At 53.6% G+C, this 57,671-nt stretch carries 40 protein-coding genes (2 of these 40 running past the window's edge); 22 read left to right on the forward strand and 18 right to left on the reverse strand.

What is annotated here, in order from left to right; all coding sequences use genetic code 11:
- The 4 genes from ACFSX3_RS13585 to ACFSX3_RS13600 form a co-directional block, all read right to left on the reverse strand.
- Positions 1-883, reverse strand: partial view of a LacI family DNA-binding transcriptional regulator gene (locus ACFSX3_RS13585; RefSeq protein ID WP_209985173.1) — the 5' portion only. The gene continues 113 nt to the left of window position 1, outside the view; 883 of the gene's 996 nt are visible here — the first part of the coding sequence; its start codon is at positions 881-883; the stop codon falls past the left edge of the window.
- 522 nt (positions 884-1,405) lie between these two features.
- Positions 1,406-1,933 (reverse strand): phosphotransferase-like protein, encoded by a 528-nt coding sequence (locus ACFSX3_RS13590; protein WP_209984827.1) that lies wholly within the window; start codon positions 1,931-1,933, stop codon positions 1,406-1,408.
- Positions 1,934-1,960: 27 nt separating this feature from the next.
- Positions 1,961-3,583, reverse strand: coding sequence for a helix-turn-helix domain-containing protein (locus ACFSX3_RS13595; protein ID WP_209984823.1), 1,623 nt, complete (start codon positions 3,581-3,583; stop codon positions 1,961-1,963).
- Between the two features lie 100 nt (positions 3,584-3,683).
- A complete protein-coding gene (locus tag ACFSX3_RS13600; RefSeq protein ID WP_379255899.1) occupies positions 3,684-5,462 on the reverse strand; it encodes a sensor histidine kinase in 1,779 nt (592 codons plus the stop codon).
- A gap of 281 nt (positions 5,463-5,743) precedes the next feature.
- Between ACFSX3_RS13600 and ACFSX3_RS13605 the strand changes: the two genes are divergently transcribed.
- From ACFSX3_RS13605 to ACFSX3_RS13620, 4 genes are all read left to right on the forward strand, one after another.
- The gene (locus tag ACFSX3_RS13605) at positions 5,744-7,087 is read left to right on the forward strand and encodes an ABC transporter substrate-binding protein (RefSeq protein ID WP_209984820.1); all 1,344 of its coding nucleotides are present in this window, start codon (positions 5,744-5,746) and stop codon (positions 7,085-7,087) included.
- Between the two features lie 148 nt (positions 7,088-7,235).
- On the forward strand, positions 7,236-8,174 hold the full coding sequence (locus ACFSX3_RS13610) for a carbohydrate ABC transporter permease (protein WP_209984814.1): 939 nt from the start codon (positions 7,236-7,238) through the stop codon (positions 8,172-8,174).
- Positions 8,175-8,189: 15 nt separating this feature from the next.
- Entirely contained in the window at positions 8,190-9,029 is an 840-nt protein-coding gene (locus ACFSX3_RS13615; protein ID WP_173129975.1) for a carbohydrate ABC transporter permease, read from the forward strand.
- A gap of 662 nt (positions 9,030-9,691) precedes the next feature.
- Positions 9,692-16,354, forward strand: a complete 6,663-nt coding sequence (locus ACFSX3_RS13620; RefSeq protein ID WP_209984811.1) for an S-layer homology domain-containing protein — start codon at positions 9,692-9,694, stop codon at positions 16,352-16,354.
- A gap of 199 nt (positions 16,355-16,553) precedes the next feature.
- Here ACFSX3_RS13620 and ACFSX3_RS13625 read toward each other — a convergent pair whose 3' ends face one another.
- From ACFSX3_RS13625 to ACFSX3_RS13655, 7 genes are all read right to left on the reverse strand, one after another.
- Positions 16,554-17,489, reverse strand: coding sequence for a YncE family protein (locus ACFSX3_RS13625; protein ID WP_379255902.1), 936 nt, complete (start codon positions 17,487-17,489; stop codon positions 16,554-16,556).
- A 135-nt stretch (positions 17,490-17,624) separates the two neighbouring features.
- Positions 17,625-18,764, reverse strand: coding sequence for a YncE family protein (locus ACFSX3_RS13630; protein ID WP_379312975.1), 1,140 nt, complete (start codon positions 18,762-18,764; stop codon positions 17,625-17,627).
- A 308-nt stretch (positions 18,765-19,072) separates the two neighbouring features.
- On the reverse strand, positions 19,073-20,215 hold the full coding sequence (locus ACFSX3_RS13635; RefSeq protein ID WP_209984802.1) for a YncE family protein: 1,143 nt from the start codon (positions 20,213-20,215) through the stop codon (positions 19,073-19,075).
- A gap of 238 nt (positions 20,216-20,453) precedes the next feature.
- A complete protein-coding gene (locus ACFSX3_RS13640) occupies positions 20,454-21,623 on the reverse strand; it encodes a YncE family protein (protein WP_209984799.1) in 1,170 nt (389 codons plus the stop codon).
- A gap of 183 nt (positions 21,624-21,806) precedes the next feature.
- Positions 21,807-22,637 carry a carbohydrate ABC transporter permease gene (locus ACFSX3_RS13645; protein WP_209984797.1) on the reverse strand — a complete coding sequence of 277 codons (831 nt, stop codon included), beginning with the start codon at positions 22,635-22,637 and terminating at the stop codon, positions 21,807-21,809.
- Positions 22,637-23,509 carry a carbohydrate ABC transporter permease gene (locus ACFSX3_RS13650; RefSeq protein WP_209984795.1) on the reverse strand — a complete coding sequence of 291 codons (873 nt, stop codon included), beginning with the start codon at positions 23,507-23,509 and terminating at the stop codon, positions 22,637-22,639. The genes ACFSX3_RS13645 and ACFSX3_RS13650 overlap by 1 nt, the downstream gene beginning before the upstream one ends.
- An 84-nt stretch (positions 23,510-23,593) precedes the next feature.
- Positions 23,594-24,937 carry an ABC transporter substrate-binding protein gene (locus ACFSX3_RS13655; protein WP_209984793.1) on the reverse strand — a complete coding sequence of 448 codons (1,344 nt, stop codon included), beginning with the start codon at positions 24,935-24,937 and terminating at the stop codon, positions 23,594-23,596.
- Between the two features lie 192 nt (positions 24,938-25,129).
- On the opposite strand from ACFSX3_RS13655, the gene ACFSX3_RS13660 reads away from it, so the two are divergent.
- The gene (locus ACFSX3_RS13660; protein WP_339219162.1) at positions 25,130-26,926 is read left to right on the forward strand and encodes a cache domain-containing sensor histidine kinase; all 1,797 of its coding nucleotides are present in this window, start codon (positions 25,130-25,132) and stop codon (positions 26,924-26,926) included.
- 18 nt (positions 26,927-26,944) lie between these two features.
- The gene (locus tag ACFSX3_RS13665; RefSeq protein ID WP_209984791.1) at positions 26,945-27,718 is read left to right on the forward strand and encodes a response regulator transcription factor; all 774 of its coding nucleotides are present in this window, start codon (positions 26,945-26,947) and stop codon (positions 27,716-27,718) included.
- A gap of 257 nt (positions 27,719-27,975) precedes the next feature.
- On the opposite strand, the gene ACFSX3_RS13670 is transcribed toward ACFSX3_RS13665, so the two are convergent.
- Positions 27,976-28,806 (reverse strand): helix-turn-helix domain-containing protein, encoded by an 831-nt coding sequence (locus ACFSX3_RS13670; protein WP_339219159.1) that lies wholly within the window; start codon positions 28,804-28,806, stop codon positions 27,976-27,978.
- A 121-nt stretch (positions 28,807-28,927) separates the two neighbouring features.
- Here ACFSX3_RS13670 and ACFSX3_RS13675 point away from each other — a divergent pair, with 121 nt between their 5' ends.
- The 4 genes from ACFSX3_RS13675 to ACFSX3_RS13690 are packed head-to-tail and all read left to right on the forward strand — an operon-like array spanning position 28,928 to position 35,040.
- On the forward strand, positions 28,928-30,070 hold the full coding sequence (locus tag ACFSX3_RS13675) for a DUF2264 domain-containing protein (RefSeq protein ID WP_209984786.1): 1,143 nt from the start codon (positions 28,928-28,930) through the stop codon (positions 30,068-30,070).
- 38 nt (positions 30,071-30,108) lie between these two features.
- Complete coding sequence (locus tag ACFSX3_RS13680; RefSeq protein WP_209984784.1) at positions 30,109-31,920, forward strand: heparinase II/III family protein; 1,812 nt, start codon at positions 30,109-30,111, stop codon at positions 31,918-31,920.
- Positions 31,921-31,964: 44 nt separating this feature from the next.
- Positions 31,965-33,101: a glycoside hydrolase family 88 protein gene (locus ACFSX3_RS13685; protein WP_209984781.1), complete on the forward strand. Its 1,137-nt coding sequence runs from the start codon at positions 31,965-31,967 to the stop codon at positions 33,099-33,101.
- Positions 33,102-33,114: 13 nt separating this feature from the next.
- Complete coding sequence (locus tag ACFSX3_RS13690) at positions 33,115-35,040, forward strand: DUF2264 domain-containing protein (RefSeq protein ID WP_209984778.1); 1,926 nt, start codon at positions 33,115-33,117, stop codon at positions 35,038-35,040.
- Positions 35,041-35,800: 760 nt separating this feature from the next.
- On the opposite strand, the gene ACFSX3_RS13695 is transcribed toward ACFSX3_RS13690, so the two are convergent.
- Entirely contained in the window at positions 35,801-37,390 is a 1,590-nt protein-coding gene (locus ACFSX3_RS13695; RefSeq protein ID WP_379258677.1) for a response regulator, read from the reverse strand.
- A 60-nt stretch (positions 37,391-37,450) separates the two neighbouring features.
- Positions 37,451-39,259 carry a sensor histidine kinase gene (locus tag ACFSX3_RS13700; protein ID WP_379255913.1) on the reverse strand — a complete coding sequence of 603 codons (1,809 nt, stop codon included), beginning with the start codon at positions 39,257-39,259 and terminating at the stop codon, positions 37,451-37,453.
- 191 nt (positions 39,260-39,450) lie between these two features.
- Here ACFSX3_RS13700 and ACFSX3_RS13705 point away from each other — a divergent pair, with 191 nt between their 5' ends.
- From ACFSX3_RS13705 to ACFSX3_RS13730, 6 genes are all read left to right on the forward strand, one after another.
- Entirely contained in the window at positions 39,451-40,803 is a 1,353-nt protein-coding gene (locus ACFSX3_RS13705; RefSeq protein WP_209984768.1) for an ABC transporter substrate-binding protein, read from the forward strand.
- 99 nt (positions 40,804-40,902) lie between these two features.
- Entirely contained in the window at positions 40,903-41,793 is an 891-nt protein-coding gene (locus ACFSX3_RS13710; protein ID WP_209984765.1) for a carbohydrate ABC transporter permease, read from the forward strand.
- A 12-nt stretch (positions 41,794-41,805) separates the two neighbouring features.
- On the forward strand, positions 41,806-42,630 hold the full coding sequence (locus ACFSX3_RS13715; RefSeq protein ID WP_209984762.1) for a carbohydrate ABC transporter permease: 825 nt from the start codon (positions 41,806-41,808) through the stop codon (positions 42,628-42,630).
- 119 nt (positions 42,631-42,749) lie between these two features.
- On the forward strand, positions 42,750-44,753 hold the full coding sequence (locus ACFSX3_RS13720; RefSeq protein WP_209984759.1) for a beta-galactosidase: 2,004 nt from the start codon (positions 42,750-42,752) through the stop codon (positions 44,751-44,753).
- A 304-nt stretch (positions 44,754-45,057) separates the two neighbouring features.
- Positions 45,058-46,329 carry a glycoside hydrolase family 30 protein gene (locus tag ACFSX3_RS13725; RefSeq protein ID WP_379258679.1) on the forward strand — a complete coding sequence of 424 codons (1,272 nt, stop codon included), beginning with the start codon at positions 45,058-45,060 and terminating at the stop codon, positions 46,327-46,329.
- 298 nt (positions 46,330-46,627) lie between these two features.
- Positions 46,628-47,275, forward strand: a complete 648-nt coding sequence (locus tag ACFSX3_RS13730) for a FusB/FusC family EF-G-binding protein (protein ID WP_209984751.1) — start codon at positions 46,628-46,630, stop codon at positions 47,273-47,275.
- Between the two features lie 89 nt (positions 47,276-47,364).
- On the opposite strand, the gene ACFSX3_RS13735 is transcribed toward ACFSX3_RS13730, so the two are convergent.
- Both ACFSX3_RS13735 and ACFSX3_RS13740 read right to left on the reverse strand, forming a co-directional pair.
- Positions 47,365-48,351 carry a hypothetical protein gene (locus tag ACFSX3_RS13735; RefSeq protein ID WP_209984748.1) on the reverse strand — a complete coding sequence of 329 codons (987 nt, stop codon included), beginning with the start codon at positions 48,349-48,351 and terminating at the stop codon, positions 47,365-47,367.
- A complete protein-coding gene (locus ACFSX3_RS13740; protein ID WP_209984745.1) occupies positions 48,329-49,249 on the reverse strand; it encodes an AraC family transcriptional regulator in 921 nt (306 codons plus the stop codon). Before ACFSX3_RS13740 ends, ACFSX3_RS13735 begins: the two co-directional genes overlap by 23 nt.
- Before the next feature lie 156 nt (positions 49,250-49,405).
- On the opposite strand from ACFSX3_RS13740, the gene ACFSX3_RS13745 reads away from it, so the two are divergent.
- From ACFSX3_RS13745 to ACFSX3_RS13765, 5 genes are read left to right on the forward strand one after another with little or no spacing between them, the layout of a single operon-like run.
- Positions 49,406-49,648, forward strand: a complete 243-nt coding sequence (locus ACFSX3_RS13745) for an acyl carrier protein (protein ID WP_209984742.1) — start codon at positions 49,406-49,408, stop codon at positions 49,646-49,648.
- A gap of 8 nt (positions 49,649-49,656) precedes the next feature.
- Positions 49,657-50,985, forward strand: a complete 1,329-nt coding sequence (locus tag ACFSX3_RS13750) for a hypothetical protein (RefSeq protein WP_379255927.1) — start codon at positions 49,657-49,659, stop codon at positions 50,983-50,985.
- A gap of 16 nt (positions 50,986-51,001) precedes the next feature.
- On the forward strand, positions 51,002-52,123 hold the full coding sequence (locus ACFSX3_RS13755) for a UDP-glucuronosyltransferase (RefSeq protein WP_209984736.1): 1,122 nt from the start codon (positions 51,002-51,004) through the stop codon (positions 52,121-52,123).
- A complete protein-coding gene (locus tag ACFSX3_RS13760) occupies positions 52,123-53,316 on the forward strand; it encodes a radical SAM protein (protein WP_209984733.1) in 1,194 nt (397 codons plus the stop codon). Before ACFSX3_RS13755 ends, ACFSX3_RS13760 begins: the two co-directional genes overlap by 1 nt.
- Entirely contained in the window at positions 53,313-54,338 is a 1,026-nt protein-coding gene (locus tag ACFSX3_RS13765; protein WP_209984730.1) for a Gfo/Idh/MocA family protein, read from the forward strand. The genes ACFSX3_RS13760 and ACFSX3_RS13765 overlap by 4 nt, the downstream gene beginning before the upstream one ends.
- Positions 54,339-54,440: 102 nt before the next feature.
- Here ACFSX3_RS13765 and ACFSX3_RS13770 read toward each other — a convergent pair whose 3' ends face one another.
- Complete coding sequence (locus ACFSX3_RS13770; RefSeq protein ID WP_209984727.1) at positions 54,441-55,229, reverse strand: nucleotidyltransferase domain-containing protein; 789 nt, start codon at positions 55,227-55,229, stop codon at positions 54,441-54,443.
- A gap of 83 nt (positions 55,230-55,312) precedes the next feature.
- Positions 55,313-56,659, reverse strand: a complete 1,347-nt coding sequence (locus ACFSX3_RS13775; RefSeq protein WP_209984724.1) for an MFS transporter — start codon at positions 56,657-56,659, stop codon at positions 55,313-55,315.
- A gap of 173 nt (positions 56,660-56,832) precedes the next feature.
- Between ACFSX3_RS13775 and ACFSX3_RS13780 the strand changes: the two genes are divergently transcribed.
- Positions 56,833-57,671, forward strand: partial view of a helix-turn-helix domain-containing protein gene (locus ACFSX3_RS13780; RefSeq protein WP_209984721.1) — the 5' portion only. Its footprint extends 367 nt past the window's final position; the window shows 839 of its 1,206 coding nt (coding positions 1-839); it begins with the start codon at positions 56,833-56,835; the stop codon falls past the right edge of the window.

The following is a 57,671-nucleotide window of genomic DNA, read 5'->3' on the forward strand; positions in this document are numbered from 1 at the left end:
TGCCCATCTGCTCGGGATAGGCGCGGACCGTTGTCAGCGGAGGCTGAACATAGGCCGCCATCTCGATATCATCGAAGCCGACGACAGCCATCCCGGCAGGCACCTGTATCCCGTGATCATGCAGGGCGCGCAGAGCGCCGACCGCCAGCGGATCACTGGCGGCGAAGCAGGCCGTAGGCCGCCTTACCCCTGCCAGCAGCTCACTCATCATCCGGTAGCCGTCAGCACTGGTCCAGCTTCCGGTGCGGATCAGCGCCGGATCATAGCAGCCCTGGCTCTGCATAATCCGGGTGTAATGATGCCTGCGGCGCTCCTCCTCGCTGCCGCCTCCGATGAAGGCGATCTCGCGGTGACCGAGCTCCAGCAGATGGCCCAGCGCCTGATCGACAGCCTGCCGGAAATGCGTCCGCACGGAGTCATATTCCGTGCGCTCCGAGTAATGGTCGACAAGCACCGTGGTGCCCCCGTCCGGGTGCAGCTTCGCAAGCTCTCCCGGCTGGAAGCTGCCGCCGACTACGATAAGCCCGTCACCCGCAGGCCGGAGCGGGGCTGGCGTGCTGTGTCCGCGCAGCGTCTGGCCCAGCCGGATGCCCAGCTCTTCACAGCGCAGCTCCACGCCGCGCCGGATGGAGCCGTAATAAGGGTCGTCCCGTTCCTCTTCGGGTGAACACCAGAGCAGGAGCGAGACGGTCTTGCAGCCCAACTCATTCTCCCGCTTCAGCTGCCGTACCCGTGAGGGCTTGTAGCCCAGCTGCCCGGCCACGGCGAATACGCGGCTGCGTGTCTCCTCACTGACAGCCAGCGACAGGTCGTTATTTAGCACTCTGGATACGGTTGCGGCTGATACGCCGGCTTCCCGGGCGATGTCTTTAATCGTTGCCAAGCTGATCACGCCTTTTTAGTTAATAAATTTACTAAATCTTCGCCTTTATCCTATCATCCCTTTAGCGTTCTTTCAAGCAAATTTTGATGAGCGCTTACATTGGGAGGGGATTGGACGCAGGATCACCGCCGTATCGCCTCGCCCCAACATTCTCGCGGACCTGAAAGCCCTTATCAGCGCCAAATTACACCATTAGGCAGGCTAGGCGGACTCAGAGGCCGTTAACTAACCCATTACTCCTCATTTATAGCTGCAAATGGCAACATAAGCGCTCCTGAGTCCGCAAGCATAAGAAAAGTTGGTTTTTTCGCATTATAGCGTCATCTGAGTCCGCCAGATGCCGATTAAGCTTAAGAAGAGTCTGGACCAAGGTTACAGCAAGTCTTGCTTTGTTGTTCGGCCCTTGCTCTTCGGAAATTGCTATGCCACAGCCCGCTATTCCGTTTGTACGCAAATAAAAAAAGGCTGCCTATACCGGCAGCCCTGTCCACTTTTCCACATTATTACGTTATCCCATCCCTATCATTCTACAGCAAGCTCACCGAATAAATGCCCCACAATCAGATCCGCGCACTCTTCAGAAGTATTCTCATGCGTGTTCACCTTGAAGCCATAACCGATGTCACGTGCCATCAGCTTGTGCTGCTCTTCCGACTGGTCTTCGCCTCTGTGTTCACGGGCCAAATTGCGCTGGCGGCAGATGTCCAGGGGACAGAATACTTCTACCATAGTTAGCGGGTATCCGGCGAAAATATCCTTCACCTTCTTATAATGAGGCGTGAGGCCCGGCCGCTCCACCAGGATGCCGTCAATCAGCACATGCTTGCCATGATCCGAGAATAATTTGGCGGTATGATACATCATGATAATAGCTTCACTAAGATACTTCCAGTAATCTTCACGCAGGTAACGTTCCCCGATTGTTTCTTCGAACAGGTCATTGGCTACCACATAAAAGAATTCCGGCGATCTCGACTGTATCGCATCAACTATTGAGGTTTTGCCGGAGCTGGTCACTCCGTTTAGAAATACGATTTGCCCTTTGTTCATTTGAATTTTCTTCCTTTCGTCCTTCGTTTAATTTCCTCCCGCATTCCCATCGATCTGCTGCATATAATCCCGGGGAGAGAGCCCGGTGACCTTCTTGAACACCTTGCTGAAATAGAAGGCGCTCTCATAGCCGAGCTTCTGGGAGATTTCGTAGATCCGGCCTTCGCCGCGGACCATCATTTCCTTGGCGGCGGTGATTTTGGTCTCTGTGATATACTCGACATAGTTCACCCCGGCGACCTTGGAGAACAGGTGGCTCAGATAGTTGGGGCTGAAGTTGAACACATCCGCCACCTGATGGAGCGAGAGCTTGGTGCCGAGATTTCTTTTGATATACTCCTGGACGTTCTTCACCACCTGCTCCTTATAGCTCTGTCTGCGGGTGGCGAGCATTCGGACGCAGCCGTCCCGGAACTGGACGAGCCAGCTGATAATCTCCTCAATCGTATGCATCTGATAGATCGCCCGGTAGCCTTCCGGCTCCTGCTCGAAGATCTGCTCCACCATGTTCTCCCCGTCCGCGAGCAGGGAGGTCGCCATATACAGAATATTGCAGGCGGCATCGGTGGCGGGAACGAGCAGATCGGCCCGTCCGTCGAAGATCTCGATCATCCGGGAGATGATGCTGTGCAGGGCGCGGGTATCCATTTCTTCAAAAGCTCTGCGGATCTCCAGCCGCGATTCCGAGAAATCAAACAGCAGATGCTCCTGCAGGGGAGCTTCGCCTTCCGTGAAGAAGACGAAGGAGCGCTCCTTCACAGCGGCGGGCAGTGCCTTCCGGGCAGCGAGATAGCTCCCCTGCAGCAGATAAGGATCTTCCGCCGCGAAGCCAATCGCCCCGATAATGGTCACATTGAAGTAATTATGCAGCACGGAAGCCATGTCCGCCAGCAGCTTCTGGATGTCAGGCATCCAGAGCTGCGGGTCCGGGCCCGGCACAGGCAAGGTCAGCGCGAAGTTGCGCAGATCCAGACTGGTTACATAACAGGCGCTGAGCGACGAGAGCGTATCCTTCGCCATCTGTACAGTGCTTGAGCATAAGGCCACCAGCTTATCCCCACGCGGCGGGACGGTGTCCGGCCCGAGAATGCGGCAGGTACAGACCAGATAGGCCGGCGCGGAGAGGTCCACCTCCAGATCCTCCTTTTGCAGGAGGTACTGGTTCTTGTTCTCGAACAGACCGCTTAACAGCCGGATGAAGAATTTATCGCGCTGGGCCTGGAGATTGCCGCGGTGGACCAGCTTCGGATAGCTCTCCATCGTCTGGTACTCCTCCAGAATACTAATGGCCCGGCGGATCGATTCGGCCAACGCCTCCGGGGTTAGCTCCAGCTTCACCAGGTAATCGGTGGCCTGGACCTCAATCGCTCCGCGCGCATACTGGAATTCCTCGTAGCTGGTCAGCATGATGAACAGCGGAAGCCGCCCGTACTTGCGGCGGACGGAGCCGGCGACCTCAAGGCCGCTTTTAATCGGCATTTTGATATCGCTGATCACAATGTCCGGGCGGAGGGTGTCGATCATCTCTTCCTCCTGTGCGCCGTTATGGGCGATGCCGACAATCTCAATGTTATAGTGCTCCCATTTCAGCATGGACTGGAGTCCGATGCAGACCAGGGCTTCATCATCTGCGATTAATAATTTGATCAAGCTCATCACATCCTTGCTCAGTATGCTATTGTTTTGGGGTCTCCGCAAAGTACCTGAGTACTCATCGAAGCTAAGGCCTCACTTTGTGGGGGATTCTTAGCTATTCTCTCTGCCGGAAGGGCAGCAGCAGCTTCATCGTGGTGTAGCGGCCGACCTCGCTCTCAATGGACAAGCCGTACTCCCCGCCAAAAGCGAGCTGCAGCCGTTCGTTCACACTGCGCAGCCCGATATTCTCCAGCATCCCCGTAGCTTCGTCCCCGGGAACGGTTAGAATGGTGGCAATCTGCTCCGCCGTCATTCCGACCCCATTGTCCTCGATCGTGATGAGCAGATCCGTGAATCCGCTCTTCGTGACCCGGACAACAATATCACCTCTGCCCTTGGGCTCGATGCCGTGGAAGATCGCATTCTCCACCAGGGGCTGGAGCGTGAAGCGCGGAATAAGCCCGCCAAGCAGCGCTTCCTCTTCAATCTCTGTGATCATGGTAACCGTGCTGCCGTACCGGTATTTCTGAATCAGGAAATAATCCTCCAGCAGGCTCAGCTCATCCTTCAGCGGCATCAGCCGCCGGTTGTCCTTGGCAATGCTGCGGAGCAGCCGGGACAGGGAGGTCGTCATCTCCGCAATGCCGGTGGCGTTCTGGATCGTAGCCATCCATTTGATCGAATTCAAAGTATTGTACAGAAAATGCGGATTAATCTGATTCTGGAGCATCCGGTATTCCAGCTCCTGCTTCTGCTTCTCGTCCGCAAGCCGGCTGTCCATGAGGGCCACGATATCCTGGGACAGGCGGTTAATGCCCCGGCCGACATCGCCCAGCTCGCTGTTCCATTCAATACCCGAGTCCAGCAGGAAATTGCCCTGGGCGATCTTATCCATGCGCTTCTTCAGCTTCTCCACCGGAAGGCTGATCGTGCGGGTCAAATACAGCGTAATGATCGCGCTTAAGACAAGCACGAGCAGACAGACGCCGAGCAGGACGAGAATCCATATATTGCTCCGGGGCGCGAACTGGTCGCTGGATAAGGTCTGCGAGAGCATGACACCGCTGCGTACCGGATACGATACCACGATATGGCTTTCCTCATCATCCTGCATTTTCACCATGGACAGCTCGGTATCGGGGCCGACAGGCTTGTCACTGGTATAGGCTACCGGCTCATAGGGTTCCTCAATGGCCTTGACCTGATCTCCGTTAAGCTGATAATGATGATCGCCGAGCGTAAGCAGCAGCCGGGAGTGCTCCGGCAGGGCATAGCCCTTCAGCTTGTCCGTAATGACGGAGGTATTCGCGAGCAGGTAGACGGTTCCCACCCGGGTGGCCCCCCGGCCATAGATCGGGAACACGAAGGGAATTCCGTAGGAATTGGAGAGCGGGTCCTTAATCACCCGGTCCCACTGCTCTTCGGCATCATTCGCCAGACCGGTCACTTGACCGATATTATGGATCGTAAGCGGAATGGAGGTGCCGAAATTCTCCACCTGCAGGAATTTTCCGCTGTTGTCTGTGGTAATAAGGCGGCGCACATAGCTATACGAACGGTTGATCCGCAGATCCTCCTGCATGGCATTGAACACATTAAGCGCCTGCTTGGGGCTGGCCTCCACTGAGCCGAAATATTCGGTAAGCAGGGTGTTCGTAGACGAGTTGGTGCTGCTGGTCATCGCCAGCGTAGTCAGGTTAATCAGATCCTGTTCGATAATATGGGAGACGAGCTGGAGGTTGAATTCCGTCGCCTGGATCGTCGTTTTGCGCTGGTAATACGTAATCAGTTCGTAGCTGAACCAGGACAGCAGCGTCGCAATCAGCAGCGCAAAAGCGGTCATCAGCAGAATAATGCGGCTTTTAATAGTAGATTTACGTACCGTGGTGAACACTCCTTCATGAATAAGGACCTATTTAAAGCGTTTTCAACTACCATAGCATATTCCTGCGTTTCATTATAGAGCCGGGGGGAGAAGCTGAGGATTTTACAGGTTTCGGATAAGAAATTACAGGTTTGGGGCAGGCCGTGCGGAGAAGAGCACAGAATAGTGAATGAACTGTGTTTGATTTTGCATCCCCATGGGATCTGAAAAGGCTTACAATTTGAACTAAGGCCAGGTAAACAAATGGGCCGGTTATGGATAGACCATCAGAAGATAAAGGGGATACTTACATGAACTTGAAAAGATTCTACGGCATGACCCTTGCCACCGCGCTCTCCGTGAGCATGCTGGCCGGATGCTCCGGCAATAACAATACGAAAGACGCTGCTGCCACTGCCGCACCTGCTTCGGGCAACGCTGCAACCGCTTCCTCCGAACCAGGCCAGGAGCCAGTGACGCTGAAATGGGCACTGTGGGACTGGGAAGCCACTGCGTACTACAAGCCGCTGATTGATGCCTATAAAGCTGCACATCCGAACGTAACCATCGAATATGTCGATCTTGGCTCCACGGACTATATGACCATGCTCAGCACACAGCTCTCCGGCGGAGCGGACCTGGACGTTCTTACTATTAAAGATATTCCCGGCTACTCGAACCTGGTGAAGCAGAATCATCTGGAGCCGCTGAAGACCTACATGGGTGACAAATCCATTGATCCTTCCCTATATGGCGGTACCGTTGAACAGATTGAAGTGGGCGGCGAGGTGTATGCGCTTCCGTTCCGCAGTGACTTCTGGCTGGTCTACTACAACAAGGCCCTGTTTGACAAAGCAGGCGTAGACTATCCAAGCAACGATATGACCTTCGACCAATATGATGAGCTGGCCCGCAAGATGACCTCCGGCAGCGGATCGGAAAAAGTATACGGCGCCCACTACCACACCTGGCGCAGCGCGGTTCAACTGTTCGGCATTCTGGACGGCAAGAACACGGTGGTCGGCGGCAACTATGATTTCCTGAAGCCTACCTATGAGCGGATTCTGAAGGAGCAGGAAGACGGTATCGTCATGGATTATGCGACCCTGAAGACCTCCAGCACGCATTACTCCGGCGTATTCTATAACAACTCCGTAGCCATGATGAACATGGGCAGCTGGTTCATTGCCACCCAGATTGAGAAGGTGAAGAGCGGCGAATCCCAGTCCAAGGAATGGGGCATCGTGAAATACCCTCATCCGGACGGCGTTGAAGCCGGAACGACTCTGGGCACGATCACTTCACTGGCCGTTAACCAGAAATCCAAACACAAAGAAGCAGCGCTTGACTTCATGAACTTCGTAACCGGGGCAGAAGGCGCCAAGGTGATTGCTTCTACCGGTACGATTCCTGCGATCAAGAATGATGAGGTTATCAATTCTATCACTTCCATCGAAGGCTTCCCGGCTGACGAGAACAGCAAGGCTGCTTTGAATACCGTTCAGACTTATCTGGAAATGCCGATTCATGAGAAGAGTGCGGACATTGAGGTTATTCTGAATGAAGCGCATGACAACATCATGACGAAGAACGCTACGATTGACGAAGGCTTGAAGGATATGAATGACCGTGTTGGCCAGCTTTTGAACAATTAATGTGAACGTGTAACGTTAGTGTCCTGAATGAAGGGCGGGCGAAGGCCCGCCTTCCATATAAATAGAGGACATCACAGCACTCACATTAACAGGCTTCGAAGTAATCCCTACTTTGCGGGGATGTTATATAAGGTTTGGAGGAGAACAAATGCAGAACGAAACCCTATTGCGTACAAATAAGAGCCCAAAAAGCCGGTTGTCGCGCGGATTCCGGGATAACCTGGTCGCGTATAGCTTTATTGCGCCGAACTTTATCGGATTTGCCCTGTTCACCCTGGTACCGATGATTTTTGCCTTTATTCTGGCCTTTGTGAAATGGGACGGGGCCAATCCGATGAAGTTCATCGGGCTGGACAACTTCACCCGGCTGATCTCGGATACCACCTTCCACAAAGCCTTGTGGAACACGATTGTCTACACCATCGGAGTCGTGCCGCTGACCATGATTGTAGCGCTGGCGCTGGCGATTCTGCTTAATCAGAAAATTATAGGCCGCAATTTCATGAGAACGGTCTTCTTCTTCCCTTACGTGGCTTCGCTGGTAGCGGTTGCGGCGGTATGGAACTTCATCTTCAGCCCGACCATGGGGCCGATTAACAACATTCTGCATACGATTACCGGTATTCCGCTGGAGGACCTGCCCCGCTGGGCGGCGGATAAGCAGTGGGCGATGTTTACGGTAGTGCTTTTCACAGTGTGGAAAAATATGGGTTACTACATGGTCATCTACCTGGCCGGTCTCCAGGGGATTAACCCGGAGCTGTATGAGGCTGCTGAGCTGGACGGCGCAGGCCCGTGGAGAAGATTCCGCAACGTGACTGTGCCGCAGCTGGCACCAACCACCTTCTTTGTCCTGATGATTCTCGTCATCAACTCGTTCAAGGTCTACGATATCTTCATCAACCTGTTCGCCGGCGCGGATAACCAGCTCAATAACTCTACCAGGGTTATGGTCTATCAGATCTACAACACGGCGTTCCGCTCGCTTGATTACGGATATGCCAGTGCCATGGCGATTGTACTCTTTCTGCTGGTACTTGGCATCACCATCGTCCAGTTCCGCGGCGAGAAGAAATACGGACAATAGGGGGATCTATAAGATATGGTTGGTAAAAGTAAAGGACTTAGAATCAGCTTAATGGTGCTTGTATATGCCCTGTTAATTCTGACCGTGCTGGCGATGCTGGTACCGTATATCTGGATGCTGTCGTCTTCGCTCAAGCTGAACAAGGATGTCTTCTCCTTCCCGATGCAGTGGATTCCGGCGAATCCGCGCTGGGAGAATTTCGCGGATATCTGGACACGGATTCCGCTCGGACGTTTCATTTATAACACCGCCAAGCTATCCATTATCGTAACGATTCTGCAGCTGCTGACCTCCAGCTTCGCGGCGTATGCGTTCTCCAAGCTGCATTTCCGGGGCAAGAATGTAATCTTCCTGGGATACATCGCAACCATCGCGATTCCTTGGCAGGCCTACATGGTGCCGCAGTTCATTCTAATGCGCTACATGGGGCTGAATAATACTCACCTGGCAATCATTCTGCTGCAAGCCTTCTCGGCCTTCGGTGTGTTCATGATGCGTCAATTCTATCAGGGGGTGCCAGATGAATTATGTGAAGCGGCCCGGATTGACGGACTGAGCGAATACGGAATTTGGGCAAGAATCATGCTTCCGCTGTCCAAGCCCGCGCTGTCCACGCTGACCATATTCACCTTCGTCGCCACCTGGAATGACTTCCTGGGGCCAATGATCTACCTGACAGACACGAAGCTCAAGACCATCCAGATCGGTCTGCGGATGTTCATCTCCCAGTATTCTGCGGAGTATGGCCTGATTATGGCGGCGAGTGTGGTGTCGATCATTCCGGTAGTGATTGTGTTCCTGGCGCTTCAGAAGTACTTCGTGCAGGGCGTTGCTGCTTCGGGGATTAAGGGATAGTGGAGCGTTAGATTGAACTATAGAGATTGAACTTGTTCTCTTAGAACTGAACACATCAATTACTGTATTGTTGAATGAATTTGCTTTAGCTGTAATTCTGTGAATAGGGTCAGACCCCGGAGGTTCCGTATAACGAAACTACACCAGCCGGTCGACCGGCCAGACGAGTCTGCTTCTAACGGACCTGAGAGACTCTATTCCCTGGAAAACGCCACTTTTGGCGGTTTAACGGACTGAGTAGCACTTATCGCTTCTTTACATGATGTTTAGAGTAGAAATTCCAAGAATAAGCTCCACGGGGTCCGTTAGGTTGCCCAAGAGGGGACTTTCATCGGAATAAGAGCCCACTCAGTCCGTTACGCCGGGCCATACGCCCCAAATGGACAGCTCTCGTCTTCATCTGGGAATGGAGGAGCTAGAATGGCACCTGAAGGGATTCCCTCTTCTCCTGTAGTCCTTCAGGCATCATAGCGCCCCATCCACCCGTTTAAATCTGACGTTGTACTGGTTAGAGTATCAGCCTGGCAGTTGCAGCTTTTCGCAGTCTGCCAGGTATTTGTATACCCGCATTGTGAATTTAGACGAAGGTCTGCCCAAATCAAACATTCTTCTACCGACATGTTGAATGCGCTTACTTAATTGAGAAAGAGGAGGATTAATGAATGAACAGAAAGAACCGCGTGAAGAAAAGGCTATTCTCTGTGCTGATGTCCGCTACACTCGTGGCCGGGATGTTCCCTGCCCTCGGTCTGCCGTCGGCGTCGGCGGCTGTCGTCGATACGGTCTATGCTGCGGCTTATATGGGCACCAAGACTACCGCAGGTACGACACTTCCGGCGAGCATCGAGATTGCAGGTCAGGCTGCGGCGGTGAACTGGAACATCGGCGAAGATACCTTCGATGTACCGTATGATACGGTGGCAGTTACCGGAACCGCGAACGGCGGACCGGTGGTTGCCAGTGTGGAGGTGGTTCCGCCAGCCGGCAGTCCGCTGGTCTACTTTGTGGACAGTGGCAGAGGGGGCGATTCTTTTGGCAATGGTCCTTCTGCTTCACCTCTATACGAAGCGGTCAGAACACTGACCGGCAGTGAGCTGCTTAACCTGTCACCGGACCAGAAGTATGTCGCCGGTACCACAGACTGGGGATTCGATGATTCTATCCATAAAGTGAAAAATTCCAAGAACGGTAATCTTACCGATCCTGCCACTGATCCAAGCCTATGGGTTGTCGGGCTGCGCGCAGACCCTGCCAGCAACGATATTATTTATAAACTGAAAGCGCTTCAATCCGGAACCTATACACTTAGCAGCGGTTTCTATGATTGGTACGGCAGCCGTGACCGGGTCATTCAGCCCCGGCTGGAATACCAGAATAGCAGCGGGGAGACCAGGACGATCCCGTTTGCTCAGTTCAACACGAATAAGACAAAATTTATTTCCGGTGAATTTACCATTCCCGCAGATATTGACACCAGCAGTCCGATGACGCTGACCTATGCTTATGTCTCCGGGGAGAAGCCGATTCTTAGCTGGTTCGCTGTTGCCAGAGGCGCGATCAAGCAAGAGATGGATAACGCCCGCCAGACCGCAGCTTCTACAACCAAGATTCTGCTCGATGGGAACGATATCCGGCCGGATAATGTCAACGGACTGACCTTCAAGGGGTTCGGCGTACTCAGCGGCAACAGCACCAGTGCCCTGCTGATGGACTATAAGTCCGAGCAGCCAGAGGCCTATGCCCAAATGCTGAAGATTCTGTTCGGCGGTGACCGCCCGCTGATCGACCATGTCAAGATTGAAATGGGCAATGACCGCAATAACTCTACCGGTCCTGACCCTTCAACGATGCGTACGGAGGATGAAGAGGCCAATGTGGCCCGGCATCCCGGCTTCCAGCTTGCGGCGGATGCCAAGGCCGTCAATCCGGCGGTCAAGGTGAGCTTCCTGCGCTGGAATGCTCCAGCCTGGGCTAACAATAACGACAAGATTTATACCTGGTACAAAAAGACCATTCTGGCCGCATACCGCGAATACGGCTATATGGTGGATTATGTGAATCCCCATATCAATGAGCACGCGCCGGATCTGGCCTGGACGAAGCAGTATGGCGAGAGGGTCAAGAATGATACTGAAGATTTCAAAAACGATCAGGAGAAAGAGCTGTACCACAGCATCCAGCTGGTGATTTCCGACGAGGTCGGCATCGGCTCCTTCGGGGATGCCATGGTGAACGATTTGTCGCTGCGTGAGGCGGTAGCTGCTGCCGGATTCCATTACAATACCGATGATGACAGCAAAGGAAATTTCAAACGGCTTGCCGATGAGTTCGACAAGGAAATCTGGAACAGTGAGGCACAGGCCACCTTCAGCAACTCGGCCTTCCGTCCTAATAATAATATGAAGGACCCGTCAGAGGCAGGGACAGGAATTGGCGGCACCGGCGGGCCGCTGGAGATGGGCAATACCATTATCAAGGGCTTCGTGAATTCCCGGCGGACGCATTTCATCTATCAGCCGGCGATTGGGTCCTTCTATGAAGGTGGACAATACTCCTTCAAAGAGCTGCTCAGTGCGCGTGACCCGTGGTCGGGCTTCATTCATTATGACGCGGGGCTGGTCATTCTGAAGCATTTTAACGGATTCGCCAAGACCGGCTGGGAGAATGAAGACAATACGGCTGGCATCTGGAGAGCCGTTCCTGCGGCCAGCTACACCGGGGCAACGGGCACGAATCCGGTCAGCGGACGCAACGGCACTCCGAGTTATATGACGCTTGCCGCTCCTGACAAGCAGGATTTCTCGACTGTAATCATCAATGACAGCCAGTATGAGAAGATCTACAAGCTCCAGGCCGTGAACATGGGCTATACCGGAAATCCTTCGCTGGAGGTGTGGGAGACCCGCGCGGCGGACAAAGGTCAGGCTTTTAACAGCAATTATATGAAGCCTCTTGGTGATGCCCATGCCGATGGCAGCGGCCTGTATACCATACGTGTGAAGCCGTTCTCGATTGTAACCGTAACCACACTGGATAACCGCACGGATGAAGAGTTCGTTACGCCGCTTCCGGTTGAAGGAGAACGTACGGTGCTTGACACCGATGCAACCGGGTTCGTACAGAATACGGAGGATCAGATCCTGTATGCGGATGACTTCAATTATGGAGACAGAACCGTGCCTGTTATCGGAGAGGGCGGTGCAATTACAGATGAAGAGAGTTATGTCAGCTCACGCGGCGGGCCGCAGAGTGTAATTCCGCGCTATACCCAGGACCTCAACGGCGCATTCGAGGGGTATCTGGTAGACGGCACGGATAACTATGTGCTGCGGCAGCAGCTGGACCAGGTAACTACCGGCGTGGGCGGGGCCTGGAACGGAGGAGATCCGGTCACGGTCATCGGCGATTACCGCTGGACTAACTATAAGGCCAGCGCTGATGTTTCTTTTGAACAGAACAGCACTTATGGCGGGAACAATTACGCAGCGGTCGGAGCCAGATATCAGGGCGGTCCGCAGACGATTAACGGCACGCCTTATGCGCTCAAATTCTGGTTCGATGGTGGATGGCAGCTGCTGTCCAGCGGCACCGTGGTCGCCAGCGGCAATGCGGCCACCGGCTCCGGTGGCGTGAAGATTGACGGATTTGATATCGCACATGACGCGTGGCATAACATTGCCATTCAGGTGGCCGGTGACACGGTGACTGCTTATTTGGATCAGGTTGAGCTTGCCTCCTATACCGATCCGAATCCGAAGCTCTCCGGACGCGTGCAGCTCGCGAGCGGCTTCTACCATGTCCGCTTCGACAATCTGAAGGTAGAGAAGGTGGAGGGTTATACGCCTTATTATTCAGAGCAGCTGGATAACCTGGAGATGTTTGATCTGGCGCAGTCACCTGGGGCGAAGCTGGCATACGAGGGTGCCTGGGCCCATGAGAATGGCAAAGGCATGTATGTGTATCAGCGGTCCCTCTCTACCAGCCAAGGGGCTGGTGCGGCGCTGAAGTATACTTTTACCGGCACGGGACTTGATATTCTGGGACCGAATGACGGCTCAGCCAAGCTGGAAGCTGTAGTGGACGGCGAACTTGAAGTGGTCTCGGGTGCTGCTTCCGCAGCGAGGGAGCTGTATCAGGCCTTCACGCTCCGTGGACTGAAATACGGTGAGCATACCGTTCAGATCAAAGTGCTGAGCGGAACCCTGGCCGTGGATTCCGTAGCGGTCATCGGCGGGGAAGGGGCTGGCAGCCCGGATACAGCGGGGCTTCAGCAGGCGGTGAATGCTGCGCTGGAGATCAGCAGAGAGGACGATTTCCCCGAGAAGGACTGGAATATCTTCGTTCATGCACTGGGCGCAGCCCAGGCAGCACTAAGTGATCCGGTTCTGTACAGATTGGATCAGGAAGGAGCTGAGCACCTTGAAGCCCGCCTGACCTTCGCCCGGAATTTGCTGACTACGGGAGATGTGAGAGAGCTTGCCGCTATCGCGGATATGGCAACCTATGCAGGACAGCTGCCGGAGCTTCCCGCCAAGGTGGAAGCCACACGTGCAGACGGCACGAAATTACAGGTGGCCGTGAAGTGGAATCTGGAAGCGGTCAGCTTCAACAATCCTTTTGAAAGGGTGGCTGTAACCGGCTCCTACGGAAGCTTGAAGACCATGGCTTATGTGGAGGTTGTGCCACAAGGGCTTGTGTACTTCCTGGACCCTGGAGTCTCGGCGGATGGCGACACCCCGCCATATACGACGATCAGGAATTTCGCAGGCGAGGGCTTGCTGAATAACAAAGCAGACCAGCTGTCGGCAGATGACACGGTATGGGGACATACCAACACGGGGGCGAACTATAACCCTAAGGGGCTGGGCGGTGCTGTAGTCACTACCGATAAGGCCCAGACAGGGGTATACAGCTCAAATACGAAGAATACGCCGCTCGTCTACAATCTGCCGCTCTCTGCGGGCAAATACACAATTACTTCCTACCATCTGGACTGGTGGAACAATGCCAGCCGGACCATGGATATTACACTCAGCTATGTGGATGCCGGGGGGAAGGCCGTGAATGAGACCGCCCAGACCAACCTGGTAGCAGGCCCGAATGGGGTCATGGCTCAGCATGATTTCACGCTGCCGGTCAGCGGTACAGTGAAATATTCGGTGAACAATACGTTCAGTCAGGCGGCTCTGATCAGCTATCTGGCTGTAGCAAGAGATAAGACCAGTGTGGACAATGAGCAAGCTGTTGCTGAAGCGAAGAGCATGATTGAAGGAGCGTCTTACAGCGTCAAGAAGGCGCAAGCGAATAGTGAAGAAGCTGTAAGGAGCTGGCTGGTGCAGACCATTAGCGGGATGCCGGGCTTCAAGGACACCGGGGTTACCCTGGGGGATATTACCTTGTCTGCATTCCGGGGAGCAACGGAGGACACAGAGGGCAGCTTCACTTTCTCGGTAACCTTAAGCAAGGGAGAAGCATCGGCAGAAGGTACTGCCAGCGGTACAATCACGCTGCCGGTACCGGATAGGGTTCCGCCGGTGATTACCCTGAATGGTGAGACGACAGTTAATCTACCGGTTGGTGCGGAATATACCGATGCGGGAGCAACAGCCTATGATGATCAGGACGGAGATATAACGGACCGTATTTCGACAACGGTCACCAGCGAAGTGTATGGCTTGACTGAACTTGATGAACTTGATACGTCCAAGGTCGGTATTTATACCTTCCATTACAATGTCAGTGATACGGCGGGCAACGCGGCTGCTGAAGTGACAAGACGGGTAGTGGTTGCGCTCGATCCGGATGTAACGAAGCCGGTAATTACCTTACTTGGTGAAGCATCGGTTCAATTGGTGAAGGGTTCAAACTATACGGATGCCGGAGCTACAGCGGCAGATGACCGTGACGGCGATATTACAGACCGTATCGATGCAACGATTACGCAGGATGGGAAGACCGTGCTGACGCTGGATACTTCAGCAGCAGGCAGCTATGTGTATCATTATAATGTGACTGATACAGCGGGCAATACGGCTGCTGAAGTGACAAGAACGGTCACTGTAAAAGAAGCGGAGCTGCCGCCGGAAGTAATTCCAACCCCGACGCCAACTCCCGCTCCGACAGCAACACCGGCTCCTACAGAGGCGCCGGTATGGACAGCGGCACCGGCCGTAACGCCTTCGCCAACTGCAGCACCGTCCCCTTCTCCGCAGACGGAGAAGGTTCTTACATCGGCTGATTTCCCGGCACCGGCTGGCGGAGCTATAACCGTTCACCTTACAGATGCTACAGAATCCGTGCTGCTTCCAGCGGGTTTAGCCGGAATGACTGGAGAGAATACCCTGCGTTTTGCCTGGAACACAGTTGCCGTTGAGCTGAGTCCGGAAGTGCTGAAGAGCATCCGGGAGAAGGCCGCCGGAGCTGGAGGACAGCCGGAGGGAACGGCAATCAGACTCTCTGCCGTGAAGACAGCGAGAGCAGCTGCGGAGCAGCTGATGAACAACCCGGCGGTTAACGGGTCCGTCCGGTTATCGGCGGCAAGCGATGTAATCCGCTTCAGCCTGGAGGCTGTGGCTGCGGACGGCACTGCCGTACCGGTCACAACGTTTAACCAGCCGCTGACGATTACCTTCACGGTTGATCCTAATGCTAACCGCAGCTTACTCGGCGTCTACTATATTGCTGCCAGCGGTGCCGTGGAATACATGGGCGGCACGCTGACAGACGGTAAACTTACCGCTGGTGTGCAGCATTTCAGCCAGTATGCGGTGCTGGAGTATGACAAGACATTCTCGGATGTCAGCAGCAATAGCTGGGCCAGCGGTGTTATTAAGTCTATGGCTGCAAAGCATATCATCGAAGGGATTTCCAGCAGCGAGTTCCAGCCGCAAGGAGAAGTCACAAGGGCGCAATTCGCCGCGATGATTACACGTGCGCTCGGCCTTAAGTCGGCAAGCCCATCCGCATTTGCCGATGTGGATGCCAAGTCCTGGTACGCTGAAGCCGTGGCGGCAGTGCATGAAGCGGGCATCGTGCTCGGACGCAGTAAGGATGCCTTCGCTCCTAATGAACGCATTACCCGCGAGGAGATGGCGGTCATGATCGTCCGGGCTTACGCCACCCTGCCGGGAAGACAAACAGGCGATTCAGCCGGAAGCTCGTTCAGTGACTATTCCCGGATTCAGGATTGGGCGAAGAACGCTGCCGTTACCGCTGAACAGGCCGGCCTGATCCAAGGACGCGGCAACCAGCAATTCGCGCCGCAGGAGACCATGACCCGTGCCGAGAGTGCGCAAGTCATCGCTAATCTGCTGGGGCATAGGTAAGCTGGGTGTATAAGCTGCATCTCTAAGTTACCGGCTTAACTCCATACTAACTATACAAGTCAAACAGAGCAGCGGTTCTCCAGTATTGGGGAACCGCTGCTCTGCGTATACATACTGAAATCTCAGGGATTAATCCCTCCGAATCCGCCGAAAGTGGGCAGCGGTTGCTTGAAAGTTGTACCTACTGTCGATTAATCCGCTATAAGGATTGATGGCTATAACCGGAAATAATATTCTTGACGGTGATACGAGTGTCGTTCGGGAACCCAATCGGGATAGCGGGCAGGGCCGTAGCGGTTGCCAGATCAATCGGACGGATCGCATTTGCTTCCCCCACATAAGCCTTGGTGTCTGAGAAGAACGCCAGGTCGCCGACATAATAGAGCGGAACAAGCCAGGAACTGGCACTGTTTACATTATAGATTTGTAGGCCACCCGTTGGGAGAGTAGTGGGCTGAATGGTTATGCCAACATAGCCTTGCTTACGAGACACACGAATTTTATCCTGGCCTTTGTAGCTGGGGATATCTCTGAAATTATCATAGGTAATGTGATTCTCCCAATCAATGTCCAGATTAGTAAATCGTTTCAGATAGGCTCTTTCTCCTTGCGTGGTGCAGAATAACAATTGGTTGTCCAGATAGACTCCAGATACCGTATTGTCCAGCAAGCTTAACGAGTTAGGCAAGCCAATCTCATCATCTCCAAAATAGGTAATCATGCCAATCGTTCCAAGGGTGATTTGCGTGTGTCCATCCGGGTGAACAGTTAAGGGGTTGCGGGTCTCGTCTAAGGTAAGTTCAAATCCCAAATTGTACCGGGTAAAGTTGTCATCGTCAATGGTAATGGCGATTACATAATCTTTTTTATCGGCAACCTTGCAGGCAAGATAGACAAAGTCGCTATTCTCATTGCCCGCGAAGGCGAAAGGTCTGCCTTGGCCGACGTCCACATTGGTTATAACTGTATCCGTGTTGGTATCAATAATCGTAACGTTATGATCTCCGGAATTGGCAACATAGACTTTGTTACCGTAAGGAGCAGCGAAGATAGCAACAGGATTGGTAACCCTGCTGCCAACAGTACCAACACGAACGGTTTTGATAATGTTAAAGGTATCCGTATCAATGATCAATAACAGCGACATATCCAAATGCATAGTCAATTTCATAAGTCACATAGACGTAAGGGTCACCTGAGGGTGAATTCCTGTTGTTTGCCTTGTTCGGATTCATGGATGAAATCCCCTTTCTTTGACCCGTATAATTGTTTACTGTAAGGATTGATTACTATAACCGGAAATAATATTATTGACTTTGAGGCGATCCGTGACGACCCCAAGCACGATAGCAGGCAGCGCCGTTGCGGTTGCCACATCAATTGGACGAATGGAGGTCCCTTCTCCCACATAGATCTTGGTATCATCGAAGAACGCCATATCGCCGACATAAGGAAGTTCAACCAAATGGTTATAGCCTTCATGTAAGTCAATGATTTGCACACCGCCTAATGGGGAATCCGTAGGTTGAACGGTAACGCCAAGATAAGCTTGCGTACGTGAAAGGCGGATTTTATCCTGCCCTTTGTAGCTGGGAAAATCCGCAAAACTCTTATGGGTGACGATTCCATTCTTATCAATGGCCAGATTACCGATTACTTTCAGATAGTTTTTGTCTTCGCGCATGGTGCAGAATAATCTTTTGTCGTCCGTGTAGACCCCGGATACCGTATTGTCCAGCAGACTTGACGTACTGGAGTACCCAATAGAATCATCGTCAAAATAGGTAAGCATACCGGCAGGTCCAAACGTGACTTGGGTGTGTCCATCGGGATGAACGGCCAAGGGATTGCGGCTCCCGTCAAAGGTAAGCTCCATTCCGTCTGTATAGGGATGAACGGTATCGTCGTCAATGGAAATGGCGATAACATCATTACTCCGGCAGGCAGCATAGACAAAGGAGCTGTTCTCATTTCCAGCAAAGGCGAAAGGCCAATTAATCCCTCCTGCCAGTTGCACATCTTTAATAACCTCATCTGTGAGGAAGTCAATAATGGTAATGCCCGGATCTGATTGGGCTACATATATTTTGTTACCCTTAGGAGCAGCGAAGATAGAATTAGGATAGAACTTGACGAACGGATTGCCAATGTGAACGGTATTGAGAACCTTGAAGGTATCAAGATCAATGATGCTGACTGAATCTTCACGGGTATTAATGACGTACAGTTTTTTCTCAGAGGGGTCCATGCACATGGGACCAGGCTCGCTGCCCACCCTAATCCGTTCGATGATCCTATCTTGTACAGGATCGATGACAGCGACATATCCGAAATCAAAGCCAACTTCATAACTCGCATACACATAAGGATGAACTGATGATAGATTCCTTCTGCGGTTTGCCATATCCATATTCACGAATGAAAAACCCCTTTCATATGCTTCTAGCTAGTGGACTCACCGGGCCTGGCAGACAGACAACCGGATGGGCAGGCGCGCCGTTTTTGTCCGGATGCCGCATCAGGTTGTCTGCTGTATGTTATGTCCGGATGCTCCGGCCCGAATAATCCATTTGTCCAATAAAGCCACAAAAAGGGCAGAGATTACCTCTTCACTCCTCCCGCCGTAAGTCCGCTAACAATGCATTTCTGGCAAAAAAAGAGCTGTCCTCTAGTCAGTTTCGACTTGAAGAGACAGCTCCACGTTAACGTACATGACCCTTAGGATTGATTGCTATAACCGGAAATAACATTCTTCACTTTGAAGTACGTTGTCCCAATGGTAATCGGATTTAGAGGTCTTGCACTGGTCAGATCAATGGGTTGAACCGAGGTAGATCCTCCCACATAAGCTTTGGTGTCTGAGAAGAATGCAAGATCGCCAATGGAAGTAAGCTCAACAAACCGGGAAGTGCCACGGTCTACATCGTAGATTTGCAGCCCGCCCGTCGGGTGATCCGTGGCTTGAATGGTGACGCCAATATACTTTTGCGTAAGCGAAGTGCGAATTTTATCCTGACCTTTGTAACTGGGGATTTCTTTGTAATCATCATAGGTGATTTTCGAATTCACATCGATATCCAGGTTCTTGAATAATTTCAAAAAGTTCCTTTCTTCTCGCATCGTGCAGAATAACAAGCCGTTGTCCAGATAAATCCCGGATACCGTATTGTCCAGCGAACTAGTCGGTGCTGCTGCAACTAAACCATTATCAGGACTAAGAAAATCAAGGGCTCCAATATTTCCAAGCTCGACCAGTGTGTGTCCATTGGGGTGAACGGTCAAGAAGTTTCGGGTCGAGTCATGTATAGTGCCCGGTCCTGCTGGGCCAAGCGCCACATTAGGTCCATTATTAATAATTCTAATGGCAAGAGTAGAATCTCTTGTTGGATGAATTTCGTTGCAGGCAACGTAGACGTAAGGGCTATTCTCATTGCACGAAATGGCGAAAGACATCGTGTCTACAGAATAAAGATTTCCAATGAAACTAAGAGTAATGGCATCAAAAATCGTCAGGCAGGGATTTCCATAGTTGGCTACATAGACTTTTTTGCCGCTAGGCTCTACGAGGATAGCAACAGGTTTGTTGTCAACTGGAACTGAACCTATAAGGTTAAAGGTATCTGTACTATAGACATAGACCATATTCGCAAGGCCATCCGCCACGTAAAGTTTATCTCCAGAGGGACTCAAGCACATAGCGGTAGGATTATAGCCTGCCGAGATCCGTTTGATGATCTGATCGGTAGTGGGATCAATAACAGCGACATATCCATTATTATTAATACTTACATAAGACACATAGACATAAGAAAGGCCGCTCCGTGTATTTCGGTTACGGTTTGCTGTTCGATTCATATTCATAGATAAAATCCCCTTTCATGCAGATCTGGCTAGTGGACTCGCCGGGCCCGGCGGACGGACAAGCGGATGGGCAGACGAACCGGTCCTGTGCCTTGATGCCGCATCAGGTTGTCTGCTGTAGGTTATGTCTGGATGCTCCGGCCCGAATAGTCCTAATGTCCAGTAAGGTAAAAAAAAGAGCTGCCCCCAAGTCCAGCTCGACTTGAAGCGACAGCTCAATTTTTATACTAAATGTGCATTACAAGGATTCATTGCTATAACCGGAAATAATGTTCTTCACGTTGACGCGGTCTGAGGGACTTGTGCCAATCGGAATAGCAGGAATGGGATTACTTGGATTTCCCAAATCAATCGGTTGAATCGAAGTCAGTTGTCCTACATAGGCAATGATGTAATCGTAAAGTGCTAAATCACCGACATAAGGGAGCGGAACAAACCGTGAGCTAGCAGCGTTTACATCGTAAATTTGCAGACCACCTGTCGGGAAAGTGGTGGGTTGAATGGTGATGCAAATCGTACTTTGATCACTTGTAACACGGATTTTATCCTGGCCTTTGTAACTGGGGATTTCTGTGAATTGATCATGGGTGATGTTTCCTTGCTGGTCCATGAACAGGTTGTTGAATTTTTTCAGATAGGCTCTATCTTCTCGCGAGGTGCAAAATAACATATCATTATCCAGATAGATCCCGGATACCGTATTGTCCAGCAGACTTGAAGTTTTGGAGGGACCAATTGTAAGTGGTTCAAAATGAGTCAACATGCCAGTCGGCCCAAGTGTGACTAGCTCCACTCCGCCTGGGTACACGGTCAAGGGATTGTGGATCCCGTCAAATTCAAGCGGAGTATCATCCCCAACTGGATGGGCGGTGTCATCGTCAACAGCAATGGCGACAACATTGCCTTTATCATTATCTTTAGACTTACATGCAACAAAGACAAAGAGACTGTTCACCTTACCGGCAAAGGCAAAAGGGTATCCGCTTCCGCTAGGCAAATCCACTTGCTTAATAACCGTATCTGTGACGGAGTCAATAATTGTAACGGCCTTGTCACCCGAATGGGCTACATAGACTTTGTTCACGTTAGGAGCAGCGAAGATAGCAACAGGAGCGCTATAGGTGGACGAAGAGCCAATGTGAACGGTTTTGATAATGTCAAAGGTATACGCATCAATGATAGTGACCGAATCCTGGCCCGTATTTACTACGTAAAGCTTATCCTCACTTGAATTCAGGCACATAGGACCAGGGTTAAGGCCTACTGGAATCCGTTTGATGACCTTATTGTATACAGGATCAATGACAGCGACATAGCCAAAATAGTAGGTAAGTTCATAACTCGCAAACACGTAAGGATTAATATTTGATGCTAGATTTCTTCTGCGGTTTGCCATATTCGTATTCACGAATGAAAACCCCTTTCATGTCTTTCTGGTTAGTGGACTCGCCGGGCCCGGCGTACGGACAACCGGATGGGCAGGCGCGCCGGTTTGTCCGGAGGCCGCATCAGGTTGTCTGCTGTATGTTATGTCTTGATGCTCCGGCCCGAATAATCCATTCGTCCAAGAAAGCCACAAAAAGGGCAGAGGTTACCCCTTCACCGCACCCGCAGTAAGTCCGCTAACAATGTACTTCTGGCAGAATATATACAGGATCAGCACGGGAAGGGAGGTTAATACCAGATCCGCGAAGATCAGGTTCCAGTCCCGGCTATACTTACCGTAGAAATTGTATACCGAGAGCGGCATCGTCCAGTCCGAGCTGTCGGTCAGGAAATAGAGCGGAATGGTGATATCGTTCCAGACGGACATGAAGACCATAATCGCTACGGTGGCGTTCACCGGGACGATCAGCGGGGTGACGATCTTGAAGAACACATCGAACGTATTTGCGCCCTCCAGAAAAGCAACCTCATCCAGCGCCTTCGGAATGGAGCGGATGAATCCGCTGTACAGGAACACGCTGAACGCCGTGTTGAGCGAGGCGTAGATCAGAATAACACTGGTGATGCTGCCGTAGAAGCCCATCCACTGTACGACACGGATCGTGGTAATCGTGGACATCGGCGCGATCAAGCCCATGAAGAAGAACATGTACAGGAAATTCGACCATTTGGTCTCCCGGCGCACCAGAATGAAGGAGGCCGCCGACGAGGTGAAGATATTCAGAATAGAAGAGACGCCGGTAATCAGCATCCCGTTCAGGAACGCGCGTCCCAGTCCCCCTTCACGGAAGACCGTTGTATAGTTGGAGAAGTTCCACTTCTCCGGGAGCCGCAAGGAGAACTTCAGCACCTCGGCGCTTGTCATGAAGCTTCCGAACATCATAATCAGCAGCGGCAGGATAATCAGCAGGGAGGCCAGGATCAGTAGGCCTTCAACCACATAGTTGCGCCAGGCCATTTTACGTGAAAAGCTCATTATTCCGATACCTCCTTACGCCGCATGAAGATCAGCAGGGGAATGGCGATGATGGTTACGGCAGCGAACAGCAGGGTGTTGACGGCTGTGCCCAGCCCCCAGCTTCCCTCTCCGAACGAGCGCAGGATGATCGTACCGACCACCTGGGAGGCGTTGCCGGGTCCCCCGCCTGTGAGGACGAATACCTCGGAGAACACCTTGAGGCCGCCGATCAAGGTAAGCATCAGATTGATGTTGATCGCAGGGAGCAGCAGCGGAATCGTGATACTGCGGAAGCTGCGCCAGGAACCGGCGCCGTCAATGGTGGCGGCTTCATAATATTCTTTGGAGATCGACTGGAGTCCGGCCAGGTAGATCGCCATTTGGAAGCCGGTATGCTGCCAGATGGACACGAAGGCTACGGTCCAGATGACGATAGCCGGATTGGTCAGCCAGGCCTGGCTCAGCGAAGGCAGCCCCACAGCTTCGAAGATACGGTTAATCGTTCCGTCGGAGCGCAGCATGGGCGTGAACACAATGCTAATAACCAAAACGCTTAGGATCGACGGAGAGTAAAAAATAGCCCGCAGCAGATTTTTGGATTTTAGCTTCATGTTCAAGCCGACCGCAAGCACGATGCCGAGCAGATTTTTGCCGAGCACGGTAACGATGGCGAAGATCGCTGTATTTTTCATAGCAAGTAGTAGTGTTCTATCTGTGAAAATCCGTTCAAAATTGTCCCAGCCGATGAACTTGACTGCTTCCCGGTCCAGCCGCCAGTCGGTGAAGGAATAGAAGAGTCCGGTTAGCGCAGGCAGCACGAAAAACACAGAATAGATCAACAGCGCAGGCCAGATCAGGTAATACGAGTATAGTCTCTTGGATACTTTCATCTCTTCACACTCCTCTATAGCCAGGAACAGAATAAAGCCCCGGACGGACTTTATTCTGCCTGTTGTAATGGTTATCCGCTCTAATTAAAAGCCCTCTACGCCTTTGTCCTTCATCAGCTGGCTGAATTTCTCATCCCAGGCCTTGAGTACGCCAGCAGCGTCCAGACCGCCGGCGAACTCATCCTGAAGCAGACGGTACAGCTCGCTGCGGTCCACGATCATGTAAGCATCGGTAGTCAGCGTAGTCTTCTTCGGTGTGATATATTGATCGACAATTTCCTGCTTGTAATCGGGAAGCTTCGGCGTAGTGACATCGCTGAAGTTGGAGACGGAACCTTGGCTGTCAACCATTTTCTGTGCAACTTCTTTGGTGGCGAGGAACTCCAGGAATTTCTTCGCTTCATCCATATGCTTGGCTTTCTTCGGAATGAACAACTGGCCGCCCAGCGGGCTTGCGCCCAGACTTGCATCTTCAGAGGAAGGGATGGCGAACAGGCCCAGATGCACATTCGGATCTTTCTCGGCCACATTCACGATCAGCCAGTCTCCCATGAACATCATGGCAGTTTCCTTTTTCAGGAATTTGCCCACGGCCATATCGTAGCTGTCGCTGAGGATGTCAGTGTTGGTGTAGCCTTTCTTGTAGACCTCATACTGCTGGTCCAGGAAGGTGGCGAACTCGGGAACATCGGACCACTTTTTGCGGCCGGCATTAATGTCCTCGAACAGGGAAGGTTCGTTCTTGGCCGCCCAGTCGGCAAAAGCGGCAGCCGGCCAGATATTCGCCGCCCAGTTATCCTTGAACGGCATGAAGACCGGCGTGATGCCGCTGGCCTTGATTTTCTCGCAGACAGCCAGGAATTCCTCATAATTCTTCGGTATGGCAAGACCCAGGTCTGCGAATATATCCTTGTTATAGACGACTCCCTGCATCCCTGTATCCTGGCTGTAATGGAAGCTGTAGACATGATCGTAAGCCGAGAGCACATCCTTATTCAGCAGCCGGCTCACCCAAGGCTCGTTATCCAGAATCTCGAAATTGCGCTCCAGGTTAAGGTCTGTTGTCGCACTCGCTAGATTGTATTGAATCAGGTCAGGCACCTCGTCAACGGCCAGCTTGGTCTGAAGTACGGTGGCGGTCTGCTCTGCCGGAAGCAGCTGCAGATTCACTTTGATATTGGTTTTCTGTTCGAACTCATCCAGCACATCCTGGGCCACGAACGCCGAATCCTGCGAGCTTTTGGAGATGGCCAGCTCGATGGTTACCTTTTTGCCGCTGCTGCTGCCACTGCCGCTGTTTCCGTTTCCGCCGCTGTTGGTAGCCGAAGCATTGCCGGAGCCTGAATTGTCAGACCCGCATGCCGCCAGCGATAAGGTCATGATTCCAGCAAGCAGGCCTGTTGCGATTTTCTTCATCTGCGTACTCATGTGATCGCCCCCGTAGTGAAATTTTCTGTGGATTGAATCCGTTTACATTTTTGATTATAGAATGAGTACCGCGCAAGGTACATGTTTGTACTTGACACTTTCTGTGTAATATTCTGAACTCGTAGGGGTGCTTGTCGATTTGCCGGTTTGGTTGTAAAGTAGAGCATCATAAGGTTCAAGGAGGGCTCGGGCTTGGCGACTATTGTTCAGAAATTGCGCGGAGGCAGGGTTCAGGCCAGTCTGCAAACGAAGTTCTTCTTCACCTTCATGGTGCTCCTGCTGATTGTGCTGGGCTGCTTCCTGGTCTATGTGAATTATATGGTGATCCAGCCGCTCAAGGACAAGACAGAGAACGAAATGAAGCTGGCGGCTGTCCAGGTCAGCGATCAGCTGAACCTCTATATCAATAACCAGAACCAGCTCTCTCAGCGGATTCTGTCGAACAAAGAGGTGTTCACGCTCCTGTCTGCCAGTGATTATTCACAGCTTACCCTTGAAGGGCTGACCCGAAGCCGCAGGCTTAAAGACATCATGTTCCAGGCACTGGGGCCGAGTCTGAACATTGAGGATATGATGATCTATGATCTGACAGGGGAGCGGGTTGCCTCTTATATCGGATACGCGGATAGCCCGGCGTCGCTAAGGCCGTTTCTGGAAGAGAGCAGCAAGCTGCCGACCTGGAATGCAAGCGGTTACGCGCTGTACCGGCAGGGGGCGGATACCCTATCTTTTGTGCGGGCGATCAGGAACCAGAATGGTCAGGTGTTCGGCTATCTGGCGGTGCAGCTGGACCAGCGGTACTTGAACAGATCTGCTGCGGGCCTGGCGGGCGGCAAGGTCTATATTATGGATCAGGAGCAGCGGCTGGTCTCCAGCTCTCCGGCACTACGTGAAGGGGAGAAGGTCCCGGAATTCGCAGCGTCTCCCTCTGAATCTGCAGCAGCTAACGGAATCTATCTGAGCAGCGGCCAGAACTATGTGGCTTACCACCGCTCTGCCGAGACGGGCTGGACTACCTTTGTGGTTAATCCCAGGAGTGTGGTGCTGGGCCCGGTCAATTCGGTGAAATACATCTCTATTCTGCTGATCACAGCGCTGATTCTGTTCTCGTTCATCTTCATCTACTTCTCGACCCGGAACCTGCTGCTTCCGATCCGCAAGCTGCGCAGCCAGATTCTGCGGATGAACTACAGCAACCTGAATATGAAGGCGGGCCCGCGTACCCACAACAATGAGCTGATTCAACTGAATAGCGCTTTTCAGGAGCTGCTGGAACGGTTACAGGAATCTATCGAACGGGAAAAGCTTGCGCTGCACGAAGAAGTGAAATCGCGGAATTCCGCCTTACAGGCCCAGATCGCGCCCCATTTTATCCACAATGTCCTGTATCTGATCAGCATTGCCGCCCAGGAAGGGAAGAATAGCGTGGTGACCGAAATGTGCAAGCATCTCTCGGACAGTCTGCGCTATATTGTGTCCTCTCCTTATCAGCATGTGGCGTTGACGGAGGAGCTGAAGCATACGCAGCATTATTTGTCCCTGATTCAGCATAATTTCGAGGATGACCTGGAGTGGGAGATTGACGGGTACGGGGGGCTTGAGCAGATTGAGCTGCCCCGGCTGGTGATTCAGCCATTCGTGGAGAATTGTATCGAGCATGCTTTTAAGAATACGGACCCTCCTTGGCGGATTGAGGTGCGGGTGAAGGTATATAACGGCCTGTGGGCCATCGAAATCAGGGATAACGGGGAAGGCTTCGCGCCGGGCAGGATCAGGGAGATTCTGGACAATATTGAGGACTCGGATTCCGGGGTCAATGAGCTTCGGCATGATACCTCAGGAATTGGCAATATGGGGATTGTGAATACGGTGAACCGGCTGAAGCTGATGTACAGGAACCGGCTGTTCTTCAACATCTACAACCACTTGGACGGGGAAAAGGGGGCTACGGTCCAGATTATCGCATCTATGAGTAAAGACTTCTACTAGAACCGGGGAGGGACCGCTATGTATACCGCTATCATTGCCGAGGACAGCAAGCCGATTCTGCGGAATATCGAAGCTCTTATGCAGTCCATGGAGCTGCCTGTCCGCATCGCCGCTACCGCCTCGAACGGGCTGGATGCCCTGGAATACATCAAGGCTAACCCGGTGGATATCCTGCTGACCGATATCCGCATGCCTAAGCTGGACGGGCTGGCGCTGATCGGGGAGTGCAGGCTAGTGAATCCGGCTCTTAAGGCGGTGCTGATCAGCGGCTACAGCGACTTTGAGTATACGCGCAAAGCGCTGAATCTGCAGGTATTCGATTATCTGCTGAAGCCGGTGGAGCGGCAGCAGCTTGCCGAAGTGATGCAGCGGCTGGTCGCTCATCTGGAGGAGCAGCAGGAGGAGCAGCAAAGCACTGCCAAGGAGCTGCCGGATGGCATTGCCGAGCTCCGGCAGCGGAAGAAGAGCGGCGAGGAGCTGTTCGGGCAGCTCGAGCAGTACTTACAGCAGCATAGGTACTCCCAGCTCTCCATCACCGATGTGGCGCTTAAGTTTCATGTAAGTCCCTCCTATGTGAGCAGGATCTTCAAGAAATATTCGCACCAGACCTTCGTGCATTACAGTATGCGGCTGAAGATAGCCGAAGCCTGCCGGCTGATCACGCTCAGGCCGGAGCTGAAGGTGAAGGAGCTGTCGGAGGTGCTGTCCTTCGGAGATCAGCACTATTTCTCAAAGGTATTCAAGGAGTATACGGGCGTAAGTCCTACAGAGTATAAGGGAGGGGAGCGGTAGCGGCAGCCGGTATAAAGATCGATTTTAAAAATTTGAGTTAAGGGAAAAGTGGCGGAGGGGAATTTTGGAACTGGAGGAGCGATAGCGACCGCCTTTGTATTAGGATTTCTACCGCGAAGAGCGGTTCAAATCAGGAAATCCTAATACAACAGCGGCCGGAAGTCCAAAACTTCTCTGGAGTCACGGCTAATCCCGCAACAACAAAATCAGTAATTCTTACGCATAGACGGCAGCGCTGCGGATAGGCGGTGCCGTCTTTATTTTCCGTATTTTCCCGGCGGGATGCCCGTGATGTTCTTGAAGGTGCGGATGAAATTGGCATAATCATTGAAGCCGGACAGGTAGCAGGTATCGGACACGGAGTTGCCGGCAGACAGAAGCTGTTTGGATAACGCGATCTTTTTAAGCAGGACATAACGGTAGACGGTTCCCCCGGTCTGCTGCTTGAACAGATGGCTGAGATAATATTTGTCCAGATTCAGCTCCCCGGCGATATGCGCCAGCGACAGATTCAGGTGCAGGTGGTTGTCGATGTAGCTCATCGCAGATTGAATATGGGAGGAGATCATACTGGGCACGGCGGCACGGGTGCGGCTGTACAACTCGTTGATCAGCACCAGAATCTGAATCAGATACGTCAGGGCCAGCACCTCGCTGCCGTACTGCTTGCGCTCCAGGGCTGCAATCAGCCGGGAGGAGAGGGCGGTATACTCCAAGAGCAGCGGCTCCTCCATCCGGGCCAGGTTATTCTCCCCGGGCTGGCGGTTCTGGAAGCAGGCCAGCAGATTCGTGGTCGCCGTACAGAATGGATAGACCAGCGGTGCCTTGAAATGAATGGTCAGCCGCTCATAAGGCTCTGGGGAGCGGTTGATGATTTTATGAATCTCATGATTGTTGAATAACAGGACGTCGCCGCGCTCCAGCGGATAGCTATACTGGTCCACGAAGCCGTTCACGCTGCCGCCCAGGAACAGGAAGATTTCATAGTGGTCATGGATATGGAAATCCCTCGTCGGCGAGATCGGAGAATTGCCGATACCGGCCAGAATATCGCCGTCGAACGTTTCATAATACCGGGCATGCTTCATCGTCACAGCCCCTTTCATGTTGATCACAACATACGCAATAAATCATCATTATTCGCAAAGACATTGCAATAATACCACAATACACTAGAGAAGAAGAATACCTGAGAGGGTGGAATCGTGGATGAGTGGGATAGAACAGCGTAAATACTGGCTGGATACGATGCTGCGGATTGGAACACCGGTCCTGGAGGCGCTCGCCGCACGGAAACTGAAAGAACAGTTACCTGCGGAGTTTCATAGCGAGCGCAGCCAGTTTGCGCATCTGGAAGCTTTTGCAAGGCTGGCTTGCGGAATGGCTCCCTGGCTGGAGCTTCAGGGGCTTGAGGGTGAAGAAGAGCGCTTAAGAGCCCGTTATGCCGGGCTGATGCTGGGAGCGATCGATGCGGCGGTCGATCCGCAGTCGCCTGACTATATGGAATTCAAGACCGAAGGCCAGCCATTGGTCGATGCGGCATTTCTGGCTCATGCTCTGGTGCGTGCACCGAAGGCGGTTACATCCAGACTGGACGCACGGGTCAAAGGCAATCTGATTGTAGCACTTAAGCAGACGCGGCGGACCGCTCCCAGCGGCAGCAACTGGCTGCTGTTCAGTGCGATGGTGGAAGCAGCCTTATACCTGCTGGAGGACCCGGAGTATGACCGGATGCGGGTCGGTTACGCAGTCCACATGTTCATGGACTGGTACAAGGGTGACGGAGTCTACGGGGACGGGAAGGACTTCCACTGGGATTATTACAACAGCTTCGTGATTCAGCCGATGCTGGTGGATGTTGTTACCCTTTTCGAACAAGAGAATGAGGAGTATGCCCGGCTTAGACCCTTGGTCCTGCAGCGGGCGCAGAGATATGCCTCCGTGCTGGAGCGCAGCATCGCCCCGGACGGAACATATCCGTTCCTCGGGCGTTCGATTGTCTACCGGTTCGGGGCATTTCAGCTGCTGTCGCAGGCGGCGCTCCAGCATTTTCTCGAAGACTCGCTGCCTCCGGCACAGGTGCGCTGCGCTTTGACCGCCGTGATCCGCCGGATCATGGAATATCCGGGCACACTGGATGAGAACGGCTGGCTCCGTCCGGGCATCTACGGTTATCAGCCGGAACTGGCCGAGAGCTACATTAATACGGGCAGTTTGTATCTGTGCGCTGCTGTCTTCCTGCCGCTGGGCTTGCCTCCTGCTGATCCCTTCTGGTCGGGAGAGGACATGAAATGGACGGCACGGAGAATCGCAGACGGCGAGAATGTGATGCGGGACCATGCTTTGGAATAAGGGATACAGCCAGACTGAACAGGAGAGGAAGCTCAGGCATGAACGTACAGGAACTTAAGGCAATCGTAGAGAACATGAAGCCGGCAGATCTCAGCTTATATTATCCGCAAGGGGATTCGGCAGCTTTTTGGAGTAAGGCGGCATCTTCTGAAGTCTTGCAGGCCAGTGTTAGTGAGATTCGTGCAGAAGCACAGCGGCTGGAAGGGCAGCCTATACCGCTGCTGACGTATAGTTTGTTTACCCTTTTCCGGCAGACGGGGTCGAGACTGGAGTATGAGCGGCCTTATTTTGAACGGAGAAGAAGGCTGAATACGTATGTGTTCCTTAGTCTGCTGGAGCCGGAGAACGCAGCAGCTCTGGAGAAGCTTGCAGATATTCTATGGGCGATCTGCGATGAGTACACGTGGTGTGTTCCCGCCCATCTTCCAGAGAAGCATGATGTTGCTGAGATCAACCGGCATATCGATCTGTTCTCCTCCGAGACAGGCTTTACCTTAAGCGAGTGTTTGCTGCTGCTCGGGGAGCGTCTCCCGCTGCTGCTCCGCTCCCGGATACGGAGTGAGGTGGAGCGTAGAATTTTCCGGCCGTTCCTGGCGCATGGCCCATATTTCTGGGAGACCTCGACTCACAATTGGGCGGCGGTCTGTGCGGGTTCTGTGGGTGCGGCTGCACTACTGCTAGTGAAGGATAAGGATATGCTGGCGGAGATCCTCCTGAAGACAGAGAGCAGTATGAATTATTATTTGCATGGATTTGGGGAAGACGGGGCCTGCCAGGAGGGGCTGGGCTACTGGAATTACGGGTTTGGTTATTTCACTTATTACAGCGATCTGCTCCGTGCAAGAAGCGGAGGCAGGCTGGACTGGTTCAAGCAGGAGAAGGTGGCACAGATCGCCCGCTTCCAGCAGCAATGCTTCATTGATGGCAGCTATGTCGCCAATTTCTCCGATTCAGTACCCCGCGTGCGGGTGCATATGGGACTCTCCCATTATCTGGCGGATGTCTATCCGGATGTCCTGCGCCCGCCGTCTGCACTGCGTGCCCCGTTCACGGAGGATCACTGCAGCCGCTTCGCACCGGCGCTGCGCAATCTGATCTGGACAAGAGCCGGGAAGGAGAACCAGTCCTGGGAGGCTGGCAGCAGCTATCTGCCCGATGCCGCTTGGCTCGTATCGCGTCATGTCTCTGCTGCGGGTGCCTTCGGCTTCGCGGCCAAGGGCGGCCACAACGACGAGCCGCATAACCATAATGACCTGGGCCAATTTATTCTGAGCGGCCGGGGGGAGATTTTTGCGGCCGATCTGGGCAGCGGAGAGTACACGGCGGACTATTTCGGGACCGGCCGTTACGGCTATGACTGCAACGGGTCGCAGGGCCACAGCGTGCCGATTATTGACGGCCAGTACCAGGGGGCAGGACGGGAGTTCCAGACTACAGTGCTGCATGCATCAGCAGCGGCGGTGAAGGATGAGCTGACGCTGGAGCTGGCCCGGGCGTACCCGGTAGCCGGACTGCAATCCCTGGTCCGTTCGCTGGTCTGGCATAAGGAGGAGCTGCCCCGTCTTGAGCTGACCGACACCTATCGCTATGACGGAACCCCGGCAAGCTGGACGGAACGCTTCGTAACGTGGCGCAGACCGGAGTTGACCGGTCCACGGCAAGTACTGCTACCGGGCGCTGATGGACATGGCGTCCAGGTAACCTACGATCCGCAGATCGTCCGGCCGGAGATTACCGCACATGTGTACCAGGACCACTATGGCCAGGACACAGTGTGGCATAGCCTGGACTTCCAGGTTCTCCAGCCCGGAGCAGAGGGCGTATTGGTGTTTACTTTTGAATTTATGTAAGACGCACGGCACGGGTACATTATTCACACAAAGGCGGGATTCAAATGAGCAGAACCATAGATCAGACGTGGGTATATGAGGCCTGGAGCAAGGCGCTGGAGAAGACGAGAACGAACAGTATCAGCATCGGGGCCGAATTCCCGCATGCCAGTCAAGGCGGCAAGTATGTCCTGGAGGTGCCAAGCTGGTGGACCGCCGGCTTCTGGCCGGGCCTGCTCTGGCAGCTCTATGCCGGGAGCGGCGATGAGAGCTTGAAGACGGTAGCCGAGCGCTGCGAGGAGCGGCTGGATGAGGTGCTGGACGGCTATTTGAAGCTGGACCATGACCTTGGCTTCATGTGGCTGCTGACCAGCGTTGCCAATTACAAGCTGACGGGCAGTGAAGAATCACGGGTCCGCGGGCTGAAGGCCGCCAACTATCTGGCCGCCCGCTTCAACCTGAAGGGCAGATACATCCGGGCCTGGAACCCCTGGAGAGAAGGCGAGGACAACAGCGGGGTTGCCATTATTGACTGCAGCATGAACACCAGCCTGCTGTTCTGGGCCTCCGAAGTCACCGGAGACCCGCGTTACCGGCATATCGCGGAGGCACATATGGATACGGTGCTGGAGCATTTCATCCGGCCGGACGGCTCCGTCTATCATATTGTCAACTTCAACCCGGAGACGGGCGAAGTGGTAGAGAAGCTGGGCGGACAGGGCTATGCGCCGGAATCGGCCTGGTCGCGCGGCGCGGCTTGGGCACTATACGGGCTGGCGCTGGCCTATCACCATACGGGCAAGCTTAGCTACCTGCATGCGTCCAAGCAGGTTGCGCATTTCTTCCTGACCCGGCTGCCGGAGGATCAGGTGCCGCATTGGGATTTCCGCGCTCCCGGCGATGTTGGCGAGATCCGCGATACCTCAGCCGGTTCCTGCGCAGCGAGCGGTCTGCTGCTGCTGGCCGGGCTGGTGGAAGAATCAGAGGCTCATGTTTACCGGAACGGGGCGCTTAGAATTACGGAATCTCTCTACCGCAATTACGGAACTTGGGACAATCCCGGCGAACAAGGCCTGCTGCTTCACGGCACCAGCAACTATCCTGAGGACCGGAACATCGATGTGCCGCTGATCTATGGCGATTTCTTCTATGTTGAGGCACTGGCCCGGATCAAGGGAGCAGGCCCGTTCTATTGGGAGTAGGAGGAGTATGATAATGACGAACAACAAGTTGACTCCGGTAATTGGAAATCTCGGGACAGGCGATCCGGCGACGGGCAAGCTGGGGATTCAGAGCAATCTGCTGAAGACTCGGGACGACCTGCTGGCTGCCCTTGAGCAGCTGACAGAGCCGCTTCGGCCGCTCTATAGCAGCGGCAGCGCCAGACTTGAGATAGGGATTACGGGAGCGAGCTATCCGTCAGCCACCGCCGGAATGGAGGGCTTCTCCCGGGTGCTCTGGGGACTAATTCCACTGCTCGCCGGAGGCGGGAACAGTGAGCTATGGGCCACTGTGCTGGACGGCATCCGGCACGGCACCGATCCGGCCCATGAGGAATATTGGGGCGATGTACGGGACTATGACCAGCGTCTGGTCGAGATGGCCGCCTTCGGCTTCGCGCTGGCGGCTGTGCCGGAGCATCTCTGGTCCCCGCTTGCTCCGCTGGAGCAGGAGCATTTATACAACTGGCTGAACCAGATCAATTCCCGTCCCTGCTACGATTGCAACTGGCTGTTCTTCAATGTGCTGGTGAATGTCGGCTTCCGCACGGTAGGACGGCCCTATGATGCAGTGCAGCTAGAGAAGAACCTGACACGGATGGATGCGTTCTATCTGGGAGAAGGCTGGTACAGCGACGGCGTTAACGGACACTGTGATTATTATGGGCCCTTCGCCATCCATTACTATTCGCTGCTGTATGCGAAGCTGATGGAACGGGAAGACCCGGAGCGTTCCCGTCTGTTCAAAGAACGCGCCCGTCTGTTCGCCGCCGAATTCATAGGCTGGTTCGCCCCGGACGGCGCAGCGCTTCCTTACGGCCGCAGTCTGGCCTACCGGTTCGCCCAGTCTGCATTCTGGAGTGCCCTGGCATATGCAGAGGTGGAGGGCTTCCCTGCCGGTGTGGTCAAAGGCATCATCCTGCGTAACCTGCGCTGGTGGTTCCGCCAGCCCATCTTCGATGCAGCGGGTGTGCTGACCATCGGATACACGTATCCGAATCTGGTCATGGCGGAGAATTATAATGCTCCCGGCTCGCCTTACTGGGCGATGAAGACCTTCCTGCCGCTCGCTCTTGGCACGGAGCATCCGTTCTGGAGCGAACCGGAGCTGCCGCTGCCGGAGCTTCCGGGTGTGAGTGTGCAGCATCCGCCGCATCTGGTTCTGGTCCGCGAAGCGGCTTCCGGTCATGTGGCCGCCTTCAACAGCGGGCATCTGTCCACCAATGAGCATACCCATACCTCGGCCAAATACGAGAAATTCGTCTATTCCACGGGCTTCGGGTTCAGCGTTCCCCGCTCAGAATGGGGATTGTCACAGGGAGCCTATGATTCCATGCTTGCGCTAAGCGAAAGAGGAGATAACCTCTACCGGGTACGGCGCCGGAATCTGGAATCGGAGATTACGGACAACGTCCTGCGGTCGGTCTGGAAGCCTTGGGCTGACGTTGAGGTGCGCACGTGGGTAATCGCGGGTCTGCCCTGGCATATTCGCATTCACCGGCTGGAGACAGGGCGGGCGCTGGATGCCGCCGAGGGCGGGTTCGCGCTGGGCCAGGAAGCGGAGCCTGCCCAGCAGTTCAGCGGAATCGGCGCAGCGGCAGCTACAGCACGGGGAACGAGCGGCATCAAGGGGCTGATCGGCTACTCCAAGGCCGAGCTGATCTGGCCGAGTGCGAATACGAACCTGCTTCGTCCCCGTACGGTACTGCCAACCTTAACGGTCTCCATTGAGCCTGGGGTTCATTGGCTGGCCTCGGCTGTGTACGGCGACCCTTCGGCGAACCTGCCAGCGGAGGGGGGAGGCACTCCCGGTCTGATTTTGGAGCAGACCCCTGAAGCCTTGCTTAAGGTCAAGTTCGCTGGAGAGCGAATTACGGTGCTCACCTCTGGCGGAACAGAGATCAGCATTCCGGTACAATAGCACAGCATTCTGGTAAATAGCACAGCAGTTTGGTTAATAGTTCAGCATCGGCTTCTTAGCGTCATCATGCAAGAAGGCCAGCAGTCTCTCCGGTTGGAAAGGCTGCTGGCCTTCTATGCTCATGGGCCGGATGTATGCGAAAACAAACATGTCTTTCAAGGCACAACTCCAGCATGAAAATGAGCAGCGTGCCTAAAAACAGAACGTCGTCTGTTTATCTATTTAACAAATTTTAACATAAAACCGAACACAATTGGACTGGGAGGGTAGCGTAGGCCGAATGTAGTCGAAAAACCGAACACAATTGGACTGGGAGGGTAGCGTAGGCCGAATGTAGTCGAAAAACCGAACACAATTGGACTGGGAGGGTAGCGTAGGCCGAATGTAGTCGAAAAACCGAACACAATTGGACTGGGAGTGCCACGTAGGCCAAATGTAATCGAAAAACCGAACACAATTGGACCGGGGGCCCCGCGTCGGCCAAATGTAATCGAAAAACCGATCACAATTGGATCGGGAGCGCCACTTAGGCCGTGCGTTTATCGCAGGTTGTGCCAGAAGTATTTTCACAGAAAAACCGAACACACTGGCTGTCAAGCACCTTGGTCTATAATGCTGTGTATGATTTCACTCTCCAATCGTCTCCCCCAATAAGCCCAAGCCAAACAAACCTCAATTCAAAAAAAACCGCCACAAGCCCTGCACGCATACGAAGCTTCCGGTGCAGAGAGTGGGGCGGGGCGTATAAGTAATTAGCCGATTATTCCGTATTGCTGCGGAACTGATTGGGCGTGACGCCTTTATACTTTTTGAACACCTGATAGAAATATTTCGTATCGTTATACCCGGACTGCAAAGCGATATCCTCGATCCTCATTCCGGGATCTTTGAATAGCTGGCAGGCATGCTCGATGCGGACCTTATGCAGATAATCGATGAAGCTGATCTTAAGCTGCTGCTTGAACAGCAGGCTTAAATATCCGGGGGTAATATAGATCTCCCTGGCAACGATCTCGCGGTTGATATCCTTCATGAAGTGCTCGCCGATATAGCTCTTGGCTGCTTCGAGCAGCTTGTTGCTGTTTTTTTTGGACGTCAGATGCTCACTGACCCGCTGGGCCGTCTCCAGCAGCGACTGGAACAGGTTATCCAGACTGGAGCGGGACAGGACATGGATCAGCTCGGTCAGATTCTGCCCGAATACCTTGTTTACGTTGACGTTGTTCTCAATACATAATTTATACAGGGCGAAGAACAGCGCGAAGCTCGATTTGATCACCTGATCCCTGGACACCGTCTCGGGCTTCAGGGCCACGTTGAACAGCGTCAGCTTATCGGCAATGTCTCCCGAAGAACCGCCGCGTACCGCCTTCAGCACCTCCTGCTCCTCATGCAGGGGATAGGAGGATTGAGAGGACTCGGCATCGAATTCTCCGCTGTACTCCACGATTTTAGCTATGCCGGTGTAGTTGGTTGTATTCAAGGCCTGGCAGGCCTCCACGAAGGAGTGGCGCAGATGCTCAATATTCTTGTCGATACTTCCGATCCCGGCGGATACGGTGAACCTCAAGAAGCTGGCGATATTCTCCTGAATAATCCGGATATAACCGCTTAATTCCTCCTGATCCGGCAGCTCGTCCATATTGAGGATTAGCACAATATCGTCCTGATGCTCGAAGGCAACGCATAGCACAGCCTCCGGCAGCGACTCCTCGCAAATATTCTTCAGCCCGTACTTCAGCAGCTCCGTATCCTCATGCATATACTTCTCATGCAGCAGCTGGAAATTGTCGATCCGCAGCAGAATGATGCCGTACAGCAGATAGGGAAAAACCAGCTGGTTCATCTTCAGATTAGCCAGCAGCCGGGAATACGCGGGACTCTCGGTTAGAATGAGCTGGCTTAACGTCTTCTCCTTCAGCAGGGGCAGACTCTCCCGGAAGCCTTGCCGCAGATGCTCAAGCGTAGTAATCTCCAGCTTCTCCGATTGAATCTGCTCCGTGATGGCCAGAACAGTGCTCAGAATCTCCTGCCGGCGGCTCGGCTTCAGCAGATAGTTGCTGACCCCGCATCTTATGGCTTGCTGGGCATAGGCGAAATCATCGAATCCGCTCATAATGACCGATTTGACGCTGGGGTATTTCTCGGAGACAACCTTGATTAACTCCAGTCCGTCCATTTGCGGCATCCGGATATCCGTTAGCATGATATCGACGGCATAGGTATCCAGGAGTTCAAGGGCCTCCAGGCCGTCTCTGGCTTCGCCTGCAATATGGATGCCGTGCGACTGCCAGTCAATCAGAGTCCTTATGCCTACCCGCGCCCGCTCCTCATCGTCCACAATAATCATATTATACAAGGGACATCCCCTCCGATCTGTATTCGTATTGTTTATTCGCCCCGGCTTCTTTTATTCTTGCATGTCATTTACGATCACCGGAACTACGATCTCCACACGCGTGCCCTCTCCAGGGACACTGGTATAGTTCAAGGCATAGTCACCTTTATAAAAATGCTTCAGCCGTGCCTGTACATTCTGCACCGCATAGCCGCCGACATCCCGGGCAGTGTACACATCGGTCTCGTCAGGCATGGCCAGAATCTTTTGCAGCGTCTCACTGCTCATGCCGCCCCCGTTATCCTCAATCACGAACCTCAGCTGATCTCCGGTGCGTTGTCCGCTGATGCTTACCCGTCCGCCGCCGCGCTTGCGTTCAATGCCGTGGATCAGCGCGTTCTCAATGAACGGCTGCAGGCTGAGCTTCAGGATGACATAGGAGTACAGCTCCTCAGGAATGTCTATCACATAGTCGAGAGATTCCTGGAACCGCATCTTCTGGAGCGACAGATACAGCTCAATCAGCTCTTTTTCCTTGGCTACGCTGGTGAAGCTCTTGCCCTGGTTGAGACTTAACCGGAAGAGCCGGGAGAGGTTGATCACCATCTCGCTGATCTTGTCCTGTCCTGCCGCCTCCGCTTCCCAGAAGATCGTGTCGAGCATGTTGTAGAGAAAATGGGGGTTGATCTGCGATTGCAGCGCCTTCAGCTCTGCCTCCTGCTCCTTCAGCTTCAGCAGATAGGCATCGTCCACCAGCGCCTTGATGTTGCCGACCATATTATTGTAGCCCCGGCTCAGCTGGCCGATCTCATCCCAATATTTGATCTCCACCTTCTCCTCGAACTGCCCGTTCTGGAAGCGCCGCATGGACAGCAGCAGCGTCTTGATCGGCGCTGTCAGGAAGGAGGAGAATAACATCAGCAGAGGAACACTAAGCACCAGGCTGGCTAATACCATCACGAGCACTGCCGATTTGATGGAATTAAGCTCCCCAGTCAGCGAGCGGAGCGGAACACTGTACAGGGTGATCCAGCCATCTTCGTTGATGTTGTAGTTCAGCAGCGTATCCTTGCCCTCCAGGCTGACGATGGTGTTGCCGGACAGAATACCGGCCTTGGCCTGCTTCATCACGAAGTCTACAGCTTCGGGGCTATAGGTCTCTTTGCCTGCCGACAGCAGCTGTTCGCCCCGCTCACTCAGAATGAGGATACCGTGATCTTTGTCATACAGATTCGTCAGATAGGTTCGGCGAATCGTCTCCAGATTAATGCCCACGAACACGAAGCCGATCCGGTTTCCGTTCACAATATCGCGGATAATCCGGGTCATGCCGAGCTTGTCATTGCGGTTGCTCTGAATGAATACATTATTCTCTTCCGTCAGCGGGAACCAGTAGGAGGCACCGTTTAAGGCAACGGTCTGTTTATAAGTATCATTTGAGGTAATTTTGCTCAAACTATACGCACCGCTGCTGTCATCGGTAGCAACCTGAAACAGTGGCTCGGACAAGCTGCCGTAGAGAGCCAGATAGTCAAAGCTTCCGGTCACCAGCATCTGGTTCATGATCGACGCGGTGGGTCCGTTATAGAGCTGGTTCTCGATCTTCGCCGAATCCGGGGGATTGCTCCTCAGAGTATCCTGGACGACTGGAGCGAGGCTGAATACGGTGACCCAGTCAGCTAACGTCTTTTGCATACGGGCGAGATTACTGTCAATCTGCTTGAGCACACTCTGGTTGGAGTTGCTCACCTTGTTAATGATTTGCTGCTTGGAGATGTTATAGGAGTATGCGCCCAGCGTGCAGGCTACCCCGGTAATCAGCAGGAAGATCAGTATGGTTATCTTGTATCGCAGGTTCATATTCAAGTAGTAGCGCAGCACAGGATCACTAACCTTTTTGTTTTTTATCTTATGCGCAATGCCGGGTATACACAAGGGAGCTGACAATCGAAGTCGACAATTTTCAACATTACTCTCTTTTTCTCTACTGACCCTGACTCTGGTGCTCTGGTACGATGTGTTCAGAAACAAAGAAGGCAACCCACGATCAATAACAAATAGGGGGAAATGACATGGTAATGAATTCAAAGTCCACACGTAATATACTGCTGGTTACGGCCCTTGCGGCAGTCTCAGTGCTTAGCGCATGCGGAGGCGGTAATGACAAGAACAATAATGCAGGCAGCAGCACGAACGGCGGCACAGCCGGCTCTACGGACAAGGAAGTGACGCTGCGTCTGTTCTCGAACCTGCCCGACCGTAAATCCGGCCAGGGTCTGGCAGAGCAAATGGTAATCGACAACTATATCAAAGCGAATCCCAATGTCAAGATCGATATCGAAACCCTTGCCGAGGAGCCGTTCAAAAATAAATTGAAGGCGTACATGGCCTCCAACGAATCGCTGGACGTCACGATGGTTCACGGCGGAGCAGAGCTGAATACGCTGGTACAAGCCGGCTATGTGAAAGAGCTGAACCCAACGGAATACGAAGGAGACACTTACAAATTCCTGCCGGGCGTGTACAAATCGTTCACCTTCAACGACAAGCTCTATGGCTTGCCCCGCAACAGTGACTATGAAGTGATCTATTATAACAAAAAACTGTTCGATGACAATGGCATCAAGATTCCGACTACCTACGCCGAGTTACTGGAAGCGGGCAAGCAGTTCCGCGCCAAAGGCATTGAGCCGATGTCCATGAACGGGAAGGATCTGTGGAGCTTCGCGGCCTTCTTCCAGGATCTTGTCGTACGCCTCACCGGTGATCAGAACCTGATGCTGGATGCGGTAGCGAAGAAGAAGAATTTCACCGGCGATGAGAACTTCCTAGCTGCGGCTAAGCTGCTGGCAGAAGCCAGAGACACCAAGCTGTTCCAGGAATCGTTCATGACAGCAGACTACGGCGCCTCGCAGAACCTGTTCACGCAAGGCCGTGCAGCCATGTGGTATATGGGCTCCTGGGAAGCGGGTATGGCTACCAATGACAAGTTGCCGGAAGACTTCCGGAACAATGTGAATGTACTGAAATTCCCGGTTGTCGAGGGCGGCAAAGGCAAGGACACCGATCTTCTGGCCTGGAACGGCGGCGGATACTCGCTGGTCAGCAGCTCGAAGCATCCTGAAGAAGCCAAGAAGTTCTTCGACTATATGATGTCCGCCGATCAGTGGGCCAAGATTGTATGGGATACCGGAGCGGCTGTACCGGCACAGAAATATGAGCTTAGCGGCAAAGAGAGCGGGCTGCAGAAGCAGCTGACAGAAGTTCTTACAGGGGCTACCAGCACAGCGGGTTCTATCGCCCTCGACTCCGGCACGCCTAAGTTCAAGGATGATGCACAGAATGCCTTCGGCAAATTCTTCGCCGGCGGATCAACACCTGAACAACTGCTCGCGGATCTTCAGAAGGCTGCGGAAACACAATAACAGATCACTACTAACAGATCACCACTATAGAGAGTGAAAGGAGACGGGGCGGGAAGTGTTCTTGCCCCTCTCTAATCTTAAGGATGGAGTTGGAGTTCCATGCAAAAAGTATTTAACAACAAAATGGCAATCTTTCTATTCGTCTTTCCGGGGATTCTCCTGTTCTCCCTGACCTTTCTCGTGCCGATTGTACTCAGCGCGTATTACTCGTTCCGAGACACCCTGTCTCCGGGAACGCCCTCGGCATTCATCGGATTCGCCAACTATACGGAGCTGCTGTTCCACGATTCACGGTTCTGGCTGGCACTTAGAAATGCCGTACTGCTCGGTCTGGGCTTTATCCTGATCCAACATCCGATTGCCATCTTTTTTGCCATAATGCTGGACCGCCTGGGCGGTAAGGCAGAGAAGTGGTTCAGAACGATTTTCTTCATCCCATGCGTCATTTCTGTAGTCGTTATCTCAAAAATGTGGTTGTCCCTGCTGGACCCTACCTTCGGCGCCTTCAACAAAATGCTCGATTCCCTGGGACTCGGCTTCCTTAAGCACGCTTGGCTGGGGGATAGCAGCACCGCGCTGATCTCCATGCTGTTCATCCTGATCTGGGCCGGCTTCGGCTGGGGATTGCTGTTCTATTATGCAGGACTCAAAGGCATTCCCGATGATTTGTATGAAGCCGCTTCACTGGACGGAGCCTCCGGCTTCCGATTGCACTGGCGGATTACCGTTCCGCTGCTGTCACCGGTTATTACGGTGCAGATTACTTTGGCTATGATTACCGCCTTGAAACAGATGGAAACCGTGTTCCTGACCACTAACGGCGGTCCCGGCGATTCCACCCAATTCCTGGCTGTGTATCTCTATAACAAGGCGTTCTCGGCCAGCCAATATGGTTATGCCAACGCCATCTCGATTCTGTTCATCATTGTCTGCCTGCTAGCCACCTATCTCAGTAATAAATTGACCCGCAGTGATGCGACGGAATTCTAAGGAGGAATCACCATGACAAAAAGCACAAAAACCATACTATGGGTGTTCTTCCTGATCGTCGCCCTGGTCCAGCTGTTCCCGCTCATCTGGCTGATTGATTTCTCATTCTTAAGCAGCAATGAGTTCTACTCCTCCAGCGTCCTGAAATGGCCAAGTGACCCGCAGTGGCAGAACTATATCAATGCTTGGGTGGACGGCAAATTCCTGCGTTACTTCATTAACAGTGTCTTGGTTACCTCAGTGACCATTCTGTTGACGGTGATTCTGTCCCTTACGCTGGGCTATGCCTTTACCCGTATGCAGTGGAAGCTGCGCCCCATCTTCTTCACCATTATCCTGCTGGGGATTATGATTCCGATCCATGCGACTCTCCTGCCTAACTTTGCCATCTTCAAGGCGCTGGGCTTGACGGATTCCTATCTCGGGCTGATCCTGCCCTACACCGCAGTGTCTGTACCGCTGGGGACCTTCATCCTGACCGGCTTCATGCGGAGTATTCCAAAAGCTATGGAAGAGTCCGCTGTAGTAGACGGCGCGAATATTTACAGGATTGTCTTCCAGATCATTGCACCGCTTACCGCGCCTGCACTGGTTACGGTCATCGTTACAACGTTCTTGAACTGCTGGAATGAATTCATCATGGCATCGACCTTCCTCAGCAAGGATGCGCTGAAGACGCTGCCCTTCTCGGTCATGAACTTCGCCGGCCAGTATTCCTCAGACTACGGCTCACAATTTGCGGTTATGGTGCTGACATCGATCCCGGCCATTGTCATCTACGCTCTCTTCAACGAACAGATTACTAAGGGCGTAACAGCGGGCGCGGTAAAAGGCTGATCTTAAAGCGGACCAAACTCTAAGCGTATGCTATCAAAACTCTAAGCGTATGCTTCCGAAGCCAGTTTTGCGAAGAAATTCATGATGTATATGCTATCAAAACTCTTAGGAGGCTTATAATGGATCACTTGTTATACGGCGTTGCTTATTATGATGAATACATGCCTTATGACCGTCTTACGCAGGACATCCAAATGATGAAGGATGCGGGCATTAATACCGTCCGGATTGCCGAGTCCACCTGGAGCACGCATGAGCCGCAGAACGGGGTATTCGACTTCTCCTCTGTACGCAGAGTGCTGGATGCGATGCATGAGGCTGGAATTCATGTCATTGTCGGAACGCCTACCTATGCGGTGCCGGCCTGGATGGTCAAGGAGCACCCGGAGGTGCTGGCCGTGACTGTGAACGGGGAAGGCAAATATGGCGCCAGACAGATTATGGATATCACGAGTCCGGCGTATCTGTTCTACGCGGAGCGGATCATCCGCAAGCTGATGGCTGTGGTACATAAGCATCCTGCGGTAATTGGCTACCAAATCGATAATGAGACCAAGCATTATGAGACAGCCGGACCGAACGTCCAGCTTAGCTTCGTCAAATACATGAGAGAAACCTATGGAACGCTCGAAGCCATCAACCACCAGTTCGGTCTGGATTACTGGAGTAACCGGATCGACAGCTGGGAGGACTTCCCGTCCATGGTAGGGACAATCAACGGCAGCCTGGGGGCGGAATTCGCCCGATTCCAGCGTGGGCTGGTGAATGAGTTCCTGGCGTGGCAGGTCGGAATAGTGAATGAGTATAAACAGCCGGGACAGTTCACCACACATAATTTCGATTTCGAGTGGCGGGGTTATTCGTTCGGTGTTCAGCCTTCGGTGGATCATTTTGCGGCTTCGCAGCCTTTTGACATTGCCGGTACAGATATTTATCATCCGTCCCAGGACCAGCTCACAGGTGCAGAGATTGCCTTCGGTGGAGATCTAATCCGCTCGCTGAAGCAGGATAACTACTTCGTGCTGGAGACCCAGGCGCAAGCGTTCCCCGAGTGGACGCCATATCCCGGCCAGCTGCGGCAGCTGGCGTTCAGCCATCTGGGCTCAGGGGCTTCGATGGTCGCCTACTGGCATTGGCATTCGATTCATAATTCCTTCGAGACCTACTGGAAGGGCTTGCTCAGCCATGACTTCCTGCCGAATCCGGTATATCAGGAAGCCCAGACTATCGGCGCGGACTTCAAGCGGTTAAGCGACCAGTTGATCGGACTGAAGAAGACCAGCAAGGTGGCTGTTATGGTCAGCAATGAAGCACTGTCGGCGATCGAATGGTTCAAGCTGCCCGGCGGATTGATCTATAACGATGTGGTCCGCTGGATGTACGATGAACTCTATAAAATGAACATCGCCTGCGACTTCATCCAGCCGGGCAGCCCGCGCCTCAGCGAGTATGAGCTGGTTGTGGTTCCTGCGTTATACGCTGTCTCGGATGAGGCGCTCCAGCAATTGAATGACTACGTTCGCAGCGGCGGCCATGTGGTTTATTCCTTCAAGAGCGGGTTCACCGATGAACAGGTGAAGGTTCGTCATACGGCACAGCCCGGTATTATTCATGAGGCCTGCGGGATTGCTTATAGTCATTTTGCCACGCCGAATGCGGTTACTGGACTTACCGGCAAGCTGTTCCCTGAGGGAGCCGAAGCAGGTGTTCACACCGTCCGCACCTGGATGGAGATGATTGTTCCCGGCTCAGCGGAGGTGCTGGCCAGCTACGATCATCCCCAGTGGGGCGAATATGCTGCCGTCACCCGTAATACCTTCGGCGAAGGAACAGCCACCTACATTGGTTGTATGACTGGACCTGCCGCACTTGCGGAGATCCTGCGCGATACTTTCCAGCTGGCCGGGTTATGGGGAGCAGACCAGCAGCTGTCGTTCCCGCTCATCGTGAAGTCCGGTGTGAACCGCCAGGGCCATACCATCCGTTACTACTACAACTACTCCGCCCAGCCGCTCAGCTTCAAATATCCGTACGAAGCCGGAACGGAACTGCTGTCCGGCAATCCGGTGGCACAGGATGAGGAACTTACGCTTGATGCTTGGGGCGTTATGATTATTAAATAAACATAACACTGGAGAACTTAATGAAGAGCGAAAAGGAACGGAGGGGAAATTTGGAACTGTAGGAGCGATAGCGTCCGCCTTTGTGTTTGAATTTCTACCGCTAACAGCGGTTCTAATCAGGAAATCCAAACACAACAGCGGCCGGAGGGCCAAATGTTCACCGCAGTGACGACCAAGCTCCCAGTCCAAACCTTAAGTGTGTTTTATATAATAAACATCTACAGCATTAGGAGGCAGAAGCGTGGACGGAACAGGACAAGTATGGATATCGAGTACAGAAAATGAGCCTTGGGTATCCCATCCCCTGGAAGCCACCACTGCCGAAGCAGTGGATCTGGCGTTCACCGGACAATTACATCAGAATATCGAAGGGTTCGGCGGATGCTTCAATGAGCTGGGGTTCGAGGCGCTGAATCTCCTCGCAGACGGGGACAGAAGCGCTGTGCTTCATTCGCTGTTTCACCCGGACGGGGATCAACGGTTCAGCATTTGCCGCCTGCCGATCGGGGCCAGCGACTATGCCCTGGAATGGTACAGCCTGAATGAGACCGACGGCGATTACGCCATGGAGTATTTCTCCATCGAGCGGGACCGCAAGTATCTGATCCCCTATATCCGCGAGGCTCTCAAGCTGAACCCAGAGCTGAAATTATTCGCCTCCCCCTGGAGTCCGCCCACGTGGATGAAATTCCCGCGCGCCTACAATTACGGCACCTTGCGCTGGGAGAAGGATATTCTGGAGGCCTATGCGCTCTACTTCGTGAAGTTCGTCCAGGCTTATGCCGAAGAGGGAATTACCATTCATCAGGTGCATGTGCAGAACGAGGTAGTGGCCGATCAGAAATTCCCGTCCTGTGTATGGACCGGCGAGCAATTGCTGGAATTCATCCGTGATTATCTGGGGCCGGCTTTTGAACAGCATGGACTTGCTACGGAGATCTGGCTGGGCACGATCAATGCGCCGGAGCCTTGGGACGAGTGGATGAAGCAGAAGGACAGCAGCTTCGATGCCTATGCACATACCGTATTAAGTGATCCTGAAGCTTACAAGTATGTGAAGGGAGTCGGCTACCAGTGGGCGGGCAAATACGGCATCCAGCGTACGGTGCAGGCTTATCCTGAGCTGCGTTATATGCAGACGGAGAACGAATGCGGAGACGGGGAGAACACCTGGTTCTATGCCAAATATATATTCAGCCTGTACCAGCATTATTTCACTAACGGTGTGAACGCGTATATCTACTGGAATATGGTGTTGCTGCCGAAGGGGCGCAGTACGTGGGGTTGGGAACAGAACGCTATGATTACTGTAGACCCGGGCGGCGTTAAGGCAGTGAACAATCCCGAGTACTATGTCATGAAGCATTTCGCTCATTTCGTGGGTCCCGGCTCCAGCAGAATCGGCCTCAAGGGCAAATGGACCGGCAATGCAGTCGCCTTCGAGACGCCGGAGAGCAGACGGGTCCTCGTCATTGCCAATCCGTTCAAGGAATCGCGGACGGTCACCCTCTCGAATGACGGCACGCATTACAAGCTGAAGCTGGATGCGGAATCTTTCAATACACTCCTGTTATAAAATAGCTCCACCATGCCGCCGTCATCCCATGGCATCTGCTGTGCACCCCTATAGGATTTGGAATTGTTCCGTCCGTAATTTCCTGCTATACTTTTGGCAGGTTAGATGATAGGGGGTTACACGGATGGCAACGAATTGCTCATTAGCTAGGGAGTCCTCATGCAGAGCCTGATCCGGGGCGATACTTTGCGTGGGGTGCGGCAGGACAATCTTGATCGCCCAAACAGATATTATCGTTTCTAATCGCAGGCTCTGCACCTTATTGCTTTAATCAATCATAATAAGGGGCTGAAGAGCTGTGAAACCAACATTTATTAGAAACCATCAATATAATTATATTAAGAAACAAGCAGATTTTGTGCTGAAAACATTGCGTTCGGTAGCGGACCGCCGTGTCCTGGAGACCGTAAGATACAGCGCCGAGCTCAACGTGACGGGGGCCTTCGCTTCACTGACCGAGGGTCAGGAGCAGATGCTGCGGGCAATCTCCGCCTTCGAGAAGGCAGAGGACTTCCAGCAGTATACCAGCGGGCTGGAGCCTTATCTGGAGCCGTTTCCGCCGATTACGCTCAAGCAGATTCAGAAGCTGTTTCCCAAGAATAAAAAGATGAAGCTGCCTGACCTGCAGTCGTTTGATTTCCGCTATGTCACGTATCTGGCCTGGGCAGATATCGCAACGAACAAGCTGTTCATCGTCTATCCGCATGAAGGGCAGTTCATTGGTGTGGAAGGCCGGATGCTGCCGGAGCACAAGAAGGGCTACTGCCTGTTCTGCAACCGGCAGCAGGAGCTTGCCTTCCTGACCGTCAAGACCAAGCCGGAGATTGCGGCGGCAGATAATTTTGCGTTCGTGGGCCAGTACGTATGTATGGATAGTCAGGGCTGCAATCAGAGCATTACGGATATAAGCGCGCTGGAGCGGTTCGTCCTCTCGGTGCGCAAGTAGCAGAATAACAGGATAGTTAGGTTGAAAAAGAAGAGCAGCGGTTCCCGGTTGGGGGGCCGCTGCTCTATTTGTGTCGTAGGGTAGAGGATCTATCTGCGAGGCAGAGCCGTCATCGTCAAATCTACCAGCTCCTCCAGAAGCTGCTCCTCCAGGCGGATGATCTCACTCATATTCCTGTGAAGCTTCACCCGTGCGGCGGGCTTGTTGCCTGAGCACATCCCCTTAATCATGAACTGATTCACCAGATCCCACTTTTCGCCTGCCTGACGGTAGCCTTCAGCCGCCCGGGAGAGAGCAGGCGCCGGGCCTTCGCGTTCCAGCAGCTGCAGGAACTGGCTGAACCGGATTCGGCTGATCGGCAGGGCGTTGGCATAGATTTTGAAGGCTGAACTGGCTTCGGCTGTGTTATCAGGCTGTATCCCGGTCTCCAGATAGGCCTGGGCATACGCTCTGAGCTGGACGCCCACCTGATCCGGCCGAATCTGTTGGGCAGGGCTGGTAAGCACCTCTTGAAGGATGGTCTGCCAGTCTATGAAGGAACGGGAGGTTTCGCACCGCCCGAATAAGGCGTAGAAATGACAAGCCCCTTCAAGGATGCTGAAATCCACCACCTCAAGTTCCTTTTCATAGTAAGCATCCGTCAGATAGATCAGGTTCTTCTCCCAGTCCAGACCTACGGCAAGACAGGCATGGCTCGTATGCAGTCTGCGGTAGGCTACACACCAGGGACAGTCATAGGAATCGAAGCCGACCAGAACCGGCATGCCTGAGGACAGCTGATTCTCCAGCAAGCCAGTCATATAGTTTCTATCCATTGCCGGTTCAGTCCGTTCTATATAACTGAAGGTAAGGCCATGATACGCAGACAGGTAGCCGGTGTTGATCCGGGGCAGCCGTATCCGCTCAATCAGCGGCTGGTCCGGGGCTTGCGGCTCATCCAGGAACATCTGCCAGGCATCGCCGTACATGCCTTTGCTGTCCAGTCCCTGCCACTGCGCTACAGACTGGATGCAGTCATCAATGCAGCTGCGCAGCTTAGGGTAGTGGGTACTCTTAACAGGAGCAATGTTCAACACTGCTCATCATCTCCTTCGCCGAGCTGAAGTGGCTGTGCAGCTGGTCACGATAAGAAGCGGGAGTCATGCCGCTGAATTCGCGGAAGAGCCGGTAGAAATATTTCATGTCATAAATGCCGACCTCGAGGGCGACGGACTGCACGCCAAGCTTCGTGAACAGGAGCAGGAGGCAGCTGTATTTCATCCGGATTTCCTGGAAGATCTGGATGTAGGATTTGCCGGTCTTATTCTTGAGCAGCCGCTGGAACTGGCGGGAGCTTATCGCAAGGTGGCAGCTCATCTCATTCAGCGTGATCCGCTCACTATAGTTACTGATCATATATAAGATGACATCATGCAGCGGGTCATACTGAGGCCCCGGGCGTTCGGCGAAGGGGATGTCTGCTGCGGGCATAATGAGCTTCGCCAGCTCCAGCAGCGGCGGGTATAGCTGCTGCTCATTCATGAGCAGGCCAGAGTTCAGCATCCCCTGCAACCGCCCGAGCAGGAAGAGAATTTCCTTGTTCTTCTCCCTGTATCCGAACCATTGCCGCACCTCCAGAAGCTTCAGCAGCGGCAAGCGGACCTCTTCGGGCAAGGGCTCCGGCAGTTCTCTGAGCAACCTGTCAAGCCCGGGCCTGAGCATACAATTCAGGATCAGCAGCGGCTCGGTACCGCTCATATCCTGCGGATGAAAGACATGGGACACCCCCGGCGGAATCACTAGCACATCCCCCTGCGTCACCTGCATTTTATCCTCACCAACCAGATGAATGCCTGTCCCTTGAACCACGTAGGCCAGTTCTACGAAGTCGTGCTGATGACGTACGGAAGTGACCGTATTTTGAGTCAGGAGCATTTGTACGGGGGAACAGGAGTCGAATAAATAGTCCCCCGTAAATACCGGAAAAGCTTCCATAAACAAACCTCCGTTTCCTGCTTCCTTATGTTGGCAACTGGAATCCATCCTAGTATATCTCAATATTTTGGCGCATTCAACCATATATTAACAACTTAAAATTTGGTATATTCATGATATTCATTCCAATTATGCAACCTGAAAGGGGTAGACACAATGCAACAAAAAGTGATTGAGATTATCGCTGAAATCAAGGAGGAGCCTGGTTTGCTTCAGACGCTGAACGGAGCTTCTGACCTGACGCTGGACGCGGCGCTTGACTCCCTGCAGATCATTAATTTTATTCTGAGAGTCGAGGATGAATTCAATATAGAGGTAGATTTCGACACCTTTGATCTGGAGCACCTGAAATCGGTTGACCGGTTCTCTGCTTACGTGGCCGGGCTTGCCGTACAATGAGGAACGCTGTGCACTGCGGCAGCCTGGAGTCGGAGCGGTACTGGCGGGAGGAGGATCTGGCCTCCTTGCCGGCCATTCCCGATGCGAAGGCGCTGGCTATCGTGCAGGCGATGGATGAAATGCTGTTTGTCTTTTGCGGGAGCGGCGATGTTCTCTTAACCCGCCAGGGGATGAACCGGGCACAATATGACTATCTGCAATCGCTCGGTTATTCATTCAGCACCAATATGGAGCCGCTCAGTCTTGAGGCAAAGGAGCCCGTTCCCCCACAGGAGACGCTGAATGTATTTGAACTGCTGGGCCGGATGGACGCCGGGCAGGAACCGGGCCGCTTAATACCGGAAGGATCGCTGCTGGAGCCCTTTGCTGTGCTTCCCGGGACGCAGGAGGCGGTAAGCCGGTACAAGCTTTTGCCCACATTGCCGGATGAAGAGATTGTACGGGCAGTGAATACCAAGAGCTATTCTACAGCGATGCGGGACCGGCTGGGGCTGCCGAATATTGCGTTAGTGGTCAACAGTATGGAGGAGTTGCTGCAATCGGGACAAGCACTGCTGGAGAAGGGAGCTTTTCTGATCAAGGACGAGTATGGGGTATCCGGTAAAGGAAATCAGCTGGTGGATTCGGAGCGTATGCTGCGCCGGATGGCCGGGCATCTGGAGTCAAGCCGCAATCAGGGCAAAAGAATCCGGTTTGTCCTTGAGCCCCTGCTGGACCGGGAGACAGACTTCTCCTGCCAGTTTCAGATTGATCCGGAAGGCCGGATCACCCTGTTGTCCGTTCAGCAGCTGGTGAACCAGGGCTTCGCCTTCGGCGAATCCCACTCCCCGCAGCCGTCTCTGCTGGACAAGCTGGATAAGGAAGGCTACTGGGAGACTATGCACAGCATAGGGCGGGAGCTGTACTCTGACGGATATTATGGTGAGGTATGTGTCGATTCGATGCAGCTGCGTGACGGAAGCCTGGCGCCTCTGGTAGAGATCAATGCCCGCAAGTCGATGAGTCTGATTAAGCATCATGTGGACCGCCGGTTCAAGCAAGAGGGTATGCACACCTGCCTGATACAGGTGCCGCTGGCGGCTAAGGGCAAAGTTCATTATGAGGAGCTGCTGGAGCGGATGGAGGAGACGGGGATTTTATTCAAGCTGGGTGCGGGTGAAGGTGTGATGCCCTTGACTTCAAGCGCGCTCCAGCCGCTGGACCCCGCCCGTACTGCCGGTTCCACGAAGGGCAAGCTGTATGCGGCCTTGACTTACCGAAGTGAAGACAGCAAGCAGAGCCTCATCCGTACGCTGGACGAGTCTCTCATGCGCACAGGCTATACTATCCTGCGATAAAGAAAGGAGCCCTCCAATGAATAACACCGTGACGATTCTATGCTCAGGCTTTGGCCTGGGCTTCTATGTCCCCGGTCTGCTGCTGGAACGGAAGTTCACAGCGATGGGCCTTCAGGCAGAGGTTGAGGTGTTTGAGGCCTTAATGCCTGACCACAAAAAGGAGCAGACAGACAACAGCCGCAGGGCATACCAGCAGAGCTTTGCTGTCGCCCTGACCTCACAGAAAATACCATCCGATATAAGAAGCAGCCTTGACCCTGCAGCCGTTGAACATTTGCTGGAGCAGTGGAAGCAGGAGGAGCGGCAGCACTTCATCGTCTTGTCCGGGCACTGGGTGCATGTCATGGACCGGTATCGTGAGATGGCGGGAATGAGCGTGTATGCTGACCTGCTGTATATCGACGCCGACCTGTCGCCATCGTGGAAGAATCTCCGCAAACTGAATCCGGGTTACGCGGAAGGCTACCATGAAGTAAGTCTGTATGATTCCGGGAAGCAGGAGATTCTGTGCAGCATCGATGCCGGACCTGCGGAAGCACTGCCTGCTGCGGCCCGGAACGGACGGCTGGTCGTCCATGGGGGAGGCTGGGGAATCGGAACCTTCCGCGAGAAGTTTGACGGGCTGGAGTCGGCGGGATACGAGCTGGATATCGCCGCTTACAGCATTCAGGAGATTGGCGGGGCTATCCATGGAAGACGTTATTATATGAATGATCCGCAGTGGCGCACCTGGACGAAGGATGGCAGCGGGCAGTATACCTTCCCGCCGTTTGCAGAGGTAACCGGTAACCGGACTGGGCATTTCCCGCCCTGCCAGAGCTACGGGGAGGGGATGTACGGAGTCATCCGGCAGGCGTCCGCAGTCATCAGCAAGCCGGGCGGCGGCGCTTTGATTGATTCTCTGGCTTCGGGTACACCGCTGGTGCTGCTCGATCCCTTCGGCCCGCACGAGAAGATCAACAGTGACCTGTGGGTCGGGCTTGGTTACGGCATCACTTACGGGCAGTGGGCCGCGTCAGGATATGATTATGATGAACTGCGCAAGCTGGCGGATAACCTCAGAGCCGCCAGAGGCCAATACCCGGACTATGCGGCAAGCTATGCCGAACAATTATCCGCAGCAGGAGGGAGAAGCTAATGCAACCTACCAGTAGAGTGAGCCTGGATGCCAAGTCCTTTGAAGCTTTGAAGCGTACAATCCGAAATGTCGTGGTCCCGCATAGAGAACGCAAGCTTGATCCGGGCTTCCGGACCGTAATGCCGGAGATTATGTCCCTCAAGCTAACCAACCGTTGTAATCTCCGCTGCAAGCATTGCTATCAATGGAATGAATCCGGCTACCACCATGATATGGATACCGCCGAGCAGAATCTGGATATGGATCTGGGAATGATCCAGAGGCTGCTGGAGGAGACGGATGAAGCGCAGTCCCGCCTGTATTTATGGGGAGGCGAGCCGCTGTTTCACCGGAAGGCCAAGGAGATTCTGGAGCTGTTAAAGGAGCATCCCCGGGACACCACAATCTGCACCAATGCCTATATGATTCCGAAGTTTGAAGAGGAGCTGTGTGCCATCTCCGACAATCTGGAGCTGCTGATTCCGATTGAGGGCTTCGAGGAGGAGCATGATTTTCTGCGCGGCAAAGGGTCCTTTCAGAAGGTGGTCCAAACTGTCGAACGGCTGCTGGAGCTGCGCGAGCAGGGCCGCTTTCGTGGCCGGATATCGATTCATAACGTCATAAATGATAATATGATCGGCAGATTGTACGAGCTGGTGGAGTTTTTTGAGCGCAAGGGTGTAGATCTGGTTCTCCTCTGCTTCCCCTGGTATATCTCGGAAGACACGAGCCTTGCGATGGACCGCTTCTACGATGATCACTTCCAGTGGCTGGCCGAGCTTCCGCCGGATCACCGGAGCAGCTGGCATGCGTTCAAATACCATATCCAGCCGGAGAATATCACCAGACTGACCGAAGATCTGCGGCGGATCAACAGCAACACCTGGCACAATACCCGAATCCGCTATCAGCCGGGGCTGGACTTTGATGAGATTGAGGACTTCGTGGCCGGGAAGCCGATGCTATCCCGCAGTACCTCCAAATGTCTGGCGCTCAGCACCCGTGTGGATATTGCCCCGAACGGCATGGTGAGTGCATGTAAATTTTTTGGTGAGCTGGCGATTGGCAATGTGAATGAGCTGACGCTGACCGAAATATGGAATTCAGCGCGTTACGACCGGCTGCGGCGGATTCTGGATGAAGGCTTGTCCCCGGCCTGCTCCAAATGCAATGTGCTGTACTTGAACACCTATGCTGCGCTGGCGCAGATATGAGCAGCGGGGGAGAGCAGCCTGCCTATAAGCTCGGCATTCTGGGTGCCTCGAGTATCGCTGTTCCAGCGATGCTGGAGCCGGCACGGATGGTAGACAAGGTGAAGATCACGGCGATTGCCAACCGTACCTTGGCGAAAGCGGAGGCCATGGCGGAGGCGTACCAGATTCCCTATGTGGCAGGTAGCCTGGATGAGCTACTGGAGCTAGACGATCTGGATGGAGTGTATATTGCGCTCAGCAATGAGCTTCATGCGCAGTGGGCGATCCGGGCCTTGAATGCGGGCAAGCATGTCTTGGTGGAAAAGCCGATCTGTCTCCATCCTGAAGAAGCGGAGCAGTTAAGGCTGGCGAAGAATAACCCTGCGGCTCCGAAGCTCGCCGAGGGTCTGATGGTTGCCTGTCACCCCTGGCAGCAGGCGCTGAAGGGCATCGTCGATTCGGGCGAATTCGGCGCGCTGCGCAGGATCAGCACCCGAATCTCCATTCCTGCCAAGAATGGGCATGCCGACAATTACCGGAGTGTCAGGGGGAAGGGCGGAGGCGCTTTTGCCGATCTGGGCTGCTACTGGCTGCAGTTCGTGCAGACCCTTGCCGGTCTTCAGCCGGAGGAGATATTGGCGCAGTCGGCCTTTGACGGGCCGGATGGCTGCGATTGGACCTTTCAGGCAGCGCTGCAATACAAGAACGGGCTGAGGGCCGAGTGTCTCACTTCCTTTGAGCTGCCATACCGGGCCTCACATACCCTGTATTTCGACCATACCGTGCTGACGGTCCCGGATTTCTTCCGGCCGATCAAGGGGTTCTACAAGCTCAAAATCCGGCATGATCTGCCGGACAACCGCACCACCCTATGCGAATTCGCTCCGCTGAACTATTATGTGGGGCAATTAGAGGCTTTTGCAGCAATCATGAACGGGCAACAGGCCGAGGGCCTTGATGCTACCTGGGAACGGGTACAGCTGCAAGCCCGGATCATGGCCGAGGCGCAGCGGCGCCGGGTCTCTGAGGTGCATTCATTATAGCAACAGCAAACAGCGATTCCCTTTGCGGGGGTCGCTGTTTGCTGTTTCACTATTTAGTTCCGCTTTACTGATCCAATCCATAAATATAATTCTGGCGCTGCACTAGCGGTCCTGTAAGGAAATGGGCTGCTCCATCCAGGCACGCTCGTTGTTCAGCACATAGATCCCGAGTGCCTGCTCGAAGGACAAGCCATGATTATAGAAAGTCAGCATCTTCGCGGCGAAGCGCACACTCTTATGTGCACTGGGCGATTGCAGCAGCTCTGTTGCCAGCGTACGGAAATTCTTCGGCTGGGCTTCCGCAGTATCGACTGCATCCAGCAGCCCTTTGTGGCTTGGAAAAAGCAGCCGGTTATACGCCAGAATCATCCGCCCGCTAAAAAACACCAGTTGGCCCGCCGTATGAGCGAGCAGGTAGGCGTCATTTTTTTGGCCCGCTTCCTTGGCGAAATACAGCCCGTACAGGTAGATCTGAGCGCAGAATTCCCGCAAATTACGCTCGCGGTTCTCCTCGGGATAGACGGGAATCCGGGCCACCAGCTCATCCAGCTCCGGAATTCTGGAGAACAGCACCTCTGCACGGGTAAAAGCATACCTCGTCGGCTCATTGCCGCGCCGGGCGGCAAGCTCCAGAAACCGGCGGTTGATCACCTTGATATCGGCATATCCGCCTTCATAGGTGCTGACTTCCCGGTCCACGTAGGAGAGCCTGTCGTTTCGCTCATATTCCGCATAGGCTTCATCGGTGAAGACCAAATGAACATCAACATCCGAGGTCTCGCTGGCGGTTCCCTTGGCTACAGATCCGCTGGTGATTGCCGCCAGACAAGAAGGGTCCTGCTCCAGCTTCTCCGCCAGCTTCTCCAGCGTCTGCCTGTGGTGTGCGTACATATAACGTTCCGCCTCCTTGAATGAATTCCGCTGCGTTAAGCGTATCAATTGGACAGCTTGCCAGCTATGGTCAATTCAGACATTCAGGCTTCCGCCTGCTCTGTCTTCCCCTGAGCAACCTGTTGATCAGCGGCACCGCTGCGGAGCAAGCCTCTCCGTCCGGCCAGCGTGACTGTCAGAATAGCTGCACCGGAGACGAGCAAAATGAGCGAGCCTGGAATCCGGTCGAGGAGGACTCCATAGAGCAGCATTCCGAGCGGAGCGATGGAACCGGCGATGCCCTCCACCAGCCCGAATACGCGTCCACGGTACTCTTCCTCGGTGGTCTGCTGCAGATAGACCTGAATCGGAATGTTAATGAACATAATCATGACGCCGATAAGGACCAGCAGCGGCAGGAAGAGAAGGAAGGTGGCCTTCGGGGTGAAATGCAGCAGCAGCGGAACCGCCAGTGCGAGGAATAACACTCCCAGCGCGCTTAAGCCTCCGAGGATCGGCTTCACCGGACTCTTGCTCTGGGGAAGTATAGCAAGCAGCAGCGACATCAGTAGTACGCCTGCCGCCAGCATCGCTTCGAGGACTCCATATTGTCTTGAGGAGAGTCCCAGCGTCTGTATTGCAACGTAGGGCAGCACAACATTCAGGGCGACGACGAAGAAATTAATCCAGAACACAATCCCCATCAGGGAACGGAGGACCGGACGGCGGATCACATAAGCGAAGCCTTCCTTCAGATTCGTGCGGACCCCGTTAACAGGAGTGCCCAGACGTTCGCGGAGCGGCCGGGGACCTGCGGCTTCGGCGGGTTCACTGGCAGCTCGAAGCCGCGGAATCGGCTTGTATCTCAGCATGCAGCCCATCACAGTCGAAACGGTGAAGCCTGCTGCATTCAACAGCATGAAATCCTGTAGCGGGAGAAAGGCATACAGCAGGCCGGCGATAATCGGAGCCAGCAGGTGGCCTGCTGATCCGGCAATCTGATTCAGTGATCCGGCCCGCTGGACGGAGCCGCTGTCTACAAGCATCATCATCGAGGAGGAGACAGAGATACTATAAAAGGTAGAGCAGATTGATAATAGAATGAGTGACAGATAGATAGGCCATACAGACATTCCTTCCAGCGCGACAAACAGGAAGGCCAGGGACATAATCAGGGCACTCGCCAGATCCGAGCCGATCAGCAGCCTGCGGCGGTTAACTCTGTCGGCGAGCACACCGGCGAAGGGGGACATCAGGATGCCGGGCAGAAGACCGCACAGCAGTGTAACAGCGAAGCTGCTCCCAGAACCGGTCTCGTTCAGAATGTACAGACCGGCTACGAAGGTGTACATACTGGAGCCGAGAACAGAGACCAGTTTGCTGCCGAAGAAGAGGAATATGTTACGGTTAGTCGCTGTCTTATCATGGGTTGCGGATGTTATTTGAGACATACTAGCACTCCCTTGGTCAAAAGTTAAATTTAATTAAACTTATTGTATGAGTACAAGTTCAGAAACGCAACAAAAAGTTTAATATAATTTAACTTTAATATACTTCCAGCTTTCTCTTAGGGTATAGGTAAGCTATACTGAAAAGAAAAGCTACCTGGAAAGTTGGCAAGCAGATGACCACCAGACAAACCATCGGAGAGAAAGTCAAACAACTGCGCAAGGCTAAGGGGCTTACACAGACGGACCTCGCCGGAGACCATATGACCAAGAGCATGCTGAGTCAAATCGAGAATGGCCGGGCCTTGCCCTCAATGAACAGCCTGCAAGTTCTGGCTGGCCGGCTGGGAGTTGATCCGGGCTACTTCCTTGAAGGCGAGGAGGAGGCGGAGTTGGCCCCGCTTGTCCGGGAGATGGAGGCGGAGTTTAAGGCGAAGAATTACAGCGAGGTCATCCAGCGGCTTCAGCCCCTAACGGAGCGTACGCTTCCGATGACGATTGACGCTGCGCGTCTGCTGGAGTTCTATGTAAGCTCCCTTTTCTATACAGGCGCCGGAGGCGGGGAAGCGGAGCTTGCGCGGGCAGCGCTGATCTATGAACGCTTCGGCTTATTCGTGGAACGGGCGAAGGTACAGTATATTTCCTATGCCCTGAATTTCGCACAGAGCAGATACGTGGAAGGGCTGGAGCTTATTCGCCGGGTCCGCAAGGAGTACGAGGATAATAAGGTGGGGAATGATTTTATCTTTGAAATCGATCTTCATTATGCCGAGAGTATTAGTCTGTCTGCCCTGGGAGATTATGCGGGAAGCCGTGAAGCTGCACAAGCAGCGCTTCAGGTGTCGCGGGAAGAGGGAATCTACTATATGACAGATCATCTGTACCGGGTGCTCGGCATCCTGGCGCTGACAGAAGGAGAGACCTTGGCGGCAGAGCAGGCCATGAAGAAGGCCAGAGCATTCGCAGAATTCACCGAATCTCAGGATTCGCTGAAGCTGGTGGAGATCGGTGAGAT

Origin of the sequence: Paenibacillus rhizoplanae (assembly GCF_042684125.1) — a bacterium.
GTDB lineage: Bacteria > Bacillota > Bacilli > Paenibacillales > Paenibacillaceae > Paenibacillus_AQ > Paenibacillus_AQ rhizoplanae.

Bases quoted from the DNA above. Each gene is read 5' to 3' on its own strand.
- ACFSX3_RS13590 (WP_209984827.1), bottom strand. From the start codon at position 1,933: ATGAACAAAGGGCAAATCGTATTTCTAAACGGAGTGACCAGCTCCGGC.
- ACFSX3_RS13605 (WP_209984820.1), top strand. From the start codon at position 5,744: ATGAACTTGAAAAGATTCTACGGCATGACCCTTGCCACCGCGCTCTCC.
- ACFSX3_RS13610 (WP_209984814.1), top strand. From the start codon at position 7,236: ATGCAGAACGAAACCCTATTGCGTACAAATAAGAGCCCAAAAAGCCGG.
- ACFSX3_RS13615 (WP_173129975.1), top strand. From the start codon at position 8,190: ATGGTTGGTAAAAGTAAAGGACTTAGAATCAGCTTAATGGTGCTTGTA.
- ACFSX3_RS13620 (WP_209984811.1), top strand. From the start codon at position 9,692: ATGAACAGAAAGAACCGCGTGAAGAAAAGGCTATTCTCTGTGCTGATG.
- ACFSX3_RS13630 (WP_379312975.1), bottom strand. From the start codon at position 18,764: ATGGATATGGCAAACCGCAGAAGGAATCTATCATCAGTTCATCCTTAT.
- ACFSX3_RS13635 (WP_209984802.1), bottom strand. From the start codon at position 20,215: ATGAATATGAATCGAACAGCAAACCGTAACCGAAATACACGGAGCGGC.
- ACFSX3_RS13645 (WP_209984797.1), bottom strand. From the start codon at position 22,637: ATGAGCTTTTCACGTAAAATGGCCTGGCGCAACTATGTGGTTGAAGGC.
- ACFSX3_RS13650 (WP_209984795.1), bottom strand. From the start codon at position 23,509: ATGAAAGTATCCAAGAGACTATACTCGTATTACCTGATCTGGCCTGCG.
- ACFSX3_RS13655 (WP_209984793.1), bottom strand. From the start codon at position 24,937: ATGAGTACGCAGATGAAGAAAATCGCAACAGGCCTGCTTGCTGGAATC.
- ACFSX3_RS13665 (WP_209984791.1), top strand. From the start codon at position 26,945: ATGTATACCGCTATCATTGCCGAGGACAGCAAGCCGATTCTGCGGAAT.
- ACFSX3_RS13670 (WP_339219159.1), bottom strand. From the start codon at position 28,806: ATGAAGCATGCCCGGTATTATGAAACGTTCGACGGCGATATTCTGGCC.
- ACFSX3_RS13675 (WP_209984786.1), top strand. From the start codon at position 28,928: ATGAGTGGGATAGAACAGCGTAAATACTGGCTGGATACGATGCTGCGG.
- ACFSX3_RS13680 (WP_209984784.1), top strand. From the start codon at position 30,109: ATGAACGTACAGGAACTTAAGGCAATCGTAGAGAACATGAAGCCGGCA.
- ACFSX3_RS13685 (WP_209984781.1), top strand. From the start codon at position 31,965: ATGAGCAGAACCATAGATCAGACGTGGGTATATGAGGCCTGGAGCAAG.
- ACFSX3_RS13690 (WP_209984778.1), top strand. From the start codon at position 33,115: ATGACGAACAACAAGTTGACTCCGGTAATTGGAAATCTCGGGACAGGC.
- ACFSX3_RS13695 (WP_379258677.1), bottom strand. From the start codon at position 37,390: ATGATTATTGTGGACGATGAGGAGCGGGCGCGGGTAGGCATAAGGACT.
- ACFSX3_RS13705 (WP_209984768.1), top strand. From the start codon at position 39,451: ATGGTAATGAATTCAAAGTCCACACGTAATATACTGCTGGTTACGGCC.
- ACFSX3_RS13710 (WP_209984765.1), top strand. From the start codon at position 40,903: ATGCAAAAAGTATTTAACAACAAAATGGCAATCTTTCTATTCGTCTTT.
- ACFSX3_RS13715 (WP_209984762.1), top strand. From the start codon at position 41,806: ATGACAAAAAGCACAAAAACCATACTATGGGTGTTCTTCCTGATCGTC.
- ACFSX3_RS13720 (WP_209984759.1), top strand. From the start codon at position 42,750: ATGGATCACTTGTTATACGGCGTTGCTTATTATGATGAATACATGCCT.
- ACFSX3_RS13740 (WP_209984745.1), bottom strand. From the start codon at position 49,249: ATGGAAGCTTTTCCGGTATTTACGGGGGACTATTTATTCGACTCCTGT.
- ACFSX3_RS13745 (WP_209984742.1), top strand. From the start codon at position 49,406: ATGCAACAAAAAGTGATTGAGATTATCGCTGAAATCAAGGAGGAGCCT.
- ACFSX3_RS13755 (WP_209984736.1), top strand. From the start codon at position 51,002: ATGAATAACACCGTGACGATTCTATGCTCAGGCTTTGGCCTGGGCTTC.
- ACFSX3_RS13760 (WP_209984733.1), top strand. From the start codon at position 52,123: ATGCAACCTACCAGTAGAGTGAGCCTGGATGCCAAGTCCTTTGAAGCT.
- ACFSX3_RS13765 (WP_209984730.1), top strand. From the start codon at position 53,313: ATGAGCAGCGGGGGAGAGCAGCCTGCCTATAAGCTCGGCATTCTGGGT.
- ACFSX3_RS13770 (WP_209984727.1), bottom strand. From the start codon at position 55,229: ATGTACGCACACCACAGGCAGACGCTGGAGAAGCTGGCGGAGAAGCTG.
- ACFSX3_RS13775 (WP_209984724.1), bottom strand. From the start codon at position 56,659: ATGTCTCAAATAACATCCGCAACCCATGATAAGACAGCGACTAACCGT.